Source organism: Streptomyces sp. ISL-100 (assembly GCF_018614615.1).
GTDB lineage: Bacteria > Actinomycetota > Actinomycetes > Streptomycetales > Streptomycetaceae > Streptomyces.
Map to the genome: position 1 here is coordinate 1 of NZ_JAGGOK010000004.1, position 57,001 is coordinate 57,001.

At 68.6% G+C, this 57,001-nt stretch carries 51 protein-coding genes and 5 pseudogenes (1 of these 56 cut by a window edge); 32 read left to right on the forward strand and 24 right to left on the reverse strand.

All coding sequences use genetic code 11. The annotated features are described in order from the left end of the window. Window positions 1-45: 45 nt before the first annotated feature. The 5 genes and pseudogenes from J7E89_RS02225 to J7E89_RS02245 form a co-directional block, all read right to left on the reverse strand. On the reverse strand, window positions 46-375 hold the full coding sequence (locus J7E89_RS02225) for a hypothetical protein (RefSeq protein WP_214967583.1): 330 nt from the start codon (window positions 373-375) through the stop codon (window positions 46-48). 88 nt (window positions 376-463) lie between these two features. Continuing rightward, window positions 464-1,024, reverse strand: coding sequence for a quercetin 2,3-dioxygenase (locus J7E89_RS02230; RefSeq protein ID WP_214967585.1), 561 nt, complete (start codon window positions 1,022-1,024; stop codon window positions 464-466). A gap of 494 nt (window positions 1,025-1,518) precedes the next feature. Further along, entirely contained in the window at window positions 1,519-6,369 is a 4,851-nt protein-coding gene (locus J7E89_RS02235; protein ID WP_214967587.1) for a DNA repair ATPase, read from the reverse strand. Between the two features lie 83 nt (window positions 6,370-6,452). Beyond that, window positions 6,453-8,526, reverse strand: a pseudogene (locus tag J7E89_RS02240) (SPFH domain-containing protein). 45 nt (window positions 8,527-8,571) lie between these two features. Continuing rightward, the gene (locus J7E89_RS02245) at window positions 8,572-9,177 is read right to left on the reverse strand and encodes a YqiJ family protein (protein ID WP_214967590.1); all 606 of its coding nucleotides are present in this window, start codon (window positions 9,175-9,177) and stop codon (window positions 8,572-8,574) included. Between the two features lie 237 nt (window positions 9,178-9,414). Here J7E89_RS02245 and J7E89_RS02250 point away from each other — a divergent pair, with 237 nt between their 5' ends. Together J7E89_RS02250 and J7E89_RS02255 are read left to right on the forward strand one after the other, a co-directional pair. Continuing rightward, entirely contained in the window at window positions 9,415-10,476 is a 1,062-nt protein-coding gene (locus J7E89_RS02250) for a CdaR family transcriptional regulator (protein ID WP_214967592.1), read from the forward strand. Window positions 10,477-11,208: 732 nt separating this feature from the next. Next, a complete protein-coding gene (locus J7E89_RS02255) occupies window positions 11,209-11,466 on the forward strand; it encodes a hypothetical protein (protein WP_214967594.1) in 258 nt (85 codons plus the stop codon). Window positions 11,467-11,513: 47 nt separating this feature from the next. Here J7E89_RS02255 and J7E89_RS02260 read toward each other — a convergent pair whose 3' ends face one another. Then, a complete protein-coding gene (locus J7E89_RS02260) occupies window positions 11,514-11,966 on the reverse strand; it encodes a protein kilB (RefSeq protein ID WP_214967596.1) in 453 nt (150 codons plus the stop codon). 428 nt (window positions 11,967-12,394) lie between these two features. Between J7E89_RS02260 and J7E89_RS02265 the strand changes: the two genes are divergently transcribed. Together J7E89_RS02265 and J7E89_RS02270 are read left to right on the forward strand one after the other, a co-directional pair. Beyond that, window positions 12,395-12,655, forward strand: a complete 261-nt coding sequence (locus J7E89_RS02265) for a CBS domain-containing protein (RefSeq protein WP_214967599.1) — start codon at window positions 12,395-12,397, stop codon at window positions 12,653-12,655. Window positions 12,656-12,826: 171 nt separating this feature from the next. Beyond that, window positions 12,827-13,711 carry a potassium channel family protein gene (locus J7E89_RS02270; protein ID WP_214967601.1) on the forward strand — a complete coding sequence of 295 codons (885 nt, stop codon included), beginning with the start codon at window positions 12,827-12,829 and terminating at the stop codon, window positions 13,709-13,711. An 85-nt stretch (window positions 13,712-13,796) separates the two neighbouring features. Here J7E89_RS02270 and J7E89_RS02275 read toward each other — a convergent pair. After that, a pseudogene (locus tag J7E89_RS02275) lies at window positions 13,797-14,705 on the reverse strand (TrkA family potassium uptake protein); the annotation flags it as partial. Window positions 14,706-15,368: 663 nt separating this feature from the next. On the opposite strand from J7E89_RS02275, the gene J7E89_RS02280 reads away from it, so the two are divergent. The 4 genes from J7E89_RS02280 to J7E89_RS02295 all read left to right on the forward strand — a co-directional run bounded on the left by J7E89_RS02280 (window position 15,369) and on the right by J7E89_RS02295 (window position 20,874). Continuing rightward, complete coding sequence (locus tag J7E89_RS02280) at window positions 15,369-16,916, forward strand: sodium:alanine symporter family protein (RefSeq protein ID WP_214967605.1); 1,548 nt, start codon at window positions 15,369-15,371, stop codon at window positions 16,914-16,916. Window positions 16,917-17,176: 260 nt separating this feature from the next. Continuing rightward, window positions 17,177-18,475, forward strand: coding sequence for a Na+/H+ antiporter NhaA (gene nhaA, locus J7E89_RS02285; protein ID WP_214967607.1), 1,299 nt, complete (start codon window positions 17,177-17,179; stop codon window positions 18,473-18,475). Window positions 18,476-18,788: 313 nt separating this feature from the next. Then, on the forward strand, window positions 18,789-20,162 hold the full coding sequence (locus tag J7E89_RS02290) for a potassium transporter TrkG (protein ID WP_308315299.1): 1,374 nt from the start codon (window positions 18,789-18,791) through the stop codon (window positions 20,160-20,162). A gap of 13 nt (window positions 20,163-20,175) precedes the next feature. Beyond that, window positions 20,176-20,874 carry a TrkA family potassium uptake protein gene (locus J7E89_RS02295; protein WP_214967610.1) on the forward strand — a complete coding sequence of 233 codons (699 nt, stop codon included), beginning with the start codon at window positions 20,176-20,178 and terminating at the stop codon, window positions 20,872-20,874. A gap of 114 nt (window positions 20,875-20,988) precedes the next feature. Here the strand turns inward: J7E89_RS02295 and J7E89_RS02300 are convergent. After that, window positions 20,989-22,434 (reverse strand): annotated as a pseudogene (locus tag J7E89_RS02300) (cytosine permease). A gap of 68 nt (window positions 22,435-22,502) precedes the next feature. Between J7E89_RS02300 and J7E89_RS02305 the strand changes: the two are divergent. From J7E89_RS02305 to J7E89_RS02380, 16 genes and pseudogenes are all read left to right on the forward strand, one after another. Beyond that, window positions 22,503-23,180, forward strand: coding sequence for a TetR/AcrR family transcriptional regulator (locus J7E89_RS02305; protein ID WP_214967612.1), 678 nt, complete (start codon window positions 22,503-22,505; stop codon window positions 23,178-23,180). Between the two features lie 31 nt (window positions 23,181-23,211). Beyond that, window positions 23,212-24,826, forward strand: a pseudogene (locus tag J7E89_RS02310) (amidohydrolase). A 101-nt stretch (window positions 24,827-24,927) separates the two neighbouring features. Then, window positions 24,928-26,097 carry a lytic transglycosylase domain-containing protein gene (locus J7E89_RS02315; protein ID WP_251060002.1) on the forward strand — a complete coding sequence of 390 codons (1,170 nt, stop codon included), beginning with the start codon at window positions 24,928-24,930 and terminating at the stop codon, window positions 26,095-26,097. A gap of 86 nt (window positions 26,098-26,183) precedes the next feature. Next, a complete protein-coding gene (locus tag J7E89_RS02320) occupies window positions 26,184-27,302 on the forward strand; it encodes an RNA polymerase sigma factor (RefSeq protein WP_214967614.1) in 1,119 nt (372 codons plus the stop codon). Window positions 27,303-27,402: 100 nt separating this feature from the next. Further along, on the forward strand, window positions 27,403-28,377 hold the full coding sequence (locus J7E89_RS02325; RefSeq protein WP_214967617.1) for an ABC transporter ATP-binding protein: 975 nt from the start codon (window positions 27,403-27,405) through the stop codon (window positions 28,375-28,377). After that, window positions 28,374-29,144: an ABC transporter permease gene (locus tag J7E89_RS02330; protein WP_214967619.1), complete on the forward strand. Its 771-nt coding sequence runs from the start codon at window positions 28,374-28,376 to the stop codon at window positions 29,142-29,144. Before J7E89_RS02325 ends, J7E89_RS02330 begins: the two co-directional genes overlap by 4 nt. Before the next feature lie 53 nt (window positions 29,145-29,197). Then, entirely contained in the window at window positions 29,198-29,962 is a 765-nt protein-coding gene (locus tag J7E89_RS02335; RefSeq protein WP_214968111.1) for an ABC transporter permease, read from the forward strand. A gap of 8 nt (window positions 29,963-29,970) precedes the next feature. Beyond that, on the forward strand, window positions 29,971-31,248 hold the full coding sequence (locus J7E89_RS02340) for an MCE family protein (protein WP_374196774.1): 1,278 nt from the start codon (window positions 29,971-29,973) through the stop codon (window positions 31,246-31,248). Further along, the gene (locus J7E89_RS02345; protein ID WP_214967622.1) at window positions 31,245-32,282 is read left to right on the forward strand and encodes an MCE family protein; all 1,038 of its coding nucleotides are present in this window, start codon (window positions 31,245-31,247) and stop codon (window positions 32,280-32,282) included. The genes J7E89_RS02340 and J7E89_RS02345 overlap by 4 nt, the downstream gene beginning before the upstream one ends. Next, the gene (locus J7E89_RS02350) at window positions 32,279-33,262 is read left to right on the forward strand and encodes an MCE family protein (protein ID WP_214967624.1); all 984 of its coding nucleotides are present in this window, start codon (window positions 32,279-32,281) and stop codon (window positions 33,260-33,262) included. Before J7E89_RS02345 ends, J7E89_RS02350 begins: the two co-directional genes overlap by 4 nt. Next, window positions 33,259-34,422 (forward strand): MCE family protein, encoded by a 1,164-nt coding sequence (locus J7E89_RS02355; protein WP_214967626.1) that lies wholly within the window; start codon window positions 33,259-33,261, stop codon window positions 34,420-34,422. The genes J7E89_RS02350 and J7E89_RS02355 overlap by 4 nt, the downstream gene beginning before the upstream one ends. Then, a complete protein-coding gene (locus J7E89_RS02360) occupies window positions 34,419-35,759 on the forward strand; it encodes an MCE family protein (protein WP_214967628.1) in 1,341 nt (446 codons plus the stop codon). Before J7E89_RS02355 ends, J7E89_RS02360 begins: the two co-directional genes overlap by 4 nt. Next, on the forward strand, window positions 35,756-37,021 hold the full coding sequence (locus J7E89_RS02365; RefSeq protein WP_214967630.1) for an MCE family protein: 1,266 nt from the start codon (window positions 35,756-35,758) through the stop codon (window positions 37,019-37,021). Before J7E89_RS02360 ends, J7E89_RS02365 begins: the two co-directional genes overlap by 4 nt. After that, the gene (locus tag J7E89_RS02370; RefSeq protein WP_214967633.1) at window positions 37,018-37,533 is read left to right on the forward strand and encodes a hypothetical protein; all 516 of its coding nucleotides are present in this window, start codon (window positions 37,018-37,020) and stop codon (window positions 37,531-37,533) included. The genes J7E89_RS02365 and J7E89_RS02370 overlap by 4 nt, the downstream gene beginning before the upstream one ends. Window positions 37,534-37,583: 50 nt before the next feature. Then, on the forward strand, window positions 37,584-38,267 hold the full coding sequence (locus tag J7E89_RS02375; protein ID WP_214967636.1) for a hypothetical protein: 684 nt from the start codon (window positions 37,584-37,586) through the stop codon (window positions 38,265-38,267). Window positions 38,268-38,350: 83 nt separating this feature from the next. Next, window positions 38,351-38,839, forward strand: coding sequence for an ATP-binding protein (locus J7E89_RS02380; RefSeq protein ID WP_214967638.1), 489 nt, complete (start codon window positions 38,351-38,353; stop codon window positions 38,837-38,839). A gap of 5 nt (window positions 38,840-38,844) precedes the next feature. Here the strand turns inward: J7E89_RS02380 and J7E89_RS02385 are convergent, their stop codons facing one another. The 12 genes and pseudogenes from J7E89_RS02385 to J7E89_RS02440 all read right to left on the reverse strand — a co-directional run bounded on the left by J7E89_RS02385 (window position 38,845) and on the right by J7E89_RS02440 (window position 46,013). Then, window positions 38,845-39,261 carry a gas vesicle protein K gene (locus J7E89_RS02385; RefSeq protein ID WP_214967640.1) on the reverse strand — a complete coding sequence of 139 codons (417 nt, stop codon included), beginning with the start codon at window positions 39,259-39,261 and terminating at the stop codon, window positions 38,845-38,847. A 7-nt stretch (window positions 39,262-39,268) separates the two neighbouring features. Next, window positions 39,269-39,538, reverse strand: coding sequence for a gas vesicle protein (locus J7E89_RS02390; RefSeq protein ID WP_214967643.1), 270 nt, complete (start codon window positions 39,536-39,538; stop codon window positions 39,269-39,271). A 17-nt stretch (window positions 39,539-39,555) separates the two neighbouring features. After that, complete coding sequence (locus J7E89_RS02395; protein ID WP_214967646.1) at window positions 39,556-40,371, reverse strand: GvpL/GvpF family gas vesicle protein; 816 nt, start codon at window positions 40,369-40,371, stop codon at window positions 39,556-39,558. Next, window positions 40,368-40,814, reverse strand: a complete 447-nt coding sequence (locus J7E89_RS02400; RefSeq protein ID WP_214967650.1) for a gas vesicle protein — start codon at window positions 40,812-40,814, stop codon at window positions 40,368-40,370. Before J7E89_RS02400 ends, J7E89_RS02395 begins: the two co-directional genes overlap by 4 nt. 27 nt (window positions 40,815-40,841) lie before the next feature. After that, the gene (locus J7E89_RS02405) at window positions 40,842-41,954 is read right to left on the reverse strand and encodes an SRPBCC family protein (protein WP_214967655.1); all 1,113 of its coding nucleotides are present in this window, start codon (window positions 41,952-41,954) and stop codon (window positions 40,842-40,844) included. Beyond that, a complete protein-coding gene (locus J7E89_RS02410) occupies window positions 41,951-42,442 on the reverse strand; it encodes a hypothetical protein (RefSeq protein WP_214967658.1) in 492 nt (163 codons plus the stop codon). Before J7E89_RS02410 ends, J7E89_RS02405 begins: the two co-directional genes overlap by 4 nt. Next, window positions 42,439-42,690, reverse strand: coding sequence for a gas vesicle protein GvpG (locus J7E89_RS02415; protein ID WP_214967661.1), 252 nt, complete (start codon window positions 42,688-42,690; stop codon window positions 42,439-42,441). The genes J7E89_RS02410 and J7E89_RS02415 overlap by 4 nt, the downstream gene beginning before the upstream one ends. Continuing rightward, window positions 42,666-43,430 (reverse strand): GvpL/GvpF family gas vesicle protein, encoded by a 765-nt coding sequence (locus tag J7E89_RS02420; RefSeq protein WP_214967664.1) that lies wholly within the window; start codon window positions 43,428-43,430, stop codon window positions 42,666-42,668. The genes J7E89_RS02415 and J7E89_RS02420 overlap by 25 nt, the downstream gene beginning before the upstream one ends. 3 nt (window positions 43,431-43,433) lie before the next feature. Further along, complete coding sequence (locus J7E89_RS02425) at window positions 43,434-43,874, reverse strand: gas vesicle structural protein GvpA (RefSeq protein WP_214967667.1); 441 nt, start codon at window positions 43,872-43,874, stop codon at window positions 43,434-43,436. A gap of 82 nt (window positions 43,875-43,956) precedes the next feature. Further along, window positions 43,957-44,265, reverse strand: coding sequence for a gas vesicle protein (locus J7E89_RS02430; RefSeq protein ID WP_214967670.1), 309 nt, complete (start codon window positions 44,263-44,265; stop codon window positions 43,957-43,959). Window positions 44,266-44,369: 104 nt separating this feature from the next. Next, window positions 44,370-45,197: pseudogene (locus tag J7E89_RS02435) on the reverse strand (class II glutamine amidotransferase); the annotation flags it as partial. A gap of 120 nt (window positions 45,198-45,317) precedes the next feature. After that, window positions 45,318-46,013, reverse strand: coding sequence for a L,D-transpeptidase family protein (locus J7E89_RS02440; RefSeq protein WP_214967674.1), 696 nt, complete (start codon window positions 46,011-46,013; stop codon window positions 45,318-45,320). A gap of 247 nt (window positions 46,014-46,260) precedes the next feature. Between J7E89_RS02440 and J7E89_RS02445 the strand changes: the two genes are divergently transcribed. Continuing rightward, window positions 46,261-46,917, forward strand: coding sequence for a lipoprotein (locus tag J7E89_RS02445; RefSeq protein ID WP_308315300.1), 657 nt, complete (start codon window positions 46,261-46,263; stop codon window positions 46,915-46,917). A 23-nt stretch (window positions 46,918-46,940) separates the two neighbouring features. Further along, window positions 46,941-47,489, forward strand: coding sequence for a hypothetical protein (locus tag J7E89_RS02450; RefSeq protein WP_214967677.1), 549 nt, complete (start codon window positions 46,941-46,943; stop codon window positions 47,487-47,489). A gap of 69 nt (window positions 47,490-47,558) precedes the next feature. Here the strand turns inward: J7E89_RS02450 and J7E89_RS02455 are convergent, their stop codons facing one another. Together J7E89_RS02455 and J7E89_RS02460 are read right to left on the reverse strand one after the other, a co-directional pair. After that, entirely contained in the window at window positions 47,559-48,434 is an 876-nt protein-coding gene (locus J7E89_RS02455; RefSeq protein WP_214968116.1) for a glycoside hydrolase family 19 protein, read from the reverse strand. Between the two features lie 193 nt (window positions 48,435-48,627). Further along, window positions 48,628-48,936 (reverse strand): hypothetical protein, encoded by a 309-nt coding sequence (locus tag J7E89_RS02460; protein ID WP_214967680.1) that lies wholly within the window; start codon window positions 48,934-48,936, stop codon window positions 48,628-48,630. Between the two features lie 169 nt (window positions 48,937-49,105). Between J7E89_RS02460 and J7E89_RS02465 the strand changes: the two genes are divergently transcribed. Next, window positions 49,106-49,726, forward strand: coding sequence for an L-threonylcarbamoyladenylate synthase (locus tag J7E89_RS02465; RefSeq protein WP_214967684.1), 621 nt, complete (start codon window positions 49,106-49,108; stop codon window positions 49,724-49,726). A gap of 26 nt (window positions 49,727-49,752) precedes the next feature. On the opposite strand, the gene J7E89_RS02470 is transcribed toward J7E89_RS02465, so the two are convergent. Together J7E89_RS02470 and J7E89_RS02475 are read right to left on the reverse strand one after the other, a co-directional pair. Continuing rightward, window positions 49,753-51,369, reverse strand: a complete 1,617-nt coding sequence (locus tag J7E89_RS02470; RefSeq protein WP_214967687.1) for a sigma-70 family RNA polymerase sigma factor — start codon at window positions 51,367-51,369, stop codon at window positions 49,753-49,755. A 152-nt stretch (window positions 51,370-51,521) separates the two neighbouring features. Next, entirely contained in the window at window positions 51,522-52,832 is a 1,311-nt protein-coding gene (locus J7E89_RS02475; RefSeq protein WP_214967690.1) for a phytase, read from the reverse strand. 219 nt (window positions 52,833-53,051) lie between these two features. On the opposite strand from J7E89_RS02475, the gene J7E89_RS02480 reads away from it, so the two are divergent. The 5 genes from J7E89_RS02480 to J7E89_RS02500 form a co-directional block, all read left to right on the forward strand. After that, window positions 53,052-53,567, forward strand: a complete 516-nt coding sequence (locus J7E89_RS02480) for a hypothetical protein (RefSeq protein ID WP_251060004.1) — start codon at window positions 53,052-53,054, stop codon at window positions 53,565-53,567. Between the two features lie 355 nt (window positions 53,568-53,922). After that, a complete protein-coding gene (locus J7E89_RS02485; RefSeq protein WP_214967693.1) occupies window positions 53,923-54,948 on the forward strand; it encodes an ABC transporter substrate-binding protein in 1,026 nt (341 codons plus the stop codon). A 4-nt stretch (window positions 54,949-54,952) separates the two neighbouring features. Beyond that, entirely contained in the window at window positions 54,953-55,801 is an 849-nt protein-coding gene (locus J7E89_RS02490; RefSeq protein WP_214967697.1) for an ABC transporter ATP-binding protein, read from the forward strand. Further along, window positions 55,798-56,754 (forward strand): ABC transporter permease, encoded by a 957-nt coding sequence (locus tag J7E89_RS02495; protein ID WP_251060005.1) that lies wholly within the window; start codon window positions 55,798-55,800, stop codon window positions 56,752-56,754. The genes J7E89_RS02490 and J7E89_RS02495 overlap by 4 nt, the downstream gene beginning before the upstream one ends. Window positions 56,755-56,827: 73 nt before the next feature. Beyond that, window positions 56,828-57,001, forward strand: the beginning of a protein-coding gene (locus J7E89_RS02500) for an LLM class flavin-dependent oxidoreductase (protein WP_214967700.1). 1,185 nt of this gene lie beyond the right edge of the window; 174 of the gene's 1,359 nt are visible here — the first part of the coding sequence; it begins with the start codon at window positions 56,828-56,830; the stop codon falls past the right edge of the window.

A 57,001-nucleotide genomic window follows, 5' to 3' on the forward strand; every position in this document is an offset into this window, starting at 1 on the left:
CCCCCCCCCCGCAGCGGCGTACACCCGGTGTCGGGGGCGGCGGGGTCAGCGGGTGCGACGCGGCCGCAGGCTCAGGACGGCACCGGTTGTCAGGGACTGCCAGGTGGCGCGGTCGGCGGGGAGCTGACGCGGGTGGGCGGGACCGGCGATGTCGTAGTGCAGGCGCCTCAGTTGGGCAACCGTGTCCGGGGCCCGGCCGTCCTGAGACGGCATGAACAGCTTCATGAAACCGTTGATCCGGTCGGCCGGCACCGGCAGGGCTCTACCGCAGTGCGGCACGATCACTTCCAAGCCGGCGTGGCGCTCCAGCGTGTCGGCGAAGGGCAGGTCGGTGACCGCGCGGACGGTGTCGAGGTGGGTGTTGGTCTCCAGCACGACACCGTCGGCGTCGAGTTCGTCGAAGGCATATGCAGCATGCCGACCAGGACTCCGGCGAGCAGCGCCTTGAGACAGGCCATCGCGCTCAGCTCCGGGTGCGCCACTGGTGTTCGGACAGGAAGCGCACGTCGTACTGCTGAGGAACAGTGGCGAACTTGTGCGGCTCGGGTACGACCGGCTGCTGCGGCAGGCCTATCGCGTCGGTCGGCACGCCGAGGTTCTCGAAGAAGCGCTCGAAGGTGCCACCCGGGCCGGCCGCGACGCCGACAATCTGGCTGTGGTGCCGCTCGATGCGGTACGCGTGGGGGCAGTTCTTCGGTACGAAGCCGAAGTCGCCGGTGCCCAGGAGCTTCTCGTACTGCTCCCCCTCCAGATCCTCGACGAACACCCGGACCGCTCCGGCGGTGACGTAGAAGACCTCGTAGGTGTCGGGGTGCAGATGGGCCGGGATGAGGTCGCCCTTGGGCCCTTCGCAGGTGAAGAAGTTGAAGGCGTTCTCCGTCTGCTCGCCCCCGGCGTAGATGGTGATCAGGTCGCCGAACAGGTGCGCGCGGTCACCCATGCCCTTCTCGATGAAGTACGGCGTGCCCGGCTCGGCGGGGATCTGCGAGGCCCGGCGGTACTGGGTCGTGTACTCGAAAGTCATCGTTCCTCCTGATACGGTCGGCGAAAAGCGGCCCGATGTCAGGCTACCTGACATGAGGCCTTGAGCAAGCCCTGACCGGGCCCGGCACGCGACTGGCGCAACACCCCGGAAGGGTGACGCCAGGCTTTCGCACGCTCCTCAACTCCCATGGCGCAGCAGCCGCTTTGCCTTCGCCGATTTCTGGAACATGCGGTCACGATCTGCCCCCGAGTCGCCCGTTACCGGGCCGAATCAGGGCCGTTCTTAGACACCAGTACCCTCACGCCCCCTTTCGGAGCAACCGGGGCAACGACGTCGCTGACGTTCTCGGAGTTCGCCAGGGACCTTGGTGGGAAGCAAGCGTCTGTCCAGCGCCATTGACACTTGTCTCGGCCGTCGGATCCCGTTGGCGCGGCGACAGGCGCCTGCGGCACGGAAGTTCCAGTACCGCACAGCGCGTACCGCAGGAGCGCCGGTCGGGTGCGGCCCTCCAGTTGAGGGTCGCCGACGACGGGTCATCGGTCCGGGCCGCTTCCCGGGCGGGCCGCGTGTCGGCCGGGTGGGCGGCTCAGCAGGTGGCGGGGGTCTGCGGCTCGCGTGATGGCCGTTTCGACGGCTGCGACCCGGTCGGCGAGCAGGCCGAGCGCGGCCACCGCCCGGCCGAGGGAGTCGTCCCCCGAGCCGCCGAGTGCCTGGGCGCGGACGTACGCCGACGTGATGTCGGTCCAGCGAGCCGCCTGTTGCTCGGTGAGCGTGCCGCGCAGGGCCGCCAGCTTGAGCAGGTTGGTCTCGGCTCCGGTGGTGAGGGTTTGGGCCACGCCGGTGTAGTGGTCGTCGATCACGGCGGCCAGCTCGTCGTCGTTCATGACAGGCGAGATGCGGGCCGCGATCTTGTTCATGTTGCGGTACGAGCCCTGGAGTTGGAAGGACGGTTCGGTGCGGGTGGCTTCGGACTGGGCGGCGGAGGCGATGTACGTCTCGTTGACGGCCAGGACCGTCTCGCGCGCGGTGAGCAGGTGGCGCAGTACCGCGAGGACGCGGTCAAGTTCGGCCGGCGGGTACGGGTGGGTGAGCCGGTCGCGGCGGGCAGCCGGGTCCCCGGCGGCGAGACGTACCAGCAGATCCAGGTCGCCGCGCTCACGCCCGGCGAGGGGAGCGAGGGCCGGGTGGGAGGTGAGGGCGTTCTCCACGAAGCTGAGCGCGAAGACGTCCTCCTTGCCGGTGAGGACGTCGCCGAGGTTCCACACGTCGGCGCGGTTGGCGAGCATGTCGGGGACCCGGAAGCGCTGACCGGACTCGGTGTAGGGGTTGCCCGCCATGCAGACCGCGAAGCGCTTGCCCCGCAGGTCGTGGCCGTTCAGCGTGCGGGTCGCGTCGCACAGCGGGATGAACTTCTGCAGCAGCTCCGGTGAGGTGTGCTGGATGTCGTCGAGGTACAGCAGGACGTTGTTGCCCGCCGCCAGCGCGAAGTTGACCTTCTCTATCTCCTTGCGGGCGGTGGCGTTCGGTGCCTCCGCCGGGTCGAGAGACGTGACCCCGTGGCCGAGGGCCGGTCCGTCGACCTTCACCAGGAGCAGCCCGAGGCGGTCGGCGACGTACTCCATGAGCGTCGTCTTGCCGTAGCCGGGCGGCGAGACGAGCAGCAGCAGTCCGCTGCTGTCGGTCCGCTTGCCGTCGCCGGCGGCTCCGAGCTGCTTGGCGAGGTTGTCGCCGATGAGAGGCAGGTACACCTCGTCGACGAGGCGGTTGCGTACGAAGGAGGACATGACGCGCGGCCGGTACTCGTCCAGGTGCAGCCGGGCCCGCTCGGCGGCGACGAGGGCGGTTCTGCGCTGCTGGTACGCGCGGAAGCCGGGCACCGAGCGCCGGGCGAAGTCGCTCGTCCTGGCCAGGAATTCATCGAGGCGCAGGGAAAGGGCGCGGCGGCGGTCGATCCTCGGGTGCGCGCCCAGCAGGCCCGCCACCGTGGCGGTCAGGGCCCCTTCCACGTCGTGGCGCGCGAGGTCCGGGCAGACCTCGATGGCCACGGCTTCGGCGAGGTCGCCGGCACTGACGTCCTCCCCGCAGGAGGCGGCGTACGAGACGAGCCAGCCCTCCACCAGTCGCTGCGCGGCGCCCGTGTCCCCTTCGGCGAGCCGGTCGCGCACGTCCTCGGCGTACGGAGACGAGCCCACCGCCCGGCGGAACTTGTCCAGCAACGTGCGGGCCTGCGGGCTGGTCGCGAAGGACTCGCCGGTCGCCAGCTCCTCGACGAGGTACTCGGCGGCGAGGGCGGAGAGTGCTCCCGCTTCGGCGAGGTCGGTGCGCAGCGCGTCAAGCGCCGGGGCCGTACCGAAGGTTTCCCGCGCCCGCACCAGGGATGCCGCCTCGCGCGTCCATGCCTTGCGCGCCTGCGGCGTCGTCCCGTGGGCCCAGAACAGCTGGGCGGCGGCGCGGTCGGCCGCGGGGTAGCACAGGAGCCCGGCCTGCTCGTGGAGACGCAGCAGTACGGAGAGGATGGCCGCCGCGTCGTGGTCGTGGACGCCGCGCTCGTACCCCTCGTCGTACGACGCCTCGGCGGCCGCCCGGACCAGCCCCGGCAGCTCGGCTGCGGCCAGGTTTTCGGCGCCGCGCTCGGCCAGCAGTCGCGCCGCCAGGTACTCCGCCCGGTAGACGTCCGCGTCCTCGGACGGCAGGAGCTGGTCCCAGTAGGCGCGCGTGTCCGCGAACTGCGGGTCGGTGACCGGGCGCCGGTAGTCCGTACCGGTCAGCGCGAAGGCCAGCCTTCCGTCCGCGTGCGGAACGAGCGTGAGCTCAGGAGGCTGGGTGTTGACGGCGAACCGGTGCGCGCCCAGTTGGATGGTGTCGCCGCCGTCCGCGTACAGCTCGGTACGGTCGCGCAGTGCCCGGCCGGCCTCCTGGCGGGTGGCCTTCAGCCGCCCCTCCAGCTCCTCCGCCCGCACCTGGTCCCCGAGCTCGCGCAGCTCGTCGGCGGTCCGGCGGACCTTGGCAGCCATGGGGTCCGAGGCGAAGTACGTATTGACCGCGTCGAGGCTGCCCAGGGTCGCCGCCCGGCGGGCGATCGTCTCCAAGACGCGGCCGGCCGACGCGGCGAGGCGCTCCCCGCGGCGGGCGCGGGCGTCCTGGAGCGTCTGCTTGCGGCCCGAGAAGGCGTCGTGGACCTCGGCGCGCTTGTCGGCGATCTCGGCGAGGAATCCGTCGTGGTCGGCGAAGCGCGACTCCAGGGTGTCCAACTGGAGCAGCAGACGGGCGAGCTGCGCGTCGCAGGTCTCCGGGGTGTCCGCCGCTGCCAGCGCGCCGGTGACCGACTGGGCGAGCAGGGCGAACTCGGCCGTGAACGCCGCCTGCCCCTCGTGGTCGAGGAGTTCGCGGCGCCGGGCGGTGAGGGTGGCACGGGCGCGGTTCAGGCCGCCCAGTACCTCGGCGATCCGCTCCAGGATGGTGGTGCGCACGGTCGCGTCCCCGATGTCCAGCCCGGCGACCACCTCGGTGAGGGTCTGGAGACCGTAGACCTGCTCGTTCAGCCGCTCGGTGACCGGAGCAGCCCCGGCAGCCGTGGTGATGGTCTGCGCGTCGGCGCAGAGCCGCTCCACTTCCGCTTGGTGGTGGGCGAAGGCGTCGTCGCGGTGGAGGAAGGCGACCGCCCGGTGCGCGGTGGAAACGATGTGGGCCTCGGCGTCCCCGGCAAGCGCCTCGATGGCTTCCGCGTCCGCGTACCGCATCTCCTTCAGAGTCACCAGGCGGCCCTGGGCCCGGCGCAGTTCGGTGATGCGCTCGACCCACTCCTCGGCGGTGGCGGGAGCCTCACCGCGGACGCGACGGATCACTCGCTGAAGGTGCTCCGCCGACTCGGCGAGTGTGTCGGTGGCCTGCCGGGTCAGGGACTGTACGGTCTCGAACTCCTCCAGCACCTGCTCGGCAGTGGCCCGCACCTCGTCCAGCGGAGTACGCAGGTCCCCGGCGTCGGCGTCGCCCAGCCAGTGGAACCGGTCGGCGGCCCGCGTGCAGGCGGTGACCAGCGCCTCGTACAGCTCGCTGGTGGCGGTGGTCTCGGCGGCCTGCCGAGCGATGGCGAGGCAGTCGGAGATGCCGTGTACGAGGTCGGCGTTGCCGATGCGCGCGAGAGGGCCCTCGACCACCGGAGCGGGGTAGGTGTCGCAGACGTACGGTGTCCGCCACACCTGGACCGGGTGCACGCGCGCCGGCTCGCCGGAATCGGCGCGCAGCACGGTGAGACCGCCGTCGTCGAAGAGGGCGTAGCCGTGACAGGACAGTGGGGCTGCGACCTCCTTGCGGATGAGGTTGTAGGAGAGCAGGAGGGTACGGCCCTCAGCCCGCGCGTGGAAGCTGAACAGCACGTCCTCGCCGTTGGGTGAGCGCACGGCGTGCTCGAACTCCAGGCCGGAGGTGTCCGCCGTGTCGAAGGTCTTCACCGCCCCCGACGCGAGGCAGTAGCCGCCGGGGAAGACGATGCCCTGGTCTTCGGGCAGCCGGCGGCAGGACTGCCCGATGCCGTTCAGCCGGACCACGGACTTGGTGATCGTGTTGAAAACCAGGTGCCGCCAGGTCTCTTCCTTGTAGGGCCGGACGCGCAGCAGGATCAGCGCGCCGACGACCGCGTACGCCACCTCGGCGTCGGCGAGGGACTGCAGGGGTTCGTCGACGGGCTCGCTGTGGATGCCCTCGCCGGTCTCCGTGTCGTCCTCGGTCTTCAGGGTGAGGGTGCCGCCGACTGTCGCGAGGAAGAGGGCGCTGTCGGCGATGGCGATGTGCGGGTGACGCCCCGGGACGTGATCGTCCCGGCTCGTCTCGACCCAGGGGAAGTCGTGGGACGCGGGGAAGACGTGGTCGCGCTCCCCACGGGCGTCCAGGAACCGCACCTCGCCCGACGGCGAGAGGGACCAGCGCAGGACGCGGATGTCGTCGGCCTGCTCGCCGGTCCGGAACACGGCCAGCAGTTTGCCGTCGACGTGGCGGAGCTGCAGGAGGCGCGCTCCCTGGAAGTAGCGGTACAGGGCTTCGAATTCCCGTACGAAGGCGGGGTCGTCGAGCAGGCCGGGCACCGCCTCGTCCGGGAGACGGTTCAGGTCGCGGTCGTAGAGGGCGAAGACGTCGGCGGCCGGGGCCTCGTAGCCGACGAGCATGGCGTCGCCGATGGCGACGATGTCGCGGGGCACGACGTTTCGCTCCGTACGGATGCGCTCGGTACCGAGGAGAGCCAGCTCGGTGGAGCCGAACGCCGCGATTCGGGCGGTGTTGAGTGCGGCGGCGCGCCGGGCCAGCTCGCCGGCCTGAGCGCCGAGGCGGTCACGCAGTACCTCGTACGTACCGGCGTCCAGGCCGCTTCCCGTCCCGGTCCCAGTCACTGTCCAGCTCCCTCGTGTCGGTGGATGAATTCCGGAGCTGCCGGCCCCCGCGCGGCAGCTCCGGAAGCTGTCGGACCGGGCGGTCAGCCCTTGACCGTGCCGTTCAGTCCCACGGTGTCCTTCGGTCCGGCGAGTCCGGCGAGTTCGGCCAGCAGCATGTCGGCCAGGCCCAGCTGCCGCGCCTTGCCGATGAGTTCGTCCAGCTGCCCCGAACCGGCCGGCATGAGCTTCATCAGCAGGGCGGAGACGGTCAGGTTCTGCACGTCGGCGGTGGAGACAGAGCCCAGCACCTTCGTCAGGTCCTCGGTGAATGACTCGGAGCCGTCCAGCCAGGGCCCGGCGAGCGTCTGAGCGGTCTGCGAGTGCTGGAAGAAGCCGTCGACACTCTTGCCGAGCGACATCGCGCCGACGATCCGGTCGAAGAAGGCGGACTCGCCTCCGACGATGTTGATGTCGGCGCTCTCCAGGCCGGTGGCGAGCACCGTGGCCTGCGCCTCGGCGACCTGGCGCTGTACGTCGATTTCGGCGAGCCGGATGTCCTTCTCCGCCTCCAGGCGCAGCCGGAACTCCTCGTGCGTGCGCGACGCCTCGTCCAGCGCGGCCATCGCGGCGGCCTTCTCGGTGAGACCGGCCGCCTCGGCCTTGAGCTTCTCGCCGATTGCGGTCGCCTCGGCCATGGCCTTCTCGCGGGTGCCGATCGCCTCGGCGCGCAGCCGGGCCTCCGTCGCCCCGGCCTCGGCGCGCCCCGCCTTCTCGATGGCGTCCGCTTCCTTCTCCCGTACCTGGACGGCCGCCAGGCCCTCGGCCGCGGCTTCGGCCTGGATGCCCTCGGCCAGAAGCACCTTGGAGCGGGCGTCCATGTCGGCGGCCTTGTTGCGGGCCTCGGCCAGCGTCAGCTCCTCCGCTGCCCGGTGGACCGCGGCCTGCTCGGCGGCCTCGGCGGCCCTTGATGTCCTTGACCAGCAGTTCCTGGGCCTCCGCCTCGGCCGCGATCACCACCGTCTGCCGCTTGCGCTCGGCCTCCTCGATCGCGCGGAGCTTCTTGATCGACTCCTCCTGCTCCGCGACCGTACGGTCCACGGCGACCCGCTCGCGAATGACCTCGGCGATCTCGCGGCGCTCGGCCTCAACCTCCTTCTCGGCGGAGATCCGGCTCAGTTCCGTCTCCCGGTCCCGCGCGATCACTTCGAGGAGACGGTCCTTCTCGATGCGCTCGTTCTCGATGGCGATGACCCGCTCACGGTTCTTCTGCGCGACGGCGACCTCACGGGCCTGGTTCTCGCGCTGGATACCGAGCTGCTCCTCGGTCTTCAGGAAGGCGCTCTGTGCTCGCAGCCGCTCTTCCTCGACGACACGGGCGGTCTCTGCCTCCTCCTTGGCCCGTACGGTCTCGATCTCCCGCCTCTGCTTGGTCTCCGCGTCGGTCTGGCGGCGCTCCAGCTCCAGGATCGCCTCGCGGGCGTCGACGTTCTGCCGGGTGATCTCCTTCTCCTCCGTACGCTGGAACTCGTTGGTCCGTACATGCTCGACGGCCGTCAGTTCCGTGATCTTCCGGATGCCCTGGGCGTCGAGGATGTTGGAGGCGTCCAGCTGCGCGAGCGGGGTCTGCTCCAGATAGTCGATCGCCGCGTCCTCCAGGCTGTAGCCGTTGAGGTCGGTGCCGATGACCTGGATGATCCGGTCCCGGAACTCGTCGCGCTTGGTGTAGAGGTCGGTGAAGTCGAGTTGTTTGCCGACCGTCTTGAGCGCCTCGGAGAACTTGGCGTTGAACAGCTCCTGCAGCGTGGCCTGGTCACTGGCGCGGGCCGTGCCGATGGCCTGGGCGACCTTGATGACGTCCTCGACGGTCTTGTTGACCCGTACGAAGAACGAGATGCGGATGTCGGCCCGGATGTTGTCCTGACAGATCAGACCGTCCCGGCCCGTCCTGCTGATGTCGATGGTCTTCACCGAGATGTCCATGACCTCGGCCTTGTGCAGGACCGGGAGGACGGCCTGCCCGGTGAAGGTGACGTCGACCTTCCGCATCTTCGACACGATCAGCGCCTTGCCCTGCTCCACCTTGCGGAACAGCCGGCTGATCACGAACAGCATGGCGATGGCGATGAGCAGGACAACGGCCGCGAGCACGCCGATGCCCCAGGTGATGGCATCCATGAGGAATCCCCGAATCGGAGGTGGGAGAAGAAGTGGGGGCGGCGGTCAGCCGCGGGGGTCGAGCGCCGCGTCGAAGGGCGCGACCCAGAAGAACTCGCCGACGTCGTCGTACGCGTACAGCAGCCCTGTGCTGCCGAGCGCCAGTGGGCCCTGGTCGTTCTGGCGGACCTGCACGACCGCGGTGGAGCCGTCCCGGGCGGCGACCTCCGCCTGGCCGAAGTCCGCGTCCACCCGCCCCGTGCGAATGGTGCAGGTCTGGCCGACGAAGTCCTGCCGAGACGGCCCGGGTTCGTCGGGGAAGAGTTTGGCCAGCGGGCGTACGAGCGCTCGTGTCAGCTGCCAGGAGCCGATCAGGGAGGCGAACAGCAGCACGGCCCCGAGCAGGTGGAGCACACCATCGGACCAGCCCGTACGGGCGAGAAGGAGAGACCCGGTGACGCTGAAGAACCAGGACAGGGCGATCAGCAGCGAAGCCGACACCGAGACGGGGACTCCACCGAGGCTGAGCGCGTCGGTGTCCACGTCCCCGTCGAAGCTGTCGGGGTCGGCGGCGCCGAGCAGCACCAGCAGCCAGAAGCCGACAACGACCAGTAGGGATGCGGAGAACAGCACCGCGGGGAAGGTCGCCGTGGCATGCAGAAACCCGTCCATTGCTCTTCCCCCTCGCTTCTGTACTGCGGAGTGCTGCTTTCCGGCCTCCGGCACCGATGTCGTGCGCCTGGCCCGGCAGGCTCATGCTGGCAGGTCGGCTTGCGCGTCCGCATTGCCGTCCACCGGCAATCTTTACGGCCTCTTGATGCCGGTGGCCGCCCCTCGGTACGCGCGTGTCACCCTTGGCGTACACGCGTGAGGAAGGCGTCATCGGCGCGTCAAGAACGGGGAGGGGACATGGCGGAGCCGGACGGAGCCGAGAAATATCTGGAGGGGTACGCCCACATCCTGACCAGTGCCTGCGCCACCGGCAGGCGGCTGAACCGGGACGAGCTGGCGGCACTGCGGGCGCAGGGGGAGCGGGCCGCCGAGGCCGGCCTCGGGCTGCGCCTGCTGGTGCGCGCCCATCTGTCCGCCGCTCAGGACGTACGGGCGAGCTTGCGGGGCGCGAGCGCCGATCACCTCCTCGCGGCAGTGGAGCAGGCCGTGGACGCCTTCGCCGAAGGACACGAGCGGGCGCAGCGGCTCGCGATCCGCCAGCAGGAGGCCGCCCGGCGGGAGTTCATCGACGACCTGCTCCACGGGCGCAGCGATGCCGGCCGCCTCGCCGAACGGGCCGAGCGCTTCGGGCTGTTGCTGTCCCACGCCCACGCGGTCGCCGTGGCCCAGGGCACCGAGCCGTACGAAGACGGTTACTCGGTCACCCGCGGCATCGAGGCGTCCCTCGCGGCCCGCTTCGGGAACCGCCGAATCCTGCTGACCACGAAAAACGGCCGGCTCATCTGCATCGCGCCGGGCGACGAGGCCGAGGTCCTCGCCTTCTTCGCCAAGCAGGCGTACGCCGCGACCGACGGCGGCCGCGTGGCCATCGGCCGCCCCCACCCGGGCGTCGGCGGAGTCGTCCACTCCTACGAGGAGGCGCTCAACGCCCTCGATCTGGCCGCGCGCATGCATCTGAAGGACCCGGTGCTGCACGCCGCGGACCTCTTGGTCTACCCGGTCCTCACCCGAGACCGGCAGGCGATGGCCGACCTCGTACGCAGCGTGCTGGGCCCGCTCCAGCAAGCCCGCGGCGGAGCGCAGCCGCTGATCGACACCCTCAACGCGTACTTCCACACCGGGTGTGTGGCCGCCGAGGCGGCCCGCCAACTCTCCCTGAGCGCCAGGGCCATGACGTACCGGCTGGAGCGGATCCACCAGCTGACGGGCGCCGATCCCGGAGACCCCGTTGATCGCTACACCCTGCAGACGGCGGTGGTCGGCGCCCGTCTGCTGGACTGGCCGGACGAGACGCTCTGACCGTTCAGGCCGTACCAGCGGACCGGCGACCGAGGAGGGCCGGGGGGCACCTCGCCGGGTCGCTGTCAGGGCCCATGCCTCTGCCGACACTCCATGTGTAGGTCTCTGGTGGCCTTTGCGGGTACCCCTGCAGCCCTGCACAGTCCGGCTCGCTCTCGCGCATGGCGAGGATGTAGCCGAAGGCGCCTCCGCCGAGGAGCGAAGCCCTACCGCTCCCCAGACGGCCGTCCGCTTTCGGACTCCACAAGCCGGCTGTCGCACTGCTTGGTTTATCTGGCTCGCTCGTGGCCGACTCCGGTGGTTGACGGTCGTTGGCTTTCGCCGAACTCCTTGAACGCCCCAGGTCCCGGGCTGGGCGCGGATATCGACCCTATGCGTGGATCACACGGCCCCGCCACCGGCACGGTTATCGCCTCAGCACAATCAAACAGAGCCCACCAAGTCCCGTGTACTGACGTGTAGTTGCCTCGCCAGGCAGCCTGCTGCCAAAAAAGTGATCATCTTGGACCAGAGCGTAATCTCCTGGGTGAGTGCTTGAGGAAGGGCATGGCATGCGCAGGAGAATCTGGGAGGTATCACACCGATGTCGTATTACTTGGCGCTCTTCTTCACGATAGGGGCGGCATTTGTGACCTGGAAGGCTGTCCAGCTCTGGAGAGACGCGGACCTGGTTGACGAACTCATGGCCACCCTCGCCTTCCTGCCGTTCGGGAAGGACGTCCGCAGGGGGAAGTGCGGTCCGTCGGCCTCACCGCGGTCTCGCTATGGGCGATCTCGGCCATACTCGCGCTGCCGCTGCTGGACCCGAACTTGACCGGAGCTGGCATGCACGTACTGGTGGGTGCGGTGGGCACCATCCTGGCCGCCCTCCTCTGCGAGGCCAGTGTCGTCCTGTTCAACTTCCCGAAAATCGTTGTGCCTCCCCACATGCGTGCGGACCGGGGGGTGCTGGCGGCGCTCCGCGAGCGCCCGGAGCGCCGGACGTGCTGACCTTGAGTATGTAGTCCTCTCCACCTTTGATGAGCCTCTCCGGGAAGTCAGGCCATGGCTCGGCCGGCAGCGGCGACCAGTTCGTCGGTCGCTGCGATGGCGGCGTCGCGGCGGGAGGCCAGGGCGGGGTGGTTGCCGGCGTTGCGCAGGTTGAACGCGGCGAGGGCAGCCTGGCGAGCCGGCTCAGCAAGGGACTGTTCAAGGACAGAGACCGCGACCAGGGGGCCGGTTACGGCCGAGCGCGTGGCGCGGGAGGCCGTGCGGGCTGCCTCGACGGCTTCCTCGCTCGCGCCGTCCAGGCGCAGGACTTCGCGATGCCACATGGCCCGCCGATGGTCGCCCAGGGCGGCCACCAATTCGCCCAGCGCCCTGCGCAGCGATTCCGCCCTCTGGTCGGCTCGGGCAGCACTCTGAGCCATCCGCGCGCTCTTAATTTGAAGCAGCCCGGTGAGCGCGCCTCCAAGCAGTGTGCCGACCACGGCAATGATGCTGGGCCACATCGCAAGTCCTCCTTGAACAGCCGTAATGAGGCGGACTGGAGCCAGCCTCGCCCCTTCAACGCCGCGCTCCTGTGCAGTGTCGGAAGTCGAATGCTGAAACGGGCAGGCTTCGGCAGGACGCCTGCGGGCGTACTACCTGGCAGGCGTAGCCCCAGTCAGCTCCTGGTGTACTTGATTGGGACGTCCTACTGCGCCGTCCGGTTGCCGATCGGAACCCTTCGCCCCGTCCGCTGGGACGGCACGGGCATGACTATGGAGCAGGCCGTTTGGCTTCGGCGGCAACACGGATAGGTGACCCGGTGAGAGGCGCACGGCGGATTCTGTCCATGCAACCCTCCGCCTGGCGCGCGAACGCGTTGTCAACGAAGAGGCCTTGCGGGCGTGCCACTCGACGCTACCGCTGCTCGACTTCGAAGGGGCCCAGCGGCATGGTTCACCTGCCGCAGCTCGTGAAAGTTCCGTCACCGCAGCGGGAGACACTGCGCGTGCGTGACGTGGCGACCCGGCCGGCGCAATGCACCGCATGTGGTCCGGACGACCTCTTTGAAGACGTACTGCAAAAGCTCAGCCCCAGCAACGGAATGCGGATCCTCATCGTGGACGGCCGGCGCCTGGTGGGCATCATCACCGCACGCGACACCTCCCGACTCGTCCAACGTCACGCCCTGCGCAGTAACGGAACAGGATGAGCACGCTCGGCCCGTTGCAAGCGATAGAGGCCGCATGTGGTCCGGCCCGGATGAATGCCCAGATGAATCATGGTGACGTGACGTCAGTCCTCGCAGATGGGTATGTACGTGGTGGCGCCGCACCAGCGGCCTCCAGCCCGGTGGTATGCCACAGGGCAGAAGGGACATCGCATGAAGTGGCTGGTCACGCTGGCGGGAGTCGGCCTGGTGCTGATCATCCTGCGGGATGTGTTTCACACCTTGTGGCACCCCACGCGACATGGAGGCTTGAGCAGACGCGTCATGACGGCTTCGTGGAGGCTGTCCTCCCGATTCGGCCGCCGACGAGCAGCCGGGCTGGCCGGGCCCCTCGCCATGGTCACGGTGGTCGCTCTGTGGGCGTTCACGATCACCCTCGGCTGGGCGCTTATCTATTGGCCGCACCTGCCTGATGCCTTCTCCTTCGCGAGCGGTCTCACGCCGGACGAGCACTCCGGCTTTGTGGACGCGCTCTACATTTCCATGGTCACCGTGACCACCCTCGGCCTCGGTGACATCGCGCCGGCCACCGGATGGCTTCGTGTCCTCGGGCCCATGGAAGCCCTCGTCGGCTTCGCCCTCTTGACCGCGACAGTGTCGTGGGTTCTCGGCATCTACCCCGCCCTGGCTCGCCGCCGGGCACTCGCACTGCGGCTCTCTCACTTGCAGCGCACCAGGCCGACGGCACGGCAGCTCGATTCCTCTGCCGGAGCAGCCGTCCTTGAACACCTGGCCGCCGGCGTGGCGAACGTCTGCGTGGACTTCCTCCAGTACGCGGAGTCCTATTACTTCCACGACGGGGACGACCACACCTCACTGGCGCACAACATCCACTACGCCGTGGAACTCGCCGATCTGACATCCGAGTCGCAACATGCCGATGTCCAGTTGTGCTCAGCCGTACTGAGGACAGCGTTGGAGGACCTCGCGCTCATTCTCGATCGGCGTTTCCTGCACACACGAGCAACGGCTGCGCTGACGTTCGCGGCGTTCGCAAGGGACCATGGCGCGGGGCCAGATTCTGTCCAGGGCCATTGACCCCTTGTCCAGGCGTCGGATCCGGTCGGCGCGGGGCAGGCGACTGCGGAACTGAAGTCCCGCTCCTCCTGGCCCGGCGGGGTACTCAGCGCTGTGCGTTCCTCCCATACCTGGTATGGGGCTGCGGGTGCCTGCCGAGCAGTTCGGCCAGTCCCCGACGGGTGGCGGCCAGGACGACGCGGTCCTGGGGCTGGAGGACGTATCCCGGGTGGAGGTCCCAGACGAGGCCTGTGGGGTGCTGTTCGCCGTCGGCCGGGTGCGGGGTGGCCAGATCGGGGCGCCGGTCGGCTGGGGCGATGGTGTCCAGGGCGAGGACGCGCCAGGCGCCGGGCCGGAAGGTTTCCGCGACGGTGCGGCCCTCCAGCTGCGGGTGGCCGGCGACCACGAGCGCGGCGAAGACGAGCACTTTGCGTTCGACCGGTATGGCGCCCAGGACCTGGCGGCCCATCATCGCTCCGGCGAAGGCGGGGGCGGCCAGGTGGGAGACGCTGCGGCTGCGGGTGAGCGCGTCCGGATGGGCGGCGCGCAGGGTGCGGTAGACGGCGGTGGCGAAGTCGTCGTCGTACAGCCGCAGTGCCACGCGCAGGTCCGCTTTGACCGTACGGGCGTAGAGGGCGGCCTCCAGGTTGGTGGTGTCGGAGGACGTGAGGGCGAGCAGGGCGTGCGCCCGGTGGGTTTTCGCCGCTTCCAGGACGCCCTCCTGCGTGACGTCGCCGATCACGGTCGGCACCCGCAGGCGGCGGGCCAGTGCCACGCCGCGTGCCTCTGGGTCCTCTTCCACGCACACGACGGGGATGTCGAGGTCGCGCAGCTGGGCCAGAACTCGGGTGCCGATCTTGCCGAGGCCGAGCAGGACGACGTGGCCGGACAGGCCGCGCGGTGGGCGGCGCAGGGTCGAGGCGCTGCGGAACGTTCCCAGCGCCTCCAGTCCCCCGGCGACGAGGAGGGGCAGGAGCGCGAGGCCCACGAGCCCGGACAGGAGCTGGAGCACTTGACCGGGCACTGCTACGGGGGTGGGCGGCGTCCCGGTCATAGCGGCGGAGACCCGCCCGAGGAGGGTGGAGGACCGCCCCCGCCCTGGCACGGACAGCCCTGGACCGAGCGCAGGCCCACCACCGGGATGGACCAGCATGACCCGCTCCCGGTAGACGTCGCGTAGCTCTGCGACGAGCCGGTGGGCCAGGGCGTCGTCACCGCAGACAATCATGTGTCCGGCTGGCGGGCTGTCGGAAGAGCGCTGAGGGGGAAGTGAAGGCACCTGCGTAGAGTGCCTCGCCGGACGCGCGGATCGCACGAGAATCCCCCGGCCTGCCCGTCGGCCGAGAAATAAGTGTCCGATGAACGGACTCCGGTCCCCGCATAACGGTCTGATGTCACTCCCTGGGACTTTCCAACATCACGCACGGTTATGTGACTTGAGTCACTAAAGATCGCGTAAAGGCGTGGTAGAACTGCGCAACTCCGCAGGTGGCACCACCCCTAGCCGCCGTACGGAGTGGCCGGCACGCACCGGCAGCACGACCAGGGTGATCACGGTCCGAGTCCGCGGACCGTACGCCCAGGGTCGCCGATCGGACGACGGCGTTCACTCAAATACCGCACATCAACCGGCAGCACTCCTCCCGTGCCCCGGCCCTGCGCCATCGAGGTAGCCACAGTGTCACTCGACTCCATCACCCAGACCGTCGACGAAGCCGTCAGCGGTTTCTTCGAGCCCATAGCCACCTGGCTCGAGGAAGTCGTCTTCTATTCCGTGCCCGTCGGTGGGACGGCCCTGCCCCTCATCGTTGCCTGGCTCGTCATCGCCGGTCTCGTCTTCACCGGCTGGTTCGGCTTCGTACAGGTCCGAAAATTCCGCCTCGCCATCGATGTGGTGCGCGGCAAGTACGACGAGAAGGGGTCGGCCGGCGAGGTCAACCACTTCCAGGCACTGACCGCCGCCGTCTCTGGCACCGTCGGCCTCGGCAACATCGCCGGTGTCGCGGTCGCCGTCTCCATCGGCGGCCCCGGTGCCACCTTCTGGATGATCCTGTGCGGCCTGCTCGCCATGGCCACCAAGTTCGTCGAGGTCACCCTCGGTGTGAAGTACCGCGAGGTGCACGCCGACGGCACGGTCTCCGGCGGCCCCATGCACTACCTGCCCAAGGGCCTGGTCGACCGCTTCGGCAAGAAGGGCAAGACCCTCGGCAAGGTCCTCGGGGTCCTCGCTTCCTTCATGATCCTTTTCTTCGGCCTCTTCGGCGGCAACCTCTTCCAGGTCAACCAGAGCTACGCGCAGCTGGTCTCCGTCACAGGTGGCGAAGACGGCCTGATGGGCTCCTCCGCCGGCGCCCTGTTCTTCGGCATCCTGATCGCCGCCCTCGTCGGCATCGTGCTCCTCGGCGGCATCCGCTCGATCGCCAACGTCACCAGCAAGCTCGTGCCCGCCATGGCCGGCATCTACATCGCGGCTTGCCTGGTCGTCATCCTGGTCCACGTCACCGCGGTCCCGGCCGCGATCAGCACGATCATCGAGGAAGCCTTCAACCCCGAGGGTGTCGCCGGTGGTGTGCTCGGCGCGCTGATCGTCGGTTTCAAGCGGGCCGCGTTCTCCAACGAGGCCGGTCTCGGCTCCGCCCCGATCGCCCACTCCGCGGTCAAGACCAAGCACCCCGCCAGCGAGGGCCTGGTCGCCCTGCTGGAGCCGTTCATCGACACCGTCGTCATCTGCACCATGACCGCGCTGACGATTGTGATCGCCAACCCGGCCAGCTGGGCCGAGGCCCGCGAGCCCGGTGCGTCCGTCGAAGGCGTCACCATCACCTCCGACGCCTTCGGTACGGTCATGCCCTGGTTCCCGTACATCCTCACCATCGCGGTGATGCTGTTCGCCATCTCCACCGTGCTGACCTGGGGTTACTACGGCCTCAAGGCCTGGACGCACCTCTTCGGCCGCAGCAAGGCCAGCGAGCTGACGTACAAGGTCGTCTACACGCTGTGCGCGATCGCCGGTTCGCTGCTTACGCTGCAGACCCTGATCGCCATGGCCGACGCGGTGCTGTTCATGCTCGCCGTCATCAACATCATCGGCCTGTACCTGCTCGCCCCGGTCGTCAAGCGCGAACTGAACTCCTTCCTGGAGTTCGTCCGCGCCCGCAACGCCGGTGAGACAGACGCAAACGACGCAGACGACGAAGACCAGGAGTCGGTGAAGACCACCGTCTGACCGCCTCGCGGCCCGGCTCCTGAGCGGGTCCGTACACACCTCGCGCCTTGGTGTGTACGGACCCGCTCGCTGTGCGTTTCGGCACGTGAAATGGCCTATGGCGAGATATGTGGAAGGCCGTTAGGGTGTGCGGAACGCGTCAACAGCCCGCCCAAGGCGGATGCATCCGACGCGCGGTGTGCCGGGAAGTCTGGTCGGCGTCCTAGGGGCCGCATGCCCTTGTGTCGATACCCCATGCCGATGCCCCGGAGGCTTCACCGATGGCTGCCGCCCCACGCGAGCGTTCCCCTTTTCTCGGCCTTCTGCCGCTGCCTGAGCGCACAGCCGTAACCCAGGCGCTGAGGACGGAAACAGTCGGCGGCCTGGTGCTCCTGGCCGCCGCGGTAGTCGCGCTGGTGTGGGCGAACACCCCGTGGAGCGAGGCGTACGAGCAGATACGCGACTTCCACTTCGGCATACCGGCCCTCGGCCTGGACCTCTCGGTGCAGCACTGGACCTCCGACGGACTCCTCACCATCTTCTTCCTGGTCGCGGGCATCGAGCTGAAACGCGAATTCGTGGTCGGCGAACTGCGCACGCCCGCCACAGCGGCCCTGCCCGTCGTCGCTGCGTTGTGCGGCATGGTGGTGCCGGCCGCCCTGTACGCCGCTACGGTCGCGGCCGGCGGGGGCAGCCTTGAAGGCTGGGCGGTGCCCATGGCCACCGACATCGCCTTCGCACTGGCCGTCCTGGCGGTCCTCAGCACCCACCTGCCCGCCGCTCTCCGGGCCTTTCTGCTCACCCTTGCCGTCGTGGACGACCTGGGTGCGATCTTCATCATCGCGATCTTCTTCACCAGCGATCTGAACTTCATGGCCCTCGGCGGAGCCCTTGCCGGTCTCGTCGTCTTCTACCTTCTCCAGCGCTACCGCGTCCGGGGCTGGTGGTGGTACGTCCCGCTCTCCATCACCACCTGGGCCCTGATGTACAACGGCGGCGTCCACGCGACCGTCGCCGGCGTTGCCATGGGCCTGATCCTGCGCACCACCCGCGACAAGGGCGAGACCTCCACGCCCGCCGAGCGGACCTCCCACCTGCTGCACCCGGTATCGGCGGGCGTCGCGGTGCCGCTGTTCGCTCTCTTCGCCGCAGGCGTCGGTGTCTCCGCCGCGTCGCTCTCAGAGGTCTTCACTCAGCCGGAGCCGCTCGGGGTGGTGCTGGGACTGGTCGTCGGCAAGACCCTGGGCATCTTCGCCGGCACCTACCTTGCTGCCCGCTACACCCGAGCCCGGCTCAACCCGGACCTGGCGTGGGCCGACGTCTTCGCGCTCGCTGTACTGGCCGGGATCGGATTCACCGTCGCCCTGCTGATCGGTGAACTCGCCTTCCCCGACCCGACCGCAGCCGAACACATCAAGGCCGCAGTCCTCATCGGATCACTGATCGCGGCCGGCCTGGCCGCACTGCTGATCAAGCGCCGCAACGGGATCTACCGCCGCCTGTACGAGGAAGAGAACCGGGACGACGACCACGACGGCATCCCCGACATCTACCAGCGCACCAGTACCGGCCAGAACTGACGAATCGGGCAGGCGTCATGGACCCCTCCGTGATGACGGTGGCGATCATCGTCGCCGCCCTGGTAGGACCGCCGTGCTGGAGCTGCGGGAACCGTCGCCTGCATCGTGGACCGCCGCCCGCCCCGGGACTGAGCTGCGGCGCGGGGCTTGACGCCGTATGCGGTGGGCAGAGCGGCGCAAGTACCGCACACACGGCTGTGTCCGCCGTTCCGGTCCCTCTGACGCACAGTAGGGTGACGCCCGCTGGAGTGTTGACGCAGCGTTGACGCCAGAGAGCCGATGGAAGGCACGGAACGTGGTGGAAGGCCGGCAGGTGACCGTACGCGCGATGCGGGTGCGGCACTCGCTGTTCGCAAAGCATCCGGCCCGTACGGTCGTGATGGCCTTCGCTGCGGTGATCCTGCTCGGGACCGCTCTGCTGGCACTGCCGCTCGCTGCGCAGGACGGCCGCGCCGCGGACTTCGTCACCGCCCTGTTCACGTCCACCTCAGCGGTGTGTGTGACCGGCCTCGTAGTGGTCGACACGGGCACATACTGGAGCGGCTTCGGCGAAGGCGTCATTCTCGCGCTCATTCAAGTCGGCGGCTTCGGCATCATGACCATGGCCTCGCTGCTCGCGCTACTCGTGTCCGGCAAGCTGCGCCTGCGCATGCAGCTGACCGCGCAGGCGGAGACGAAGAGCCTCGGCATCGGCGACGTACGCCGGGTACTGCTCGGGGTCGCCGGCAGCACGCTGATCGTGGAGCTGGCGGTCGGCGCCATGCTGGCCCTGCGGCTTCGGTTCGGCTATGACGAGCCCATCGGAGACTCCGTCTACCTCGGGTTCTTCCACGCGGTATCGGCCTTCAACAACGCCGGCTTCGGGCTGCGCGTCGACAACCTCGTTCCGTACGCACAGGATCCGTGGGTGACGCTGCCCATCGCCGCGGCGGTCATCCTGGGCGGCATCGGCTTCCCGGTCCTGCTGGAACTGCTGCGCCATCGACACCGCAAGCGCACCACGGGCCGGCGCAACTGGTCGCTGCACACCAGACTGACGCTGCTCACGACGGCGGTGCTCTTGGTGGCCGGAACAGCGCTCACCAGCCTTCTCGAATGGTCCAACCCGGGGACGCTGGGTGCCTTCGACTGGGGCCAGAAACTGTTGAACGGCTTCTTCCACTCCGCGATGAGCCGCACTGCGGGCTTCAACGCCCTCGACATCGGTGCGATGGAAGCCTCGACCCTGCTGTTCACGTGCGTGCTGATGTTCATCGGTGGCGGCAGCGCGGGAACGGCCGGCGGTATCAAGGTGACGACCTTCGCGGTACTCGCCGCCGCGATGCTCGCCGAAGTGCGTGGTGAGCCCCACTCCGAGACGATGGGCCGCCGTCTCGCGCCGCATGCCCTGCGGCAGGCGCTGACTGTGGCACTGCTCGGTGTCGGGCTGGTCATGGCCTCGACGCTCACCCTGCTGACGATGGTCAAGGCGCCCCTCGAAGCAGTGCTCTTCGAAGCGGTCTCCGCGTTCGGAACCGTCGGAATGTCCACGGGCATCACCGCGGACTTCTCGGATCCCGGCCGCCTGATACTGATCCTGCTCATGTTCGTCGGCCGGCTCGGCCCGATCACCCTGGTCTCGGCCCTCGCCCTGCGCGAGCGCACCCGCCGCTACCAGCTACCCGAGGAGCGACCTGTCATTGGGTAACTACCTGCAAAACATGCGCCGTCGCCGCCGCAAGCGGCTCGCCGACCAGCACGCCGAAGCGAGCGACCAGCGGGTCGCCGTGATCGGTCTGGGCCGGTTCGGCAGTTCGCTGGCCCATGAGCTGACCCGGCGTGGCTGGGACGTCATGGGCATCGACACCGACGCACAGCTGGTGCAGCGGCACAGTGATGCCCTGACGCATTCCGCGGTCGCGGACTGCACCGACCCGGAGGTGCTCCGCCAACTCGGGGTGAACGAGTTCACCAGCGCGGTGGTCGGTATCGGCACCGACATCGAGGCGAGCATCCTGATCACCTCGAACCTGCTGGACGAGGGAGTGCCCAACATCTGGGCCAAGGCCATCAGCCGTCAGCACGGCCAAATCCTCGAACGCCTCGGCGCCCACCACGTCGTACTGCCGGAGCACGAGATGGGCGAACGCGTGGCCCACCTCGTGACCGGGCGCATGCTCGACTTCATCGAGTTCGACGACGACTACGCGCTCGTGAAGACCGTGGCACCCGCCTCCGCCACCGGTGTGCCGCTCGGCCAGAGCCAGGTGCGCAGCAAGTACGGCGTGACGGTCGTGGGCATCAAACGACCGGGCCAGGACTTCACGTACGCCACGGCGGAAACGGTTATAGAGAAGGGCGACGTCATCGTCGTCACGGGCAGGACGCAGGCGGTGGAGACCTTCGCCGCACTCAACTGACCCTGCGTGAAACCTTGTGCTGAACTACCTGGCGACGGCAGGTACATGGGTCGATCCCGGATACACGCCGATGCGGAGCGGGAGGGAGCGTAAGCCCGGCGCCGCCCGGCTGGCTCATGCGCTCACCGCCGCGCCGAGGCCGTCGCGGGAGCCGCGCATCAGGATCGCGTAGACGGCCGACGCGGTGACGACTCCGACGGGCAGGGCCAGGTCCACACCACCCAGGGTTTGGGCGAGCGGCCCCGTGTACAGCGTGTTCACGCAGAGGGCGGCAGCGGTGGTGCCTGCCGCGAGCGCCAGTGCACCCGCCCAGTTGACGCCCGCGGTGAACCAGAAGGGGCTGCCGGGGCTCTCGTCCGTGAGCGCGAGGCCGTCGTAGCGGCCCTGGCGCAGCAGGATGTCCGTGGCGTAGACGGCCATGCTGGGGCCGAGCAGGACGACGGTCAGCTGGAGGACGTTGCTGACGGTGTCGAGGAAGTTGGACACGAGCACCGCGTACAGGGTCAGGGATACGGCGACGAATCCGTCGACGATCACGCTGAAGGAGCGGCGGATACGGAGGCCGACGGCCTGGAGGGCCAGGCCGGCGCTGTAGGCGGTCAGGGCGTTGATGGAGATCGTGCCGAGGACCAGGGCGAGCAGGAAAACGGGGGTGAACCAGCCCGGGAGGATCTCCTCCAGCGCGGTCTGCGGGTCAGTCATGTCGACCGCGGTCGCGGCGAAGGCGCCCAGGGAGCAGACGATGATGCTGGGCAGGAAGCCGCCGAAGGCCGTCCAGCCCACGATCGCCTTGGGGGACGTCGTACGGGGCAGGTAGCGGGAGAAGTCGGCGCTGGTCGTGTAGGACAGCGGGCCCGAGGCGATGAGGGTGACACCGGCTATGAGGGTCGCCCACAGATCGGCGCCGGTCAGCGGTTCGGCGGGTACGTACGAGAAGTCGGTGTGCCCGAGTACGCCGAAGGCGACGACGGCGAACACCGCGGTGAGGGCCAGGGTGATCGGGAGGTAGAGCCTTACGATCGTGGCGTGCCCGTAGACGCTGATGGTCAGGGTGAGCGCGGCGATGACCACCACGACGGTGATTTTGACGCCGGTGTTCGTCGTGATGCCGGCCTTCTGGACGAGGGAGAAGGCGGCGGTCGCGGCGGCGGCCAGGTTCAGGGCGAAGTAACAGACGGAGATCATCCATCCGGTGATCGCGTTGTTCACCCGGTTGCCGCGGATGCCGTACATGGCCCGCGTGATCACTTCGCTCGGCGTGCCCGAGGCCGGGCCTGAGACGGCGAGAAGTCCCGTGAGCAGCCAGAACAGGTTGCCCACCACGATCACGGCGATGGCCTGCCCCAGGCTCAGGCCCATAAGGACCAGCGCGCCGCCGAGCACCAGGCTGAGTTAGTTGACGTTCGCCGCCGCCCAGACGGCGAACAACTCGCGGGGGCGACCGTGGCGTTCCTCGTCGGGAATGTAATCGATGCCGTGGGCCTCGACACTGCCCGCGCGGTCCGAGGGCGGCGGCGCACCGTGCGTGGCTGGGTGCGGGTCGGGGATCGTGGACGCCATGGAGCCCTCCGGGTTTGGTCGTGCCCACCTGCTTGCTTATTGGTCGCACACTCAATAACGTCTGGGGTATGTCGTCAAGCGTTCAGAGCAAGCGAGTTCGGAAATCTCCGGCCGCCCGACGTGCGGAAATCGTCGAAGCGGCCGCAGCCGTCGCGCTGACCGAGGGGCTGGAGTGCGTCACGCTGCGGCGGATCGGCGAAGATCTCGACGTACGGCCGGGCCTCATCAGCCACTACTTCCCCGCGGCGGAGGACCTCGTGGCGGAGGCGTTCGGCACCGCCGCGAGCGCCGAACTCGACATCCTCCTGCCGGCCGAGAGACCCGATGGGACCCCCACGGAGCACCTGGCGCGGTTCTTCGCCCATGCGTCGGGACCGGCGTACGACGACATCAGCCGCCTCTGGATCAACGCGCGCCACCTCAGCCGCTACCGGCCCGTTCTGCGCGACCGCGTCGCAGAGCAGGAGGCCGCCTGGCGCGGGCGGTTGACAGACCTCATCCGGCAGGGCGTCGAGCGGAAGGAATTCCGTACGGACGACCCCCAGGTGACGGCCATCCAGATCCTGGTCGTACTCGACGGCCTCGGCGCCCACGCGAACACCGACACCAGCAATCGCCCGGAGGCGGTGACGCGCATGGCCGTCACCACGGCGGAGCGGGAACTCGGGCTGACGAGCGGCACTATTACCCGGTCCGTCAGCCCCTCCACGGACCCGGCCGCCGACTCGTCCAACACCTCCAACTGACCGTCCCCCACCCGCTTTCCGAGGAGCTTCCGTGCGCACCCGTCTCGTCCTGCTCTCCGCCCGCCTGCTCGACCCGGTCACGGGCGAGTTCCTGCCGGAGACCGCCCTGGCCGTCTCCGCAGGGCGGATCTCCGCGATGGGCGCCGACCGCCCGATACGCGCGCTCGCGGACTCCTCGACGACGGTGATCGACCTCAAGGGGGCCGTGGTGACCCCAGGTCTGGTCGACGGGCACCTCCACCCCGCCTCGGGCGCCGAGCTCACCCACGGACTGGACCTGTCGGGCTGCGCCGACCTGCACGCGGTGCCCGAGACGCTGGCCCGCGCGGTTCGTACCCTCGCGCCCGGCGCATGGCTGCACGGCTGGGGCCTGGACCCGAACGCCTTCGGCGACCGGTCCGTCGAGGCCGCCGCCCTCGCCCCGGTGCGTGCCGGCACTCCTCCAGCTCTTCGACGCCCACTCCATGCTGGCCAGCCCCCGCGCGCTCGAACTCGCCGGCGTCGACGGGCCGCGGACCTTCGCCCAGGCGGCCGAGGTCGTCTGCGACGACGCGGGTCGGCCCACCGGGCTTCTCCTGGAGGACGCCGCCTGCGAACTCGTCGAGCGCGCCGCCCCGCAGCCCACGCATGCGGAGCGCCGCGACCGGCTCGCCGCAGCCCTGCGCGGCATGGCCGCCGCGGGGCTCACCGGCGGTCACGCCATGGACGCCAACGGCGACAGCCTCGCGCTCTACGCCGAACTCGACGCGGCCGGAGAGCTGCCGGTGCGGCTGCGGATCGCACCCTGGTGCCAGCCCGGCGCCGACGCCGACACGCTGCGCGCGCTCATCGAGCAACAGGGCACCGGCGGCACGCTGTGGCGGACCGCGGGCGTCAAGCTCTTCATGGACGGCACCATCGACAACGGCACCGCCTGGCTGGAACACCCGGACTGTCACGGCGAGTCCACGCACGCCTTCTGGCCCGACCCCGAGGCATACACCCACATCATCGGCGAACTCCACCGGGCCGGCGTACCCACCGCCACCCACGCCATCGGTGACGCGGCCGTACGGCACGTCCTCGACACCGTCGAGAAGGCCCTGGCCACCGGCGATGGCGGGGTACGGAACCGGGTCGAGCACATCGAGACCGTGCCGGACGACACCCTGCGCCGCTTCGCCGAGCTCGGCGTCGTCGCGTCCATGCAGCCCACCCACTGCTGCGATTTCACGCGTGCCGACCACTCCGACAACTGGTCGCGCCGCATCGGCGAGGAGCGCGCCTCGCGCGCCTGGCGCTGTCGCGACCTGTGGGACTCCGGCGCCATCGTCGTCCTCGGCTCCGACTGGCCCATCGCCCCCTATCCCCCGCTGGCCGTCATGGCGGGCGCACGCCACCGCCGACCCAGCCGCGATGTGACACAGCCTCCGCACGGCCCCGAACAGGCGCTGACACCACTGGAGGCGCTCCAGGCATTGACCGTCAACCCCGCCTACGCCGCGGGCGAGGAGCGGCATGCGGGGCTCCTCGCCGTCGGCCATCGCGCCGATCTGACCGTCTTCGCCGACAACCCCCTCACCACCCCGTCCACCGACCTGCCCCAGCTCCCGGTGCTGCTCACGGTCCTCGACGGGCGCCCCACCCACCGCGTCGCGGGCCTGTGACCCGACTTCGCGCGACGGACCGGCCGCCTCCCCCCCGTAGAGACAGGTGACAGTGTCCGCGCCCCTTCGGCGCGGCAGCGGGATGGGGAGGGGTCTGACATATGGCTGGACGGGTGGCCGGGCAGTTGGCAGGACGGTTGTCGGGGCGGTTGTCGGGGCGGATACGCAGAGGTGTTACGGGGACGGCGGTCGCGGCGGCGGCCATGGCGGCGCTGACGGGATCGCAGGCGCCGGGTCTCGCGGCGGGAGCCTCCACGCCCGGGGGTGCCAACACATCACCGGACCAGGAGATTTCAGGCGATACGCACTACTATCACGAACTGCCCCCCTTGGGGGTGCGCTACATGTCCGGCCCGTCCGCACAGCCGTCCTCGGGCGGCCCCGTCGTCGCGGTCGACCGCGCGGCGCTGCCGGGCACGGTCCTCGCCGCGTACCGGAAGGCGGAGGCGGCGCTCGCACAGAGCGCCCCGGGATGCGATCTGCGCTGGCAGTTGCTCGCCGCGATCGGCCAGGTGGAGTCCGGGCAGGCGCGGGGCGGGCGAGTGGACGCGGACGGCACGACGTACGCGCCCATCATCGGTCCCCAGCTGAACGGCCGGGGGTTCGCCCAGATCCGGGACACCGACGGCGGCGCGTACGACCGTGACACCTCCTACGACCATGCCGTCGGCCCGATGCAGTTCATCCCGTCGACCTGGGCACGGTGGGGCGCCGACGGCAACGGCGACGGCAGCGCGGACCCCCACAACGTCTACGACGCGGCGCTCGCGGCGGGCCGCTACCTGTGCGCGGGCGGGCGCGACCTCTCCCGGGCCCAGGACCTCGACAGCGCGATCCTGTCCTACAACCGCTCGCGGGAATACCTTCGTGTGGTCTTGTCCTGGTACGGCTACTTCAGGGACGGGCACCAGGTGGTGCCGGACCGGAGCGGTACGGGTTCCGCTTCCGGTTCCGGTTCTGGTTCTGGTACGAAGCCGGGCTCGCCCGGTACCGCGGGGAGCAAGCCGGGCGGTGCCGGGCCGCGTACCCCCGCCACACCCTCACGGCCGGCGTCCGAGCCGCCCTCGTCCTCACCCAAGCCGTCCGCGAAGCCCACACCCAAGCCCGTTCCGAAGCCCTCGCCGTCGGACCGGTCCACGGGCGGGGTGAAGCCCGTGGCGCCTCTGCCCAGCGCTCCCGGCACCGGCACCGGCCCCGGCATCGGGCTGCCGGGAGACGGCGAAGGCGTCCTTCCGGACGCGGACGGCGGGACGCTGACCGACAACGGTTAGGACTCACTCCCGCCTCCCCCCTCCACAACTCCGAATACCGGGCGGTAACCTCCGGGCGATCAGGAGTGAGCGCGAGGAGGGGCTTCATGGCGACGGATATGGATCCTTCATACCTGGCGTCGCGACCGGGCGAGGAAGCGGCCCATCTGCGGTGGCAGCACATGTGGGCCCATCGCGAGCAACTGCTCAAGGTGGCGCGCCGCAGGTCCATGAGTGCGGAGGACGCCGAGGACGCCGTACAGGAGGCGATGCTGCGCGGCGCGCAGCACACGCATCTCGACGACGCACGCATGGGCGCATGGCTGACCACGGTGACCATGCGCCTGTGCGTCGACCGGTACCGGCAGGTCCACCGCGAGGCCCAGGTGTCCGGCACCCGCACGCTCACCGCCCCCGGCCCCGTCCCGGTCGAGGAGGCGGTGTGCGACCGGGCGGAGGCCAGGTGGGTGGCGTTCCAGAGCAAGGAGCTGCCAGCCCGCCAGGCGGAGGCACTCCGGCTGAAGTCGGAGGACCGCGACATCGGGCAGATCGCCAGCGAGATGGATCTCAGTTACGAGGCGGTCGAGTCACTGCTGGCCAGGGCCCGGCGTACGCTCCGCAACTCCCTGGCCGGCACGCTGGCGCTCGGCCTGTGGCTGATCGGGCGCGGCCGGGATCAGGCAGGTCAGGCGGGTCATGCGGGCGGGCATGCCCAGGCGCTGGCCGCAGCTTCCGCCGCGGCGACGTTGGCCGTAGTGGGACTGGTCGTGCCCTTCGCGTACGAGCCGACTCCGCCGGGGCCTGCGCGGTCCGGCACGTCGGAGGCGACGGAGGACGTGGACACGGCCGGCTACTCCGAAAACCCGGCTGCCCGGTCCGTCTCACCGGTCTCCCCCGACTCCCCGGCCTCGTCCGTTCGCCCCGATGCCGCACACACGGCGGCGCGGAGCGGGAAGGCGTCACCCACGGGGCTCCCGACGCCGTTGCCGGAGGTTCCGATGCCTGAGGTTCCGATGCCGAAGGTCGCTCTGCCGGAAGTCTCACCACCGCTGCCGGCCACCCCGGACACACCACGGCTCCCGGCCGCACCGCCACTGCCCTCAGCGCCACCGCTCCCTGACACCACCGCCGTACCGGACGCCGTCGGGGCCGTTCCCACCGACACACCCACCGACGTACCGACCGACGTGCTGGACGAGGCCCCGCACACCGGCGAACACCCCTGATTTCCGCCTCGTAAAAATTTCTCGACTTCTTCGCGACGGATCCGCCGCCCTTCCCCGTAGAGCAGATGTCAGAGCTGCTCCCCGCTGAAGGGTGAACCGGATGGGTGTCGAGATCTGTGTGGAAGGGTTGACAAAATCCTTCGGCAACCAGGTCATCTGGCAGGACGTCTCACTGACACTGCCCGCCGGTGAGGTATCCGTCATGCTCGGCCCCTCGGGGACGGGAAAGTCGGTGTTTCTCAAGACGCTCGTGGGCCTGCTCAAGCCGGAGCGGGGTTCGATCACGATCGCCGGGCAGGACATCACCAAGCTCCGCGAGCGCGACCTCTACGAGGTGCGCAAGCTCTTCGGTGTGCTGTTCCAGGACGGCGCCCTGTTCGGGTCGATGAGCCTGTACGACAACATCGCCTTCCCGCTGCGGGAGCACACCCGAAAGCCGGAGAGCGAAGTCAGACGGATCGTCCTCGAAAAGATGGACATGGTCGGTCTGATCGGTGCCGAGGACAAGCTGCCCGGCGAGATATCCGGCGGGATGCGCAAGCGGGCGGGACTGGCGCGGGCACTGGTGCTCGACCCCGAGATCATCCTTTTCGACGAGCCGGACTCGGGGCTCGACCCGGTGCGGGTGGCCTATCTCAACCAGCTGATCGTCGATCTGAACGCGCAGATCGACGCCACCTTCCTGATCGTCACCCACGACATCGCCTCGGCCCGCCTGGTCCCGGACAACATAGGGCTGCTTTTCCGGCGCGAACTGGTGATGTTCGGGCCTCGCGAGGAGCTGCTCACCAGCGACGAACCGGTCGTACGGCAGTTCCTCAACGGCCGCATGCAGGGGCCGATCGGGATGGCGGAGGAAAAAGACGCCGCCCAGGTCGAACAGGAGCTCGCCGAGCTCGGCAACGGCACAGGACAGAGCACAGAGGAAACGTCCGCAACGGTCATGACCCCGCGCCTGCTGCCCAGCCCCGGAGTCACCCGCCCGCCCCGCTGGCAGGCGATCGCCGAGCGCGAGACGGCGCTCCACCAGCCGAAGAAGGAGACGAAGGAGACGAAGGAGGTGACGGACGCGTGAGTCTGTCCCCCACGGGAGCGCTGAAACACTCCGGCAGCCTGTTCGCCATGGCCCTGGACGTCCTCAGGACCCTCCCCCGACGCCCCTTCCAGCTAAGGGAATTCATTCAGCAGGCCTGGTTCATCGCCAGCGTCACCATCCTCCCTACCGCCCTCGTCTCCATCCCCTTCGGCGCCGTCATCGCGCTCCAGATCGGCAGCCTGACCCGGCAGCTCGGCGCCCAGTCGTTCTCCGGCGCCGCCTCCGTGCTTGCCGTACTGCGCGAGGCATCCCCCATCGTTACGGCGCTGCTCATCGCCGGGGCCGGCGGCACAGCGATCTGTGCGGACCTCGGGGCACGCAAGATCCGGGAGGAGATCGACGCCATGCAGGTGCTCGGCATCGACCCGATCCACCGCCTGGTCGTGCCGCGCGTCCTGGCCACGATGCTCGTGGCGGTCCTCCTCAACGGCCTGGTCTCCGTCGTCGGGGTCGCCGGCGGCTACTTCTTCAACGTGATCATGCAGAACGGCACCCCCGGCGCGTATCTGGCCTCCTTCACCACCCTCGCCCAGTTGTCGGACCTGTGGGCGGGCGAACTCAAGGCGCTGGTCTTCGGCGCCATCGCCGCGATCGTCGCCTCGTACAAGGGCCTCAACGCCAAGGGCGGACCCAAGGGCGTGGGCGACGCCGTGAACCAGTCCGTGGTCATCACCTTCATGTTGCTGTTCGTGACGAACTTCGTGATGACCGCCGTGTACTTCCAAATCGTCCCGCAGAGAGGTTAGTTGTGCGACTTCTCGACCGCCCGCTGCGCTCCCTGGAGGAGCTGGGCACGCAGATGGTCTTCTACGGGCGTTCCGTCGCCTGGACCGGCCGCACCCTGCGCCGCTACAAGAAGGAAGTTCTGCGCCTGCTGGCCGAGGTGAGTTTCGGCCGCGGCGCGCTGGCGGTCGTCGGCGGCACGGTCGGCGTCATCGCCTTTCTCTCCTTCTTCACCGGCACCGAGGTCGGACTTCAGGGGTACGCCGCCCTCAACCAGCTCGGCACGTCCAACTTCGTGGCGTTCCTCTCCGCGTACTTCAACACCCGCGAAATCGCCCCGCTCGTCGCAGGGCTTGCTCTGTCGGCGACGGTAGGCGCGGGCTTCACCGCCCAGCTCGGTGCGATGCGCATCAGCGAGGAGACCGACGCGCTGGAGGTGATGGGCGTACCGTCGCTGCCGTTCCTGGTGACCACCCGCATGATCGCCGGCTTCGTGGCGGTGATCCCGCTGTACGTCGTCGGGCTGCTGTCCTCCTACTTCGCCGCCCGTACCATCACCACCGGCTATTACGGGCAGTCCACCGGAACGTACGACCACTACTTCCAGCAGTACCTGCCACCGGTCGACGTGCTGTGGTCCTTCGGCAAGGTGATCGTCTTCGCCGTCGTCATCATCCTGGTGCACTGCTACTACGGCTATTACGCGAGCGGCGGCCCGGCCGGTGTCGGGGTCGCGGTCGGACGCGGCGTACGGACGTCGATCGTGGCCATCAACATCCTCGACTTCTTCCTCAGCCTTGCGATCTGGGGCGCCAACACGACCGTACGGATAGCGGGGTAGGCGGGCCGATGCGCATACGAATACCGAAGATGCCGGTGGCTCTCGCCCGGCCCACCCAACTCCGCCTGTACGGAGTCGTGTTCATCGCGGTCATCGCCCTGCTGCTGTCGCTGACGGTCGCCGTCTACCAGCAGGTCTTCACCTCGGTCGTGCGGATCACCCTGGAGGCGGACACCCTCGGCAACCAGCTGGAGCCGCGCGCCGACGTCAAGCTGCGCGGCCTGCTGGTCGGTGAGGTCCGCGACGTGCGGGCCGACGGCGAGAAGGCGACCCTCGGCATCGCGCTGAAGCCGGAACACGTCCGCCTCATCCCGGCCGACGTGCACGCCCGGCTGCTGCCGAAGACACTGTTCGGTGAGAAGTACGTCGACCTGGTGGCCACACCCCACACCTCCACGCGGCACATCCGGGCCGGTGACGTCATCACCCAGGACCGCACCAAGGTCGGCATCGAGCTCCAGCAGCTGATGAACGACCTGCTGCCGCTGCTGCGCACCGTGCAGCCCGCGAAGCTGAACGCCACCCTGTCCGCCTTCTCCACGGCCCTCGAAGGGCGCGGCGACAAGATCGGCGACAACCTCGTACGTCTCGAGAAGTACCTGCGCCGGCTCAACCCGCACATGCCGTCCCTCCAGAAGGACATCTCCCGGTTCGCCGATGTGGCCGAGGTGTACGGCGAAGCCGCCCCCGACCTGCTGCGGGTCCTGCGCAACACCCTCACCACCAGCCGGACCCTGGTCGAGAAGGAGGACCAGCTGGCGTCGGTCCTCTCCTCGACCGCCACCGCCGCGAACACCACCGAAGGCGTACTCGACGAGAACTCGCAGCGGCTCATCACCCTGGGCCGCGTCTCCCGTCCCACGCTGGCTCTGTTCGCCCGTTACTCACCGGAGTACCCGTGCCTGCTGGCCGGGCTGGTGCGGCAGGAAGCGGCGGCCGAAGAGGCGTTCAAGGGCGGGAAGATGCGCATCACCCTCGAATTTGTCCCCCAACGTCCCTCCTACCGACCCGGCGAGGAACCGCGCTATGCCGACCGCTCCGGCCCCAACTGCAGAGGTCTTCCCCACCCTCACGTTCCCGCACCACCGACCAAGCTCAACGACGGTACGTCGGCGTCGCACAGCCCGCGCGGTGCTGTGCCCTCCGTCTCCGGCACGACGGCCGAACAGAACGCCGTCGCCTCGCTCGTGGCCCCGGCCATGGGCGTGCCCGCCGACGAGGTACCGGCGGTCACGACGCTGCTCTTCGGTCCGATGGCACGAGGAACGGCGGTGAGCGTCGCATGAGCCGTAAGAACGCCAGGACGACAGCTCCCCAGCTGATCAAGCTCGGTATCTTCGCGGTGGTGACGGTGGCGGCGACCGCCGTGCTCGCGGCCACCATCGTCAACCTCTCCTTCACTCCCAAGGAGACGTACGCCGCCGTATTCAGCGATGTCACCAGCCTGGAGGAGGGCGACGACATCCGGGTCGCCGGGGTGCGCGTCGGCGAGGTCGAAAGCATCGACATCAAGGACCGGACGCTGGCCGAGGTCACCTTCACCGTCTCCCGCGACCGCCCGCTGCTCACCAGCACCCGCGCCGCCATCCGCTACCGGAGTCTGATCGGGCAGCGGTACGTCGCGCTGATGGAAGGCACGGGGGATGCGACGCCACTGCGGCCCGGTGGGCGTATCCCGCTGGCCCGCACCGAGCCGGCGCTTGATCTCAACGCGTTGCTGAACGGGTTCAAGCCGCTGTTCGCCGCGCTGAGCCCCAAGGACGTCAACCAGCTCGCCACCGAGATCGTCAAGACCCTTCAGGGCGAGGGCGGTACGGTCCGCAGTCTGCTCGCGCACACCGCCTCGCTCACGACGACGCTCGCCGAACGGGACAAGCTGATCGGCTCGGTGATCGACAACCTCAACACCGTGCTGAAGACGGTGGACAAGCGCAGCACCCGCTTCTCTGACCTGATCTCCCAACTGCAGCGGCTCATTTCGGGGCTGTCGGCCGACCGGAAGCCCATCGGGGAATCGCTGGCCGGCATCAACGGCCTCGCGGAGGCGACTTCGGGGCTGCTCAAGGACGCCCGCCCGCCGCTGAAGAACGACATAGCTGAGCTCGGCGAGCTCACCGGGACGCTGAACGACCACGAGAAGACAGTGGAGGGCGTCCTGCAACGGCTGCCCAACAAGCTCAACAAATTGACCGGCACCGCCTCGTACGGCTCCTGGTTCAACTTCTACCTGTGCGACTTCGACGGCCGGATCGTGCTGCCGAAGACCGCCGAAGTCATCACTCCGGAACTCCATGTCGCGCGAGCGAGGTGCGGCCGTTGATTCCCTTCCGTGAACGCAATCCCGTGGTGATCGGCACCGTCGGCCTCACCACGATCGCGCTGCTGATCGCCGCCGCGTTCAACGTCCAGGACCTGCCGCTGATCGGCAGCGGTGAGAAGTACAGCGCCGCGTTCTCCGAGGCCGGCGGGCTCAAGCCCGGCGACGAGGTACGGATCGCCGGCGTCAAGGTCGGCAAGGTCGACGACGTCGGGCTGGACGACGGCCACGTCAAGGTGACCTTCCGGGTGAAGGAAGACCCTGAATTCGGGACGCGGACCGGTGCGTCCATCCGCGTCAAGACGATCCTCGGCTCGAAGTACCTCGCGCTGGAGCCGAAAGGCTCCGGGCTGCTGGAGCCGGGCAGCGAGATCCCGCTGAGCCGGACCGTTCCGGCGTACGACGTGGTGGAGGCCTTCAGCGAACTCACCACCACCACGGAGAAGATCGACAAAGAACGGCTGGCCACGGCCCTGGACACTCTCTCCGCCACCTTCGAGGACGCTCCCGACGAGGTCAAAGCCTCCATCGCGGGGCTGTCGAAGATCTCGCGGACCGTGTCCTCCCGTGACGAGGCGCTGCGCGAACTCCTAGGCCATGCCAACGGCGTCACCGGTGTGCTCGCCAAGCGCAAGGGCGAGTTCAGCAAGCTGGTCAAGGACGGCGACAAGCTGTTCGAGGAGATCAACGCGCGGCGGCAGGTCATCCACGCGCTGCTGAAGAGCTCCGTTGCGCTGAGCATTCAGCTGTCCGGCCTGGTCAAGGACAACCGAGAGGCCATCGGGCCCGCGCTCAGCCGCCTGAACACCGTGGTGAAGATGCTGGAACGCAACCAAGCCAGCCTCGACCGCAGCGTCAAGCTGCTGGCGCCCTTCACCCGCGTCTTCACCAACACCCTCGGCAATGGCCGCTGGTTCGACAGCTACATCCAGAACCTGGTCGCCCCGACACCGGTGGAACCACGGACGGGAGGGTCACGATGACGACCGACCGCATCAAAGCCGTACGCCGCATCGCGCTCGCCACAGTCCTCGTGGTCTGCGCCGTCCTCACCTTCGTCCACCTGTCCAAGTCGCCGGTGGTCCGGGTGACGGCGTACTTCCCGCGTACGGTCGGCATCTATCCAGGGTCCGACGTGCGCGTGCTCGGCGTCCGGATCGGCGAGGTCAAGAAGATCACGCCGCAAGGTGACCGGGTGCGCGTCGAGCTGGAGTACGCCGATGAATACAAGGTCCCGGCGGACGCCAAGGCGGCGATCATCAACTCCTCGGTGGTCAGCGACCGTTACCTCCAGCTGCTCCCCGTCTACCGCTCCGGCCCTGCCATGAAGAGCGCCGACGTAATCCCCGAGCACCGCACGGCCGTGCCGGTCGAGCTCGACCGCGTCTTCGACAGCCTGCGTACGACAGGCGAGGCGCTCGGCCCCCGGGGCGCCAACAAGGACGGTTCGCTGTCCCGGCTCCTGGCTGTCAGTGCGGACAACCTCCAGGGGCAGGGCGGGAAGCTGCACCGGACGGTCGAGGACCTTTCGCAGGCCGTCACCACGCTGTCCGACGGCCGGCAGGACCTCTTCGGGACGGTGGAGAACCTTCAGCAGTTCACGGCTGTGCTGGCGGCCGACGATTCGAGCGTCCGGTCGTTCAACAACAGCCTGGCCAAGGTCGCCGATCAGCTGGCCGGGGAGCGCAAGGACCTCGCCGCCGCCATCAAGCACCTGGCGGCCGCGCTCGCCGATGTGTCGGACTTCGTGAAGAAGAACAAGAAGGCGCTGACCGCGAATGTGAAGGGGCTGAGCAAGGTGACCAGCGTGCTGGTCACGCAGCGAGCGGCCCTGGAGGAGCTGCTGGAGGTAGCCCCCGCCGGCCTGTCCAACCTCCAGAACGCCTACAACCCCGAATCCGGCACGCTCGACACGCGTAACAACGCCGAACAGCTTCACCAGGACCCGGCCTCCCTGCTGTGCTCCCTGCTGAAGACGACCGGCGAGACGGCCGGGAAGACGGCCGACTGCCGGGACCTGAAGAAGCTGTTCGACTCCCTGCCCGAGCTGCCGGAGGCCGACGCGGTCACCGGAGCGGTGCCGACGGGCTCGACGGGCTCGACCGACAAGACGCTCGGCGGAATCCTGGAGGCCCGTACATGACAGCTCCACGGAAGGCAGCCCTGTGGGCGGCCGCCGGCTCATTGCTGCTCACCGGCTGCGAATTCGACGGGCTGTACGACGTTCCGCTGCCCGGCGGCGCGGCCACGGACGGCAACAGCTACCGGGTCACAGTGGAATTCCAGGACGTCCTCGATCTCGTCCCGCAGTCCACGGTGAAGGTCAACAACGTCACCGTAGGCGCCGTCGAGAAAGTGGAACTGCACGGCTGGCACGCCCTCGTGCGGCTGCGCATCTCCGATTCGGTCAAGCTGCCCGGCAACGCGATCGCCGGGCTGCGGCAGACCAGCATGCTCGGTGAGAAGTACGTGGCACTCTCGGCGCCCACCGACACCGAGCCGGTGGGCAGGCTGACCGACGGCGCGAAGATCCCGCTTTCCCGCAGCGGACGCAATCCCGAGATCGAGGAGGTGCTGTCGGCCCTGTCCGCTCTGCTCAACGGTGGCGGGGTCGCTCAGCTCAAGACGATCACGGTGGAGCTGAACAAAGCCCTGGACGGCCGCGAGGACCGCGTCAAGGCCCTGCTCACGGAGCTGGACACCTTTATCGGCGGCCTCGACAAGCAGAAGAAGGAGATCGTCCGCGCGCTGGAGGGCATCGACAAGCTGTCCAAGACCCTGGCCAGGGAGAAGAAGACGATCGACAAGGCCATCACCACCATGCCGCCCGCGCTGAAGGTGCTGGCCGACCAGCGGACCAAACTGACCAGGATGCTCACTTCGCTGTCGAAGCTCGGCACGACCGGCACCGAGGTGATCAAGGCGTCGCGGGCCGACGTCATCGCCAATCTCCGCCATCTCCAGCCGATTCTCAGCCAGCTGAACAAGGCAGGCGCCGATCTCCCCAACGCGCTGGAACTGCTGACGACGTATCCGTTCCCCCGCAATGTGGTGGACGCGATCAAGGGTGACTACGTCAACCTCAAGGTGACCGCCGATCTCGACCTGGCGAGCATCTACGGCAATCTCGCCGACGACCCGAAGAAGCCGGGCAAGCCCGGGCTTCCCGGTGCGCCCACCCCGGAGATCCCCGGGGTCCCCGAGCTTCCCGGGACCCCTCAACTCCCCGATACCCCCCGGCTGCCGGACACACCGGACCTGCCGGACTCGCCTTCGGCCCCGCCGGTACCTCCCGCCCCGGCGGATCCTTCGCATCCTTCGGATCCGCCGGGGGCGGGGGACGGCGACCTGGGGTGCCTGCCGCTGTGCACCGGCACCCACGCCGCGTACCCGACGACCTCCGCGGGCGCCGGGAGCGGCTATCCGCGCGGTGTCGACGTGTCCCTCGCGGAACTGCTGATGAAGGGGATGATGCCGTGATCACCCGCATGGTCAGGCTCCAACTGCTCGCCTTCGCGATCGTCACCGCCCTCGGAGTGTCGTACGTCGGCGTCGAGTACACCGGACTGGTCGACCGCGTCCTGGACCGCGGCTACACCGTACGGGCCGAGTTCGCCGATTCCGGAGGCATCTACTCCGGCGCCGAGGTCACCTACCGCGGGGTCCCCGTGGGCCGCGTCGGCGATCTCCGGCTGACCGAGGCGAGCGGCGTATCGGTGGCGCTGGATCTGGAGGACTCCCCCAGCATCCCGGCGGACAGCCTGGCCGTGGTGGCGAACCGTTCGGCCGTCGGCGAGCAGTACGTCGACCTCCAGCCGCGCTCCGATGACGGCCCGGGCCTGCGGGACGGCAGCACCATCCCGCGCCGGAACACGCGTGTGCCCGCACCCACCACTGAGCTGATCCTCAGCCTGGACCGGCTGGTCAACTCGGTGGACAAGAAGGACCTGCGCGTCACGGTCGACGAGCTGGGCAAGGCCTTCGCCGGCACCGGCCCGCACCTGAGCCGGCTGGTGGACTCGGGCAACGCCCTGGTCGAGTCGGCATCGGACTCGCTCCCCCAGACGATCGCGCTGATCGAGGACTCGCGGAAGGTCCTGAAGACACAGGCCGACCAGGGCTCCGCGATCAAGTCCTTCTCCCGCGATCTGGCGGCGCTGACCGCCCAGTTGAAGACGAGCGACGGGGACATCCGCGCCCTGATGGACAACGGCACCTCGGCCTCCCGCCAAGTGGACGCGCTCCTGAAGGACAACCGGACCCACCTCCCGGTTCTGCTGGGCAACCTGATCAGCGGCGGTCAGGTCACCGTCGCCCGCCTGCCGGGTGTGGAACAGGCGCTCGTCACCTTCCCCGTGGTGGTCTCGGGCAGCTACACAGTCCTCCCCGGAGACGGCACCACCCACTTCGGCATGGTCACCAACGCCGACGAACCCCCGCCCTGCCGCCAGGGCTACGACACCCAGCGCCGCGACCCCGCCGACACCACGCAGCGCGCGGCCAACACCGGTGCCCGCTGCACGGCCCCGCGCGGCGGCGACACCTCGGTCCGGGGAGCCCAGAACGCCCCGGGCGCGGGCGGGACTTCGGGCCGGGCATCGCACGTAACCGCCTACGACCCCGAGACGGGCGCCGCGAGCGGCCCGGACGGAAAGCCCGTACAGATCGGCTCGACGGGCGGAGCACAAAGCCTCTTCGGAAAGGACTCCTGGCAATGGCTGCTGGTGGGACCCATGGCATGATCCGCGTACTCCTGACCCGTGCGGTCCGGCCCCTGCGCCACCGGCGAGCCGTGGCGGTACTGGCCGTCGTGGCCGCCGTGTCGGCGGCCGCATCCGGCTGGCTGGGCGTCCAGGTGTACGAGCGCCATACGACGGAGCGGCGGCACCAGGACATCCTGGTCGCCGCCCGCCAGTCGGCGCTCAACTTCACCTCGCTCGACTACCGGCACTACGACCGGGACAGCGAGAACGTCCTGAAGGGCGCGACCGGGGACTTCGAGAAGCAGTTCTCGGCGCAGACCGAGAAGCTGACGAAAATCGTCGCCGGCAACAAGTCGGTCTCCGAGGGACAGATCCTCGACGCGGGCATCGCCGACGCGGACGAACGCACCGCCCGTGTCCTGGTGGTGGCCGACAGCAAGGTCACCAACGTCGCGGCTCCCCAGGGAACGTCCCGCAACTACCGCCTTCAGCTCGACCTCGTCTTCGAGGACGGACGGTGGCTGACGTCCAACGTCGAATTCGTCGGCTGACACATCCCCCACCCCTGGCACTTCGCACCACCCCCGTGAGGAGAAACACCGTGGCGAACCCGACCCTCCGAGGCCGCGGCGGCACCGGCGCCCCCCGGCAGCGCTCCGTGGCAGCGGCCGCCCGGGCGGCGGCCAAACGCTCCGAGAGGACGCGGCGCCCCACCGAGCCCGCCCCGGCCCCGTACCCGGCGGACACACCGCCCGCCGAACCGACCCGCAGCCGCAGCCTCAGCCGCCCCGGCGTCCTCAGCGCGGTGCTCGCCGTCCTCACCCTCGTGGGTCTGGTCGCCACCGCCACGCTGGGCCTGCGGTACCGAGAGGCCGAACGCACGGCCCAGGCACGCACGGCCGCCCTCGCGGCGGCGCGCGAAGCGGCCCCGGTGATCCTTTCGTACGACTACCGCCACCTGGACCGCGACTTCGCCGCGGCCCGCGGCCACCTCACCGCCCCGTTTCTCGACCAGTACGGCAAGACCACGAAGGCCGTTGTCGCGCCCACTGCCAAGAAGTACCGAGGCGTGGTCAAGGCCACGGTCGCGAAGCCCCCGGGCGGTGACACCCCGGCGGCCTCGGTGGTGTCGGCCTCCCCGGACAAGGCCGTGGTCCTGATCTTCATGAACCAGCTCACCACCAGCACCCAGGTCTCGGGCCCCCGCCTCGACCTCAACCGGGTGCGGATGACGCTCGTACGCACCCCGCAAGCCTGGAAGGTCTCAGCGGTGGACGCGCTGTAGCCGGCGCGACGCCGGGCTGGTGCCGGTATGGCTGCTGCGTGACACAAAGAAGTACTTTTCTTGCGAGGAGGTGTCTCGCGCAGATGCAGGCGAACAGAGGGCTTGACGTGGCCGTGCTCGTCGGGCTGCAGGCGGCCGGGAAATCCACCTTCTACGAGCAGTACCTCTCTGGCCGTTACACGCTGGTCAGCAAGGACCTGTTCCCTCGTGGCGCCCGCAACAAGCAGCAGCGGCAGATGCGCCTGGTGGAAGAGTCGCTCACCGCCGGAAGATCGGTGGCGCTCGACAACACCAATCCCTCGGCGGACGAGTGGGGGCCGCTGGTAAGTCTGGGCCACGCCCACGATGCGACCGTGACGGCGTACTGGTTTCCCCCGGACGTCGAGGGCTCCCTGCGACGCAACGCCGCACGGGAGGGACGGGACCGCGTCCCGGACGTCGGAATCTTCGCCACCCTCAAGAGGCTGGCCAAGCCCGCGCTCTCTGACGGCTTCGACACCGTGATGGAGGTGCGGTTCGACGGGCTCGGCGGATTCGAGGCGCGGCAAGTCCTGGGCGACGGGCAACCCTGAGCATCTCATTCGGTGGGCTCGGAGGGAGGGAGCAGCGTGCCGAGGGGGCCGAGGTCCAGGTTGAGGTCCTGCATGGTCAGGCCGTAGCGGGCGCAGAGATCGTTCATGCGGTCGTGCAGGACCATGAGGGTTGTACCCAGGCGCTCCTCCTGGTCCTCGGTGAGGTCGCCGACGTCCACCCGGTGCAGGGCCTGGCGTTCCATGAGCTGGCGGAGGAGTTCGACGAGGGTGAGTACCAGCTTGATCAGGTCTCGTTCCACTGTGTCGGGATCGGCGTTGATTCTGGCGCCGGGCCGAGTTGGCCGGTCGCGACCCGGCGGAGAGAGGTCCTGCGGAGCGGCGGGGAACAGGCGGAACGCGCGGACGGCCGCGTCGGCCACTTCGTCATAGCGGCTGTGGGGGTCCGGTGCGTCGGGCGTCATGGGGACGTCACGGGGAGGGGAGGCTGCCGCGCGGGCCGGGCGGCAGCAGCGGGACGGGTCCGCCACGGTCCCAGGGGGACGGGGTCTCGTCGTTGATGGAGGCGATGAGGGCCCGCAAGGAGATGCGGACGAGGTCGATGTCGGCGATGGACAAGGTGACGTCACCTGTGATGACAACGCCCTCGGAGAGCAGGCGGTCCAGCAGATCGATGAGCGCGACCTGACGGTCGGGCAGCGCCCGGCGGTCCGGCGGGCCGGACTCCGCACGGCTGGACATGGAGGAACCGGCCGTCACTAGGTGATCACCTCCTGGCTCTTCTCACCGTGTTCATCCTGGCGGGGCGCGGCGAAGGAGTACGGCGCCCACGGTCCGGTGATCTCGACGCGGATCGTGTCGCTTTCCTCGGCGGCGCGCTGGACGGCGTGCCGGAAGTCGTCCGCACGGTCCTCGGGCACAAGGTAGGCGTCGTTGACGATGTTTTCGCCCGCGCCGTGGGTGAGGGGGCCTTGTTGCAGGCGGTGGCGTGTGTGTGCGACGGCATGAGTACGGGCAGCGGCCTCGACGCCTTGCGCGGCCTGCTCGGCCGCCCGGAAGGCGTCCTGGCGGACGTGCCGCTCCTGGTGGCGGGCCCGCAGGTAGGCGCGTCCGGGACTCAGTTCGGCAGCGGGGGCGGCCGTGGAGGCCGAAGGGGCCGAGGGGGGATCGAAGTAGATCTTGACGCCCCACTCCACCCGTCCGGCCAGGTGGGTCAGGCCACGTTCGAATGCGAGGCGGTCGGCTCTCATCATGAACAGGACACGGTCGTCATCGCGGTAGATGGTCGCCAGCCGCAGCGGCAGAACGGTCGTACGGGCCGCCACGGCGTCGACTACCCGGTGGTGTGCCCGGGCGACCGCCTCCAGCCAGGTGATGTCCTCGAGGTGGGCCGCCAGCGGCGCCTCCTCGAAGTCACTCGCGGGGACGCTGCTGACGACCGCTACCAGGTCCTCGTCCTCGTCCGCCACCAGACGCACAGGAGCGTCGGCGACACCCCGCAGGGCAGCCACCGCGTCGGACAACCCGGTCTGCGCGGCTGCCACGCCGTACAGGTAGCTGACCGTCGCAGTCATCGGTCGGTCCTCGGAACAGGCCGCTTACCGGTCCCGGCAGGCTTGGCCTTGCTCGTCGTTCGCCGCGGACGCTCCTGCGCCTGCGCCTGCCCGCGGTCCTCGGCCGGCGGCAGGGCCCGGGCCTCACGCATAGCGGCTATCTCCTCCCTCAGTAGCCGGTTTTCCTCGGCCAGCTCACTGGTGCCTCGGGCGCGGGAGGAAAGCGCCGGGTCGTGCTCCCACCAGTCGATGCCCATTTCCTTGGCCTTGTCCGCCGAGACCACCAGGAGGCGCAGCTTGATGGTGAGCAGTTCGATGTCGAGGAGGTTGATCTGGATGTCGCCCGCGATGACGATGCCCTTGTTCAGCACGCGTTCCAGGATGTCGGCCAGATTGGCCGAGGAGCCCTGCCCCTGGGCGGGGGAAGCTCGCGACGGGAAAGGGCCGAGGCTGTTTTCGGTCACGGCCGTTCGACCTCGATTCAGGGTCGGTCAGCGTCGACTCGCGGCGCGGCGGCGCGGGCGTTCCTCTTCGTACGGCTCTTCGTCCGAGTACGGTTCTGCGTCCTGTTCGTAGGGCTCTTCGTCCTCCTCTTCCTCCTCCTCGATTTCGTCCTCTTCGTCGGCTGCCTCCTTGGGTGCCTTCCGTGCCCTCGCAGGCTCCTCCTCGGGCTCCTCGTCCTCCTCCCAACGCTCGCTCTCGTCCCAGCTTCCGTCCTGGTCTTCCTCCTCCCCGTCGTCGCCTTCGTCCTGCTCGTCGGATTCTGCTTCTGCTTCTCTGCGGCCGTCCTCGTCCTCGCCCTCGCGTACCACCTCGGCGTCGCGGATCTCACCGCGCCAGCCCTCAGCGGCCTCGTCCTGCATGGTGACGAACTTGCGGAACAGCTTCAGATCGAGCCGGACCCGGCGGCCCTGGGCGCGGACGAGGTTGCCCGTCTTCTCGACCAGTCCCTTGGGGAAGTACTCCACCACCAGGAGAACCTTGGTCAGGTTGTCGCCGAGCGGGTGGAAGGTGACCACTCCCTTTGTTGTGCCTTTAGCACCCTCGGAAGTCCACACGATGCGCTCGTCCGGTATCTGTTCAGTGACCTTCGCCTTCCAGCTGCGGCCGGCCTTGGCGACCTTCACCTGCCAGTTGTAATTGGTCTGGTCAGTCTTTTCGACGTTGACCACGCCCTTGGCGAAACGACTGAATTTCTGGAGCTCGGTCCACTGGTTGTAGGCCTGCTCCACTGGCACACCTATGTCGATGTCCTCGATGATGACGACGCTTTTCGCCCTGGTTTCACCCTTGCCGCCCTTGCCGCCCATGCCGAACAGACCAGTGACCTTCTCCTTGATGCCGCTGGTCAGCTTGGACAGGCCCATGGCCCCGGCCGCCCGGGCCGGGGACTTGCCCTGGCCAAGTGCTTTGCCGCCCTTGGCCAGAGTGCCGAGGGTGCCGCTCACCGAGCTGTCGGGTTCGGCCAGTTGCTTGGTGGCCTCGCCCAGGCGCCGTCCCATGGTCGCCACGGTCCGTTCGGCGCGGGCTTGCAGGTACTGCTGGAGCTCTTCCATCAGCCGAGCCCCCGCGTCGCCGGCCAGCGGATTTCTGCTGTCGGTCATCCCTCCTGCCTCCTCTTCTTGGCAGTGCCGGCCCGGTCGCGCGGCGGCGCGGACTTGTCCGCTGCCTTCTTCTTGCGTGCCGGCTTGGCGGCTTTACGGGGGCGCTCCTCCTCTTGGGCCTCTGCCTCCTCCCGCCTGTCCTCTTCCTCTTCCTCTTCCTCTGCCTCTGCCTCTTCCTGCCCCGGTAGGTCGGGGACTGCCTGCTCCCGGAGGCTGACGGTGCGCTCATGCAGCGAATCGGCCAGTTTGTCCGCGCGGGCGGCGACGACGGCGGTGGCGACTTCCTTTCCGGCGCTGAGCAGGTCCTTGCGGATCTGCTCGCTGACGGCGTCCAGAGCCGGAGAGCCGGTGATCGCGGAAGTGATCTTCTTCGTATCCACGTTCCTCTTGATCACCCAGGCTGCGACAGCCATGGCCAACTTGGCATTCTTCGTTCGTCCCAGCGCGTAACCACCCAAAAGCGCCGCACCTGCGGTTGCTTTGCTCATGCTCCCTGGACCTCCCTGTAGCGGCGGATCTCATCGAGCCGCTCCAGCAGCTCGTCCTCACGCCGGTCGAACGTCTCCTCGTCGATCTCGCCGGCCTCCAGTGCGTGTTCCAGCTCGGCGAGCTCCTGCAGCACGGGGCCGGGATCGTAGAACTCCTCCTCCGCGGCCCGCACGACCTGCTGCATCACCCACCCGACCCCCCGCACGGGGGCCAGCGGGAGGGTCAGAATTTGGGTGACCTGACCCATGGCGAAATCTCCAGTGCTTCAGGCATCCAGACGAAGCTGTAGGGCGGCAGCGGCCCGTGGAGGCGGAAGTCGAAGTCCTCACCGCGCTGTTCGGCCAGGTCTCTTTCCGCAGCCGCGAAGTCACTCTGCCGGGCCTGCTCCACCAGGAACGAGACGCTGACGAAGTCCTCGCCTGTCGGATCCGACACGCGGATGTCACGCGCCAGCGGGCGCAGCGCTTCCACGGTTTCCGCTGCGAAGGACTCGTGGCGCAGCTGGACCTCCCCGGCGACCAGCTCTCCGAGCGCGATCTGCAGATCCTGGCCACCGCGGCCGCTGCGGATCTCCTCGTTCAGCCGGCGCGCCTCTTCCGACTGGAGCAGAATCTCCCGCAGCAGCGCTTCCTTGGCACACGACGCCTTCAGGTGGAACTCCACACAGCCGTCCAGCGCCGACAGCCGCTCCCGGTAGGCGTCGGCTCTCTCCTCCAGTACTTGCTGCACTGCTTCCTCGTCGGGGGCCACCGCACCGAAACGCAGCGGCAGCACGCTGCCGTCGGCCATCAGCCGCTCCAGTACCGACTGGTGTGCCAGTACGTCGCGCCGCTTGGCCTTCAGCCCGTCCGGCGCATCGCTGACCACGGCGGCCAGCGACCCGCCATTGACGGTGCGCAGCTTCTCCGGCTGTTCGCCCACACCAGTGACGCCTTCCAGGCGCAGGGGATGGGCCGCAGCTGTGATCGCGTAGACATAGACCGCCATGGCTCACTCTTCCCGGTGCCGGGAAGGACGGCGCGAGGGCCGTGACCTCTCCCGCTCCTCTGCCGGCTCACGCTCTTCCTCACGGCCTTGCTGGAGGGAGTCTGTGAATGCCTCCACCGCACCAGTGAGAGCGCCCTTGCTCTTGCCCTTGGCTCCGCCTTCCGTGACCTGGCCGACGACGTCGGTCAGCTGGCTCGGTGCCTTGCGCCCGGTCTCCAGATCGAGCCGGTTGCAGGCCTCGGCGAAGCGCAGGTACGTGTCGACGCTGGCCACGACGACGCGAGCGTCGATCTTCAGGATTTCGATGCCTACCAGCGAAACCCGGACGAAGACGTCAATAACGAGCCCGCGATCCAAGATCAATTCCAGGACGTCGTACAGCGATCCGGAGCCACTACCGCCCTGGGCTACGCCGCCTCCGCCACTTTGCGGCACCACGGTCATGGTGCCTCCACCCCTGGTGCGCCCCAATTCCGGCTGTGTTCACCTGCATGGGCACAGATTCCGGCGACACCGGGCCAATTACTCAGGCACGCCGGTCGATCTGGCCGCGCGTGTACCGGCGGATCCGCTCGTACGCCATCAGCTCACCGTCCTCGTCGAGCTTCACCCGGTAACTGGCCATGACGCTGGTCGTCTCCGGGATGCGCTCAAGTTCCAGTACTTCCACCTCGGCCTCCCACCCGTCATCGGTGGGCCGCACCGCGGAGACAGACTCCGGCGCCCTCCCCAGCAGGCCCTCCAGCTGCTGCGCAGCCGACCGCATGGCCCGCGGTGCGGAAAGGCGCTGCGAGCGGCGGGGGCGCGCTTCGTCGCCGTCTCGATCTGGAGGCACGCTCCACCCAAAAGCCCTAAAAGACGATTACGTACAGATTTGCATTTTAACGAACATCTTGGCGTCCAGCGCGTCAGCGGCACCGGGCCGCCCGCCGGACCGGCCGGCTGCGGCGCGAAGGACAGCAGCTCGTCCAGGCCTGGCTGGACGACGGCGCAACTGTTCTCGGGAACCTCGTTCCAGACGCCCGGAAGATCACCCAACGGCTCGGACACGATGAGGCGCGTCTCCGCGGAGACACCTCGCAGGAATTCGAGGTCGGGGTGAAGCGCCCGCACGGCGTCGGCCCGGCTGCTGTAGAAGAGCGATCGCGATGTCCCCTGGCTCGAGTACCGGAAAGCCCACAGTCGCTCGCTGTCGGTCACCGCGATGGTCATCTGGAGAGGGAACTCCACCCCGTGCTCCCGGCACATCCTTTCGACCAGCCCGGCCATCCGGGCAACCGCGCCCGGTGCGTCCTGGTCCAGGCCCAGGGTGATCGCCAGGTAGAACATCACTTCCGAATCCGTCGACCCCTCAAGCAGGGAGAAGAGCGTGGGGTCGATGGCCAGACAGAGGTCGCGCCGCATCCGGTGGAAATCGGTAATCGCACCGTTGTGCATCCACATCCACCGGCCGTGGCGAAAGGGGTGGCAGTTCGTCTGTTGCACGGCCGCACCCGTCGAGGCGCGGACATGAGCGAAGAACAGCGGCGAGCGAACGTGGTCCGCGATCTCCTGCAGATTGCGGTTGTTCCAGGCGGGACCTGTGTCCCGGACGATGGCCGGCGTACCCGCGTCGGATCCGTACCAGCCGATGCCGAATCCGTCGCCGTTGGTCGTCTCGACTCCCATCCGGGAATGGAGACTCTGATCGATCAAGGAGTGGGCGGGCTTGTACAGAATGTCACCGAGCAGGACAGGGGTTCCGGAGTAGGCAAGCCATCGGCACATGGAGAGCACTCTCCTTTCGGTCGACGCCGCCCGCGTCGCGCGACGGCCACGGCGCGCCACAGGCGCCGGGCCGCTCATCCTCTGGCGGATGCCCCGCATCGCCGGCGGGAAACAGCCGGCTCAGGTCCCGGACTTCCGGCCGTAGACGAAGACGTCGTCGCCGTTGCGGAGCATGCTCCAGTACTTGGCGGCGTCGTTTTTCGTCATATTTACGCACCCGTGCGAGCCAGGCGGCGCCCAGACACTGATTCCGACCGAGTGGAAAGCCTGTCCGCCGTCGAAGAACTGGCTGTACGGCATCGGCACGTTGTACAGGCTGGACACGTGGTCGATGTTCCGCCAGTAGACCTTCTTCAGGCCGGTGCGGGTCTCGTAGCCGTTACGGCCGGTACGCACGGGAACCGGTCCGTACGCCAGCTCCTTGCCGTCCTGGATCCAGCTGAGCTGGAGAGTCAGGTCGACGCAGGCGATACGGCCCTTGTTCGTCGGGCACTTGCCTGCCCTGTTCGGGTTCTTCCCGACGGCCTTCTGCTTGTTCATGAGGTCCATGACGCCCCAGGTGATGGGGCCGGCGAACCCGGCATTCGGACTGATCGAGTGTTTCGTCTGGAATGCCCGGATCGCCTTGCAGTCGGCGGACGACTGCCTTCCATCCACCGGGCGGCCGAGGAACTTCTCGACCTGCTTCTGGTACGTCCCGGTCCGCGTCGTGCACGACGCGGCCTGAGCCGTTGTGCTTCCCATGACTACAGTGAGCGGGGCCACCAGTGCGGTGATCCCGAGCATGACAATTCCTCTTCGGCGCATGTCACTCACGGCTGTCGCCTCCTTGTACGCGCGCAATTCACGTTCCGCCTGGTAGACGGCGGAAAGGCCGGAGGAGTTGCACGAAGGAAGGAGACGGTTCCGTAACTACGTGCCGAGGCGGGGGGCGGTGCATAGACACCGCTGATGCGTGGGAGTCCTGCGACGGTGGAGCGTCGTGTCCGAGGAAGCTCGGGCTGTGAGTAACCCGGGGCGAGTGGGGGCTGGGGTAGCCTGCGGTGATCATTCAGGCTCAGGGGTGGGGACTTCATGGGGGCAGGACTTGGCGCGGGGCATCGTCCCGGCGGCGACGCTGGCAGTACTGATGCTGGTCGGCTGTTCGTCGGCGCCGGACGGCGGGACGGCCGTACGGGACAAGTCGGCCAAGCAGCCGAGCCAGAGCGCGGAGGCCGAGGCGACGGCCAAGGGCGCGATCATCGGCCGCACCGGTACGCCGTGCGTCCTGCCGGTCTCGTTCACCACCGCTGCCGACTGGACGGCGGAGAAGGTGAAGTCCGGCGACGACCCCGTGTTCGGCTCGATCGCCGAACAAGGCACCGTGAAGCTCGTCTGTGAGATCGATGCCAAGCCCGCCGGGAATTTCGGCTACCTGCGCGTCTGGACCGGTGACGACGCCGGTGCCCCGCGCAAGGTTCTCGAAGGATTCATGGCGGAGGAGTCCGAGGCCACGAAGATCCGCTACCGCGAGACAATGGCCGGTGACCTGCCCGCCACCGAAGTCACCTACCTCCGCACCACCGAGCTCGCGGACGAGCCGAAGAAGGAACGGGCGCTCGCCGTCAGCACGCCGCGCGGTGCGGTGGTACTGCACCTGGGCGGGCTGGACACGGGGGAGCACGAACAGATGCTGCCGGCGTACGAACTGGCGAAGGAGACCATGGCAGCCACGGGCTGACGACCGGCCAAGGAGATCAACGAGTGTCCGACCTTGACTTCTATGCTCACGTCGCCACCCGATGCGACGTTCTGGGGGCAGGAATCGGCTCCGATCGTGACGGCTGGGAAGCCGCTGTGGGGCCGGATTACTTTGACGATCCCGACGGCGGGCTCCTGCGTCGGGACTACGGGCTCGTGGAGGTGACATTCTCGCCGGCACCTCAAGGGCCGATGTTTTGCGTCGCGTTCGGCGTGAAGAGCCACCGGTTGCTCCACGGCCACTCCGCGAGCATCGTGCCGCCGCCGCTCTCACGTGAATACGGGACCTTCGCGCCCCGGGTCCGATACGAGGAGCTGCGGGCCGTCATCCGGTCGCTGGGCTGCACGGTCGAACTTGAGGACGAGTCAAGCGACGTACACCGCTATCGGGTACCCGAATCCGGCGCGCGCATTTTCGTCGTCGCGGATCCCGACCCGTATGGGAATGGCGACCACGATCCGGACGACCCGCAAGAGCGGCAGGTGGGCGACCTATGGATGCTCGACGTGTCACCGCACTGGTGGGGCCCGCGGCAGCGGCGGCGTGTGTGACGGGTGCGGCCGCGGACCGGAGGACGATGTCTCCCCGGTCCGCAGCCTGTTGAGGGGTTGACCGGTCTCTCAGCAGTAGAGGTTCGAGCCGGTGGGGACACCCAGGATCTGGGTGAACTGCTGGTACTTGCTGACACGGCTCTGGACCTGCGCCGGGTTCTTGCCGTCGCATTCGAGCGAGCCGTTGATCGAGCGGATGGTGTGGCCGAATCCGGCCTGGTTGACCATGGCGTTGTGTCCGGTCATCGTGCCGGGGCCGCTCTGGGTGTTCCAGTACCAGAGGCCCGTTTTCCAGGCCACCGCGGCCTCGTTCTGGACACGCCACGGGTTGTTGAGCAGGTCGATGCCGAGTGCGTCACCCGCGGCTTTGTAGTTGAAGTTCCAGCTGAGCTGGATGGGTCCGCGCCCGTAGTACGCCGCCTGACCGGCCGGGCAGCCGTAAGGCCGGCTCCAGTCGCAGTAGTGCGGGTAGTTGGCCTGGTTCTGCTCGACGATGTGGACCAGTCCGCCCGTCTCGTGACTGACGTTCGCGAGGAAGGCCGCGGCCTCCTGCTTCTTCACTGTGTCACTGCCGGTGTTCGCGAAGCCGGGGTAGGCGCTCAGGGCCGCGGTGAGGCCGCTGTAGGAGTAGAAGGAATTCCGGTTCGGGAACATCTGGTTGAACTGCGACTCGCTGACCACGAAGCCTGACGGGGACGGGTTGCCGCCGCCGCAGGTGTACGGGTTCCAGTACCAGGTGCTGACGGTCGGGTCGTACCCCGGGTTGTCGTGCTCGGCTATGTAGTAGGCGCCGTTGTATCTGACAACGTTGCCAGTCGTGTACCAGGCGCCCTGCTGCCAGTTCGGCGCGGTGTCGCAGACGGTCGCCGCGGGTGCCGCGGACGCGGAGGGCGTCAGCGTCACGACGAGGCCTGTGGCGACGAGGAACGCCGCCAGCAGGGCCATCAGGCGTGTTCTCAGCACTCGATCGCTCCTTTGGGCGCAACGGCCCGACCGGAGCACGCAGTTGGGCTTCCGGTTACGGCCGTGGTGGGGGGCTGTGTCCCACACTCAAGCGCGATGTCATGATCGAGTCAAGGTATAGACCAATGGGACCATGCACGGTTTCTCACTCGGCGGTCGACGCCGCCTCGGGGCGTCACGCCAGGACCATGGTGAGCATCGCTGAAACGACCGTGCAGACAGCAACGGACAGCATCACTATCCGCACCGGCCCGGCGAGTCGGCCGCCCGCGGACCGCGGCCACACGCCAGGCACAGAGTCCTTCGCGGCACGCTCCGGCTCAACGGCCGCAGTGGCATGCGGGGCTGAGGTGCTGCTGCCCTGACGCATCTGCGCACACCACACGCAGTCGCCGCCGCCTCCATGCAGCGGCGCGTCCAGCCAGTACGCACCCAGCAGTGAAGCGCCGAACTCCGGGACGGGGTCATTACCGAATGCCTCCATGTCCGAATCAACGGCCGGCCCGGAGCATCGGAACCGTCCGGCATCCCTTCTGCAACACCACCGTCATCGAGCCGTTAGCTGGCGTCTTCCTACGATCTGATCAAACCTCTGCTGTCAGCTCTGGAGCTCTCGGCCCGGCGGCGGCGTCCTGATCACCTAGACTCGGCGGATGGCGAAGTATTTCGACGTGCACCCCGAGAACCCTCAGCGGCGCACCATCAGCAGCGTGGCTGACAGCATCCGGTCCGGCGCACTCGTCGCGTACCCGACGGACTCCTGTTACGCACTGGGCTGCCAGCTGGGCAATCGTGACGGTCTCGGCCGGATCCGCTCGATCCGGAACCTCGACGATCGTCACCACTTCACCCTGGTGTGCCAGGACTTCGCGCAGCTGGGTCAGTTCGTGCACGTCGACAACGACGTGTTCCGCGCGATCAAGGCAGCGACGCCCGGCAGCTACACCTTCATCCTGCCGGCGACGAAGGAGGTGCCCCGCCAGCTGCTCCACCCGAAGAAGAAGACTGTCGGAGTACGCATTCCCGACCATGTCGTCACTCAGGCCTTGCTCGCCGACCTCGGCGAACCGTTGCTCTCCACCACCCTGCTCCTGCCCGACGAGGACGAACCGCTGACGCAGGGCTGGGAGATCAAGGAACGGCTCGACCACGTGGTGGACGCTGTCGTCGACTCGGGCGACTGCGGCACCGAGCCAACCACGGTCATCGACTTCTCCAGCGGCGCAGCGGAGATCGTACGCCGAGGGGCAGGGGACACCGCGCGGTTCGAGTAGGCGCGCGTCTTGTCCCCACGGCCCCGTCAGCGGGATGCGCCGAAGACCTGCGTCCACCAAGGGCCACCGGAGGCGTCGTGGATTCCGATGCCTATTTCCTTGAAGGAGCAGTTGAGTATGTTGGCCCGGTGGCCGGAACTGTTCATCCAGGACTCCATCACCTGAGCCGGGGTTCGCTGGCCCAGGGCTATGTTCTCGCCGTAGGTGCTCCAGGTGTATCCGGCGGCTGTGATGCGTTCGCCGGGGCCCGCGCCGTCCGGGTTGGTGTGGTCGAAGAAGTCACGGGCGGCCATGTCCGCGGAGTGGCGCTGGGCTGCTGTGTTCAGGCGGCTGTTCTGGCGGACAGGGCCGCAACCGTTCTCGGCCCGCTCCGTGTTGACCAGATCAGTTACCTGCTGGTTGAAGGACGAGGGGCTTGTGCCCGACTGAACAGTGGGGCGGGGCTTCGGGACCGCCGGGCGCGGGGCGGCTTTTGAGGAGGTCTTAGGGGACGGCTTGCTCGGAGTCGGCCGAGGGGTTGCTTTCGCGCGCTTCTTGGCCGGCGAGGCCGAGGCGCGTGGGGCGGCGGAGGGCGACGAGGGCGCCGACGTCGTCGGGGAGGCAGGCGGCGTCGAAGCGGCGACGGGCGGGACGGCCGCATCGGCGGCTGCCCGTGACCGGGTCGTCTCCGAGGCCTCGCCCGGCTTCAGCGTCGTCCAGCCGGCGTACCCCCCGCCACCCACCAGCAGCACCGCGGCCGAGGCCGCGACCGCCCGCCGGCGCCGCGACCGTCGGTCGCGCCGCTCCTGACGGCGTCCGGCGGGCGCGAGCTGGACGGGGGCGTCACCATGCGCGGCAAGGCCAAGGGCCTCGGGTTCGCCCGACATGACCGCACCGGCCAGCGCGGCGCTCGCCGGGATCAGGCCCAGGCCGACCAGGAGTCTTTCCGCCGGCACCAGTTCCGCGCCGTACCCGGAGCAGACCGTGCAGTCGCGGGCGTGGCGTGCCAGCCGCTTGCGCCACAGCGCGGACGGCACGCCGTTCCACACGGCCAGGCCATCGTCCAGCAGTACGCACCGTGGCACCGCCGACAGAGCGCGTACGACCACGCGCGCCGTCTCCAGCTGCGCCTTCATCCGCTGCACCCGCACCGCGGTGTGCTGGGGTGACAGTTCCATCGCGGCGGCCACCTCGGCCCGCGTGAGCTCGCCCGCCGCCTCGAGCCACCACAGCGACAACAGCGCCCGGTCGTCGGCATCCAGCCAGCGGGTCGCTTCCGCGACTTCCCGGCGCTGCCCCGAAAGGCCCAGGCGCACGATGGTCAGGTCCACGAAGTCCGCGCCGGGGTCAGCCAGCTCGCGGGCCTCCGCCAGCTCGCTGCCGGCCTGGTCCGCTCGACGGGCCTGCCAGCGGTCGCGTATCTGATTCATGATGATGGCCACCAGCCAAGACCGGAAGCTTGCCGGATCGCGCAGCGAGCCCAGGCCGCCCAGCGCGCGGATCAGCGTCTCCTGCACCACGTCATCGACATCGGCATGCCCGCTCAGCGCCCGGCCCACGATGTTGTAGACGAGTGGCAGATACGCGGTGACGAGCTCGTCCTGCGCCCGCTGGTCGCCGCCCTGCGCCGCCTTGACCACTGCGGCTTCACGTTCGCTGCCCACACTCGGCTCTCTTCCTCGGGCTGCGCCCGTTTCCTCGCTGTTCTGTCCGACACCAGGGAGACCGGCTGCGGGGAGGGGGATAACAGAAAAGCACACGCGTTCTATGGCGAGTGGCCGGGGGCGGCGGCGGAGCGCAGACCGAGATCCAGTCGTCAGTCGTCGATACGGTCCATGACGCGGCCGAGGTCCACGAACTTGAAGCCGGTCGCTTCTCGCCCTTCGGGGACCGATGGTGTGTCGTGGCCGTCCTGGACGACGAGCAGGCCACGCGGGTACTTCGTGCCGAGGGGGGCGTTGAGGACTGCGGCGCCGTCGCATTCCTCGGAGCCGTCGAGGGTCCGGCCGGCGGCGACGACGCGGAATCCGCCCTCGTATTCGTTGTCGTCCTCCACCTCGCGGTCGTACAGGGCGAAGGTGTCGTCACCCTGGCTCGAGGCGAGGATGTACCCGTCACCGTCGGTCTCGGTGAGCAGCGTCAGCACCTCGACGTCGGCCGCGAGGCGCTCACCGCCGAAGCCGGGGTCGGAGCCAGGGGCGCATTCCTCGGTCTCCTCGTCGTACGCGCCGGGAATGCCGTATTCGCGGACCTTGTCGATGAGCTTCGGCGCTCCCGTGAGGTCGGCGCGCATGCGCCAGATACCGACGTCCTCCTGTCCCGCATAGAGCATGCCGTTGGCCGGGTCCACCACCATGCCCTCCACCTGGGGAAGTTCGCCGGGCTCGGCGCACGGCGTCCACGAGGCGCCGTTCGGCAGGCTGAAAGTGGACGGGAGGTCAAGATCCCGGATCTTGCGATAGGTGACCGTGCCGTCGGGGGTGGAGGCGAGTTCCAGCAGGGCGATGGCGGTGCGGTTGCGGCGGCTGACCAGGGCGTAGGAGCGGCCGCTGGCCGAGTCCGTCCAAGTGGCGAGACCGTAAGCAGTCTGCTGGTCGTTGACCTCGTCCTGGCCGGCCGAGAAGACGCGTGGGGCGGACGGGTCGGTGACGTCGGTGAGCGGGCCACCGGGGTGGCGCCGGTCTATGCGGTAGATCCGCAGCCGGTCCTGGCCGCGGTCGCTAACCACCGCCAGATCGGCGCGCCCGGTCGGCAGCCGCAGGCCGTGGACCAGGTCGACGTTGTTGAACCGGCCGGGAGCGTCGTCGGGGCCGGGTGCGGAAGGCGCCGGTATGGACTGCACCTGCCGGGCGTCGAGGTCGTAGACCCGCAGGCCGCCCTCCTTGGCCGTGGCGATCACCAGGCTGGCGTCGGGGTCGGCGGAGTTGCGCCAGATCGCGGGGTCGTCGGCGTTGGCGCTGCCGCCCGCCTCGTCGTCGTACAGCGTGGGCGTTTCGGCTCGCGGGGTGACGGCGGGCAGCGAATCGGACGCGTGAGTGCGCGCTTGGGCGGGTGCGAGTGCGGCGATTGCCGCTAACGCCGTGCCCAGAATCAGGGCCGCCGAGCGGACAGGACGGTTCGCGCTCATGAAGGTCTCCTTACTGTCGGCACCATGCCGATCGCCGGGCGTGAGCATCCAACCGCAGGGTGGCCGTGAGCCATCCGACAAGAGGTACGTACGTGTGGGGGGCGTGAACTCACACCTGCCCAGGATTCCCCGAGCATGTTTGTCAGCAAATTTCACAGAAGTCACAGTCATTCTGGTACATCTCTCGGAGTGAACTGACCTTTCTTGGGAGATGACGCCTTGTCAGGCAGCTCCAGCAGTCCTCAGCGCCCGGCCCGGCGTGCGGAGCCCTTGCAGCGGCTGCTCTTCGGCGGCGTGTACGGGACCGTGTTCGCCAGCGCTCTGGCCGCCGCTCTGGAGAATGACAACGGGCCGCCCAATCCCGGGTACGACGCCGTATGGGTCCTGGTAGCCGCCCTGGCCGCCGCCGCATCGCACGGTTACGCCCACGCCCTCGCCCACCGAGTGGCACACGACCCGGCGGTTATCAGCACGCTCCGGTCCGTTCTGGCGGAGTGGCCCCTGATGGCCGCAGTCATCCCTACCGTCGCGGCGCTACTCAGCGCCCAGGCGGGATGGTGGAGTGAAAGCTCCGCTCTCGCGTCAGCCCTGGCGGTCAACACAGTGGCGCTGTTCGGCTGGGGGCTGTGGGCCACACGAGTGGCCGGCCGCAGTTGGGCGGCAGCGTGCCGGGCAGGCGGCGTGGACATGTTGTTCGGGCTGTTCATCATCGCTGCGAACGCACTGAGCAAGTGAACGCCCCATTGCGCGCGTGTGACAGAGAATTCGGAATGTGAGACGCACGAGGAAGAAGCGTTGACGTGGCCGATCTCCGCTGCCAGCCTCTTGCATGTGAACCAGTCCGAGAACCTCGCCGCGCGCCTGCACGTCGATCTGCGACGTCATGCCAGCGCCATCTGTGCCGCCGGTCGCCAGACCGTCGACGGGCACAGTTTCTCCTGACTCGTATCCACGGTTCGTAGCCATTTCACGCCGCTGATGTGAGCGGCGTTTCCCTCTGCGTCAATGACTCCGCAGAGAATCGCGGCGTGCCGCTTTGCACTCACTGGTAATTCCTGAAGAGGGAATCTATTTCGAACAGGACCCCTCCATGACCACGTCGACCGCATCGTCCCGACGACAGTTCCTTACTCTGCTCGGTCTCTCGGCGGTAGCGGTCGGCTGCAGCGCGACTGCGAACGCCGGGTCTTCGGGCAAGGACCAGACCAAAACGCTCCGCTATCAGGGTTGGGCCGGCCAGGTCACGCTGCCCGAACTTGCCCAGGATCTCGGCTATCTCGACGACGTGAAGCTGAAGTGGGTCGGCAACACCATCAGCAGCCCGCAGGACATCCAGACCGCGGCCACAGGCCAGACCGACTTCGGTGGCGCGTTCAACGGCGCGGTCGTCAAACTGGCCGTCAACAAGGCCCCCATCAAAGCTGTTATCAGCTACTACGGCTCCGACAAGCACGCATACAGCGGGTATTACGTACTCGACGACAGCCCGATCCGCTCGGCCCGCGACCTGATCGGCAAGAAGATCGGGATGAATACCCTCGGCGCCCATTCCGAGGCAATGCTCGACATCTATCTGCAGCGCGCCGGGCTGTCCCGGGCCGAGGCCGACAAAGTCGAACCTCTGGTCGTTCCGCCGGTCAACACCGAACAGTCACTGCGCCAGAAGCAGATCGAGGTGGCCGTACTCGGCGGCATTCTGCGCGACAAAGCCCTGGCAACCGGGGGAATCCGCCCCCTTTTCACCGACCACCAACTCCTCGGTGCCTTCAGCGCCGGCACGTACGTCATGACGGACCGCTTCCAGAAGCAGAACCCCGGCACGGCGCGGACCTTCGTCACGGCGGTCGGGCGGGCCATCGAGTGGTCCAGGTCCACACCTCACGAAGAGGTCGTCGCCCGTATGACGGACATCGTCAGGAAGCGCGGCCGCAATGAGGACACCACGGCCCTGCGGTACTGGAAGTCGTACGGCGTCGCAGAGACAGCAGGGCGGATCACCGGCAAAGAGCTTCAGCTCTGGATCGACTGGCTGACGGAGCGCGGCGACATCACGAAGGGCCAGGTCACGCTCTCCGACCTCTACACCAATGAGTTCAACACCAACAACGGGAGCTGATCCCATGCCGGAATCCACCACACCGAAGATCGTCTTCGAGCGGGTCCGGAAGGACTTCTCGCTCAAGGGCCGGGCGAGGAGGGCAGGGGTTGCCCGGCGGGCGACCGAGGTCACCGCCCTCGACGGAATCGACCTGGAGATCGCGGCGGGCGAGTTTGTCGTCGTGGTCGGCCCCAGCGGCTGCGGAAAGTCGACCCTGCTGGATCTGCTCGGCGGGCTCACCCGGCCCACCGGCGGCCGCATTCTGCTGGACGGCGTGCCGATCACGGGGCCGGGCCTGGACCGGGGCATCGTCTTCCAGCAGTACGCGCTGTTGCCGTGGCGCACAGCACGGGGCAACGTCGAGTTCGGCCTTGAGGCGACCGGCGTTCCGCGTCGGGAACGGGCGGAGCGAGCCGGCGAGTTCCTCGACCTGGTCGGTCTGACGGGGTTCGAGGACCGCCATCCGCACGAGCTGTCGGGCGGGATGCGGCAGCGGGTGGCAATCGCCCGCAGCCTTGCCTACGACCCCGAAGTGCTGTTGATGGACGAACCGTTCGCCGCCCTGGACGCCCAGACCAGGGAGTCGATGCAGGACGAGCTGCTGCGGATACGGCAGCGCACAAAGAAGACGGTCGTCTTCATCACACACGGGATCGATGAGGCCGTCTGTCTGGGTCAGCGGGTCGCCGTCATGACCTCCCGGCCGGGCCGCATCAAGCAGGTCGTACCGATCTCCTTCGACGCCCGCACGGCGACGGACGACCTGCGGTCCAGCCCTGAATTCGCACGGTACCGGCACCAGATCTGGTCGCTGCTGCACGACGAGGTGGCCAGGGCACAGCAGTTGGAGAAGGAGGAGGTCGCCGCATGAGTCCCATAACCAGCGCCGCCGTCGAGAGCGTCCGCGAACCTCGCGCAGTGGGAGTCGCCGACGCGGCGCACGTCGCGCCGCCCTCTCCCGCCGTGGCGCCATCGCCCAATTCGTCTGCCGGTGCGGGCCGCTCCCCCGCGTCGGCGGCCCGCCTGCGCCGGGCGGCTCACCAGGCCGTCCGCCGACTGCCGTACCTGCTGGTGAAGGGAGCGACCAAGTGCGTGGCCATCGCCGCACTGCTGCTCCTGTGGGAGAGCGCACCGCGGCTCGGACTGGTCGACCGGACGTTCCTGCCACCGTTCAGCGAGGTAGCGCGCGCCTGGTGGGGGCTGGCGGCCGACGGGCAGCTCGCCGACAACACGCGCGCCAGCCTGGCGCGGTCGTTCAGCGGATTCGGTCTGGCCGTGGCCGTCGCCGTCCCGCTCGGTCTGCTGATCGGCTGGTACCGGCCGGTCGCGGACCTGCTCGGTCCGCTGCTGGAGGTCTCCCGCAACACCGCCGCGCTGGCGCTCCTTCCGGTGTTCGTCCTGCTGCTGGGAATCGGTGAGACCTCGAAGATCTCCATCGTGGTGTACGCGTGCACCTGGCCGATCCTGCTCAACACCATCAGCGCCGTACGCAATGTCGACCCGACTCTGCTCCGCCTGGCCAAGTCGATGGACCTGTCCGCGCCCCGCCTGTTCCAGAAGGTGATCCTGCCGGCCTCGGTGCCGGTCATGTTCACCGGCATCCGGCTGGCCGGAGCGGTCTCCATTCTGGTGCTGGTCGCGGCCGAGATGATCGGCGCGAAGGCGGGGCTCGGCTATCTGATCAACGCCTCGCAGTACAACTTCGCGATCCCGCAGATGTACGCGGGCATCATCACCATCTCCGCCATCGGCGTCGTCTTCAACCAGTTCCTGGTGGCCGTGGAACGGCGGCTCAGCTCCTGGCGCGTACCGGCGGCCGGCTGACGGTCCGACTTCCCCAGTTCCCACCACTCCCCGCTCCCCCGCTCCCCCGCTCGCCCTGCTGTGAGGAACCCTCATGTCCGCTACCGGCCCCCGCCGGCTTCATCTCAACGCGTTCCTGATGAACGCCGGCCACCACGACGCCGCCTGGCGTCACCCTCGTACCCAGCCCGAACGCGTCACTGACCTGCGCTACTTCCAGCAGCTCGCGCAGACCGCCGAACGCGGCCTGCTCGACTCGATATTCTTC

Bases quoted from the DNA above. Each gene is read 5' to 3' on its own strand.
- J7E89_RS02230 (WP_214967585.1), bottom strand. From the start codon at position 1,024: ATGACTTTCGAGTACACGACCCAGTACCGCCGGGCCTCGCAGATCCCC.
- J7E89_RS02245 (WP_214967590.1), bottom strand. From the start codon at position 9,177: ATGGACGGGTTTCTGCATGCCACGGCGACCTTCCCCGCGGTGCTGTTC.
- J7E89_RS02250 (WP_214967592.1), top strand. From the start codon at position 9,415: ATGGCGGAGCCGGACGGAGCCGAGAAATATCTGGAGGGGTACGCCCAC.
- J7E89_RS02260 (WP_214967596.1), bottom strand. From the start codon at position 11,966: ATGTGGCCCAGCATCATTGCCGTGGTCGGCACACTGCTTGGAGGCGCG.
- J7E89_RS02265 (WP_214967599.1), top strand. From the start codon at position 12,395: ATGGTTCACCTGCCGCAGCTCGTGAAAGTTCCGTCACCGCAGCGGGAG.
- J7E89_RS02270 (WP_214967601.1), top strand. From the start codon at position 12,827: ATGAAGTGGCTGGTCACGCTGGCGGGAGTCGGCCTGGTGCTGATCATC.
- nhaA (WP_214967607.1), top strand. From the start codon at position 17,177: ATGGCTGCCGCCCCACGCGAGCGTTCCCCTTTTCTCGGCCTTCTGCCG.
- J7E89_RS02295 (WP_214967610.1), top strand. From the start codon at position 20,176: ATGCGCCGTCGCCGCCGCAAGCGGCTCGCCGACCAGCACGCCGAAGCG.
- J7E89_RS02305 (WP_214967612.1), top strand. From the start codon at position 22,503: ATGTCGTCAAGCGTTCAGAGCAAGCGAGTTCGGAAATCTCCGGCCGCC.
- J7E89_RS02315 (WP_251060002.1), top strand. From the start codon at position 24,928: ATGGCTGGACGGGTGGCCGGGCAGTTGGCAGGACGGTTGTCGGGGCGG.
- J7E89_RS02320 (WP_214967614.1), top strand. From the start codon at position 26,184: ATGGCGACGGATATGGATCCTTCATACCTGGCGTCGCGACCGGGCGAG.
- J7E89_RS02325 (WP_214967617.1), top strand. From the start codon at position 27,403: ATGGGTGTCGAGATCTGTGTGGAAGGGTTGACAAAATCCTTCGGCAAC.
- J7E89_RS02335 (WP_214968111.1), top strand. From the start codon at position 29,198: ATGGTCTTCTACGGGCGTTCCGTCGCCTGGACCGGCCGCACCCTGCGC.
- J7E89_RS02340 (WP_374196774.1), top strand. From the start codon at position 29,971: ATGCGCATACGAATACCGAAGATGCCGGTGGCTCTCGCCCGGCCCACC.
- J7E89_RS02345 (WP_214967622.1), top strand. From the start codon at position 31,245: ATGAGCCGTAAGAACGCCAGGACGACAGCTCCCCAGCTGATCAAGCTC.
- J7E89_RS02355 (WP_214967626.1), top strand. From the start codon at position 33,259: ATGACGACCGACCGCATCAAAGCCGTACGCCGCATCGCGCTCGCCACA.
- J7E89_RS02360 (WP_214967628.1), top strand. From the start codon at position 34,419: ATGACAGCTCCACGGAAGGCAGCCCTGTGGGCGGCCGCCGGCTCATTG.
- J7E89_RS02370 (WP_214967633.1), top strand. From the start codon at position 37,018: ATGATCCGCGTACTCCTGACCCGTGCGGTCCGGCCCCTGCGCCACCGG.
- J7E89_RS02380 (WP_214967638.1), top strand. From the start codon at position 38,351: ATGCAGGCGAACAGAGGGCTTGACGTGGCCGTGCTCGTCGGGCTGCAG.
- J7E89_RS02385 (WP_214967640.1), bottom strand. From the start codon at position 39,261: ATGACGCCCGACGCACCGGACCCCCACAGCCGCTATGACGAAGTGGCC.
- J7E89_RS02390 (WP_214967643.1), bottom strand. From the start codon at position 39,538: ATGTCCAGCCGTGCGGAGTCCGGCCCGCCGGACCGCCGGGCGCTGCCC.
- J7E89_RS02395 (WP_214967646.1), bottom strand. From the start codon at position 40,371: ATGACTGCGACGGTCAGCTACCTGTACGGCGTGGCAGCCGCGCAGACC.
- J7E89_RS02405 (WP_214967655.1), bottom strand. From the start codon at position 41,954: ATGACCGACAGCAGAAATCCGCTGGCCGGCGACGCGGGGGCTCGGCTG.
- J7E89_RS02410 (WP_214967658.1), bottom strand. From the start codon at position 42,442: ATGAGCAAAGCAACCGCAGGTGCGGCGCTTTTGGGTGGTTACGCGCTG.
- J7E89_RS02415 (WP_214967661.1), bottom strand. From the start codon at position 42,690: ATGGGTCAGGTCACCCAAATTCTGACCCTCCCGCTGGCCCCCGTGCGG.
- J7E89_RS02420 (WP_214967664.1), bottom strand. From the start codon at position 43,430: ATGGCGGTCTATGTCTACGCGATCACAGCTGCGGCCCATCCCCTGCGC.
- J7E89_RS02425 (WP_214967667.1), bottom strand. From the start codon at position 43,874: ATGACCGTGGTGCCGCAAAGTGGCGGAGGCGGCGTAGCCCAGGGCGGT.
- J7E89_RS02455 (WP_214968116.1), bottom strand. From the start codon at position 48,434: ATGGCCCTGCTGGCGGCGTTCCTCGTCGCCACAGGCCTCGTCGTGACG.
- J7E89_RS02460 (WP_214967680.1), bottom strand. From the start codon at position 48,936: ATGGAGGCATTCGGTAATGACCCCGTCCCGGAGTTCGGCGCTTCACTG.
- J7E89_RS02465 (WP_214967684.1), top strand. From the start codon at position 49,106: ATGGCGAAGTATTTCGACGTGCACCCCGAGAACCCTCAGCGGCGCACC.
- J7E89_RS02475 (WP_214967690.1), bottom strand. From the start codon at position 52,832: ATGAGCGCGAACCGTCCTGTCCGCTCGGCGGCCCTGATTCTGGGCACG.
- J7E89_RS02485 (WP_214967693.1), top strand. From the start codon at position 53,923: ATGACCACGTCGACCGCATCGTCCCGACGACAGTTCCTTACTCTGCTC.
- J7E89_RS02490 (WP_214967697.1), top strand. From the start codon at position 54,953: ATGCCGGAATCCACCACACCGAAGATCGTCTTCGAGCGGGTCCGGAAG.
- J7E89_RS02495 (WP_251060005.1), top strand. From the start codon at position 55,798: ATGAGTCCCATAACCAGCGCCGCCGTCGAGAGCGTCCGCGAACCTCGC.